Origin of the sequence: Bradyrhizobium sp., assembly GCF_047605465.1 — a bacterium.
Classification (GTDB): Bacteria; Pseudomonadota; Alphaproteobacteria; order Rhizobiales; family Xanthobacteraceae; genus Bradyrhizobium.
Window position 1 is genome coordinate 342,808 of sequence record NZ_JASGFS010000002.1, and the last position, 55,210, is coordinate 398,017.

The window sequence follows — 55,210 nt, forward strand, 5'->3', positions numbered from 1 at the left end:
GAAGCGTGCATAAACCGCCCTCGGCGGTGCCGGCCCCTTCGAGGCGCGCGCGGTTGGCGCCGCCGCCGCTACCGTCGCGGCGGGGGCGGGGAGAGGCGCTGTGGGCAACGTCGCGGCGACAGCCGGCGCGCCGTTGGCGAGCGGCGAATTCACGGCGACCAGATGGTTGCGCGCACGGTTGCAGTAGACCTGCGAGCGCGGGGTCATCGTCTCCTCGCCGTGACCTGCCCGATACTTCATCAAGGCGCGGCAGAGGTCCCCGTCGGCCAGCCGCCAGGCGCGGGCGAGATAGAGCACGCCGTAGTGGATATTGACGGCAGGCTTCGCCAGCTCTTCGGTCGTCCCCCGAAATCCGAGCATGGCCGCGGTTTCGGGCCGCACCTGCATGAGGCCGACTTCACCGACGCTGCCGACGACGCTCGAATTGTAGCCGCTCTCGACGAAGACGACGGCTTCGGCGATGTCGGCCGGAAGATTGGAGCCGGCGGTTTCCTTTGCGATGATGTTCTGGATCTCGGCACGAGAGGTCACGGTCTCGCCGGCGCCGAGGTCCGGGGCGCTGTTTGCGATCGGCGGGGAGGTGCTTCCGGTGGTCAGCTCGCCGTCTTCGGCATGCGCGCAGACCGAGGCGAGCAACAGCGCGGCGGCGCCGGCGCATGCCCACCTCGTCCCGAGTTTGACGCGAGCCCGATCCCACAGCATGCGAACTGACTATATCGTGCGGGTTAACAACCGCCAAACCGTGTTCCGCCGCCTATGGCGCGCGTGCGCTCTGCGCGTCCGTCAGCCGGTCGTCGACGGCGTAGAGGGTGCACGTCGGCGACCATTTCATGCAGGCGGCGAGCGAGTCGCGCTGGGCGTCCTCGATCGTGGCGCGCCCCGAACGCCAGCCATAGCCACCCTTGGGCGAGACCGCGAAGGCCTTGTGCGGTGTCGTGCTGGCGAGATAGCGCGCGAACTCGCCTCTCGCGGCCTCGCCGAGCTGGCGCGGCGTCGGCAGCGGATCCGGCGGGCTCAGGATGTCACGACTGCCCAGCGCGTGCTCGCGCAGGAAGGTGTCGACGATCGGCGTCCATTGCGGGCGGCCTGCCACGGAATAGAGATAGTGGCCGTCCTCGCCGTAAGGCGGAGCCGCGACGAATGTCGCGTTGCCTCCGCTGCCGCGAAATCCGTCATGGAAGCGGCGTGCGAGATCGGGGCCGAAGAAGTGATCGTTGCTGGCATAGACCCACAGCATCGGCACGCGCGATGTCTTGCCGAACGTGGCGAAGGCCTGAACCAGGCCATCCGGATTGCAAACCTCGTCGTCGTCACGCGAGCCGCGGCCGCCGGCGAAGCTGATCGCGGCGACCAGGCCCGAGGGCGCCTGCGCGGTTAGCGCGACGGTGGCGAGCCCGCCGGCGGAATGCCCGACCGCGATCATGCCTGATGTCGTGACGTCATTGCGCCGCGCCATCGCGTCGATCGCCGCACGCAGATCCGCCACCGCAACCGCGGCCGCGGGCAGATAGGCGGCGTTTGTGCAGCCGCCGACACTGTCGACGCGACCGCCGGGCGAGGTGCCGTAGCCGCGCCGCATCACGATCAGCGCGGCAAAGCCGCGCCGCGCGTATTCCAGCGCGATACCGTAATATTTGTGGGCGGACATCGTCGCCCGGTCGTCGAAGCTTCGCGGCGAGCCGTGGCTGAGCAGCGCGAGCGGATAGCGCTTCGGCGCCGCCGGGCGGACCAGGAAAGCTTCCAGCCCCTGCGGTCCCGCCGCCGCCATCGGAATACGGAGATCCTCGGTATAGAACTCGGCCGCGCGCGAGGGCGCGCCGGTCACGGCAAGCCAGGCGGTCAGCAGGAGCAGCAGCTTGCGCGCAGGGATCATGGAGCGATTCGAAAGGGCCGAACGGCTCGAACCATAGCATGATCGGGCAAGCGCATGGGGCGGACGGCCCCTTCGGGCAAACCCGGCGAGGGCGCCGGGCGTCAGGTCAGCGCGAAATGTTCAAAGGCTTGGCCTTGGCGGCGTCCGCCGCGTCTTCGCGCAGTCCCTGTTCGATCCGCTGCTTCACCTTGGCGAGGTCGTGATCCACGGCTGCATTGCGCAGCATCGGATTGGGTTCGACGCCGGCTGTCGTGCCGAGCGGCGCCGGGGAAGACAACGCCAAGGAACTGGCGAGCAGCAGAGTCGTTGCGAAAATGGTCATGCCCCTATTCATGAGCCCCCAAATGCGGCCATTTGTTGCCGGCGCGGACGAAGGGCTTTTGGGTTGGTCGCCGGCCGGTGCTATGGTGTTGGCAGGACGATTTGACAAGGACGAGGACGATTTCCAGTGGCTGATGTTGATCCCGCAGCAGGCAAGCAGGTTTCGCCGGACGCGCTCGCCAATATTCCGCGGCTCGTGACCGCCTATTTCGCCAACAAGCCGGATGCCGCGGACCCCGCGCAACGGGTGGCGTTCGGCACGTCCGGCCATCGCGGCACCTCGCTGAAGAACACCTTCAACGAGGGACACATCCTGGCGACCACGCAGGCGATCTGCGACATCCGGCGCGAGAAGGGGCTGACCGGCCCGCTGTTCATCGGCATCGACACCCATGCGCTGGCCGAGCCGGCGCTCGTCAGCGCCGTCGAGGTGTTCGCGGCCAACGGCGTCGACGTCATGATCGACCGCGACGGCGGCTACACGCCGACGCCGGTGATCTCGCATGCCATCCTCACCTACAACAAGGGACGCACGAACGGCCTCGCCGACGGCGTCGTCATCACGCCCTCGCACAACCCGCCCGAGGACGGCGGCTACAAATACAATCCGCCCCATGGCGGTCCCGCCGACACCGACGTCACGGGCGTGGTCGAGAAGCGGGCCAATGCCTACCTCGCCGACGGGCTGAAGGGCGTCGCGCGCATGGACTATGCCAGGGCGCGCAAATCATCGACGGTCCACGCCTACGACTTCGTCACGCCTTATGTCGCCGATCTCGGCAACGTCGTCGATCTCGAGCTGATCAAATCCGCCGGCATCAATATCGGCATCGATCCGCTCGGCGGCGCGGCCGTGCACTACTGGCATCCGATCATCGAGCGCTACGGCCTGAAGGCGACGGTGGTGAACGAGGCGATCGACCCGACCTTCCGCTTCATGACGGTCGACTGGGACGGCAAGATCCGCATGGACTGCTCCTCGCCCTATGCGATGGCGAGCCTGATCGGCATGCGCGACCGCTTCGACGTCGCCTTCGCGAACGACACCGACGCCGACCGTCACGGCATCGTGACGCGGACCAGCGGGTTGATGAATCCCAACCACTATCTGGCGACCGCCATCTCCTACCTGTTCGCGCACCGGCCGAACTGGGGCAAGGATGCCGCGATCGGCAAGACCGTGGTGTCGAGCTCGATCATCGATCGCGTCGCGGGAAAGCTCGGCCGCAAGCTGGTCGAGACGCCGGTCGGCTTCAAATGGTTCGTCGATGGTCTCCTCGGCGGCACCTTCGGCTTCGGCGGCGAGGAGAGTGCGGGCGCCTCGTTCCTGCGCCGCGACGGCACGGTGTGGACCACCGACAAGGACGGCATCATCCTCGGCCTGCTTGCCGCGGAGATCATGGCGAAGACCGGCCGCGACCCCAGTCAGCTCTTCAACGACCTGACCGGTGAGCTCGGCGTGCCGCATTACGCGCGGATCGATGTGGCGGCCACCACGCCGCAGAAGAACATCCTGAAGTCCGTCATGCCCGAACAGCTCGGTCTCAGGGATCTCGCCGGCGATCCGGTCCGCAGGACGCTGAGCAAGGCGCCCGGCAACGGCCAGCCCTTCGGCGGCATCAAGGTCGAGACCGATTTCGGCTGGTTCGCGGCCCGGCCCTCGGGAACGGAGGATGTCTACAAGATCTACGCCGAGAGCTTCCGCAGCACCGAACATCTGAAGCGGATCCAGGAGGAAGCTCAGGCCGGATTGGCGAAGGTGTTCGCGGCGTAAAAGCCGTCGCAGGTGCGGTGCTTGCTCTGGAGCGCTCTCACATAGGAGGGCTCTCACGCGAATGCATATATATAAAGGCTGCCGATCATATAAAGGCTGCCGATCGCGCCCGGCCTGCATGGTTCGAAAAGCCCGCTCCGGCGAGCTCCTCACCATCAGGATTTAATATCCGGCATCCCGCTGCAAAACGCGACCTCATCCTGAGGGCCCGCCGCAGGCGGGCGTCTTGAACGATGGCCGCAGGCGAGCCGTGAGCCATTTTCGTCTCGCGTCGCCTTTCCCTCGGTAAGGGCGACAAACTCATCATATCTGTATACTGAAATTCGTATAAAGGTAATTAGATACGGTAAAAATGGCGCTTGAACGATTCCAATCCTCCGTTAATGTATACATAACGTATTCAAGAGGGAGTGAAGCCGGTGACCAAGCCATTTCCCATGAACGCCTGGTATGCCGCGGCCTGGGACGCCGAGGTGAAGGCGGCGCTGCTGCCCCGGACGATCTGCGGCAAGCATGTCGTGATGTACCGGAAGGCCGACGGCGGCGTGACCGCGCTGGAAGACGCCTGCTGGCATCGGCTGGTGCCGCTGTCCAAGGGCCGGCTCGAAGGCGATACCGTCGTCTGCGGCTATCACGGCCTCAAATACAACGCGCAGGGCCGCTGCACCTTCATGCCCTCGCAGGAGACCATCAATCCGTCGGCCTGCGTGCGCGCCTATCCCGTGGTCGAACGTCACCGCTACATCTGGCTGTGGATGGGCGATCCGGCGCTGGCCGATCCCGCGCTCGTGCCCGACATGCACTGGAATCACGATCCGGCCTGGGCCGGCGACGGCAAGACCATCCGCGTCAATTGCGACTATCGCCTCGTGCTCGACAACCTCATGGATCTCACCCACGAGACCTTCGTGCACGGCTCCTCGATCGGCAACGACGCGGTCGCCGAAGCGCCCTTCGACGTCACCCACGGTGAGAAGACGGTGACGGTGACGCGCTGGATGCGCGGCATCGAGGCCCCGCCGTTCTGGGCGAAGCAGCTCGGCAGGTCCGGCCTCGTCGATCGCTGGCAGATCATCCGCTTCGAGGCGCCATGCACCATCGCGATCGACGTCGGCGTCGCGCCCACCGGCACCGGCGCGCCGGAAGGCGACCGCTCGCAGGGCGTCAACGGCTTCGTGCTCAACACCGTCACGCCGGAGACCGAGAAGACCTGCCACTATTTCTGGGCCTTCGTGCGCAACTATCGCCTCGGCGAGCAGCGCATCACCACCGAGATCCGCGAGGGCGTCTCCGGCATCTTCCGCGAGGACGAGCTGATCCTCGAAGCGCAGCAGCGCGCGATGGACGAGAATCCGGATCGGATCTTCTACAATCTCAACATCGACGCCGGTGCGATGTGGTCGCGCAAGCTGATCGACCGCATGATCGCCCGGGAAAGCCAGCCGCAACATCTTCAGGCCGCGGAGTAGCGACATGGCCGGCGAGGTCGATCGTTCCGTCTCCCAGACCGTGAAGGCGCAGCTCGCGCTGCGCGACCAGATCCTGTCCGGCGCCTTGCGCCCGGGCGAGCGCATCTCCGAGCTTCAGGCGGTGGAGACGACGGGCGCCTCGCGCACGCCGGTGCGCATGGCGCTGGTGCGACTGGAGGAGGAGGGCCTGCTCGAGGCTATCCCCTCCGGCGGCTTCATGGTGAAGGCGTTCTCCGAGCGCGACATCTCCGATTCCATCGAGCTGCGCGGCACGCTGGAAGGCCTCGCCGCACGCTTCGCCGCCGAGCGCGGCGTCTCGGCGCGCGACCTCGAGCCGCTGAAGGAATGCCTCGCCGCGATCGACGAATTGCTGCGCCAGGTACCGATCTCGGTCGACGCCTTCTCGGCCTATGTCGCGCTGAACGCGCGCTTCCATGCGCTGCTCACGGAGCTGTCGCGCAGCCCGCCGCTGATCCGCCAGATCGACCGTGCCTCGGCGCTGCCGTTCGCCTCCCCGAGCGGCTTCGTGAAGGCGCAGTCGGCGCTGCCGGAGGCGCTGCAGATCCTGATCATCGCGCAGGAGCATCATCGCGTCGTGATCGATGCCATCGAGAATCGCGAGGGTGCGCGGGCCGAAGCCGTCATGCGCGAGCATGCGCGGCTGGCGGTGCGCAACCTGCGGCTCGCGCTGCGCAACCGGACCCATCTCGATCTCCTGCCGGGACTGGCGCTGATCAAGACCGCAACCGACTAGGGGGAGTGCCATGCGCTTCATCGAAACCTGGATTCCGGCAACGCTCGTCTCGACGCGCGATCTAGCCCCCGGCATCCGCGAATTCCTGATCCTGCCGGACCGGTTCGACGGCGCCGCCTATCCGGTCGGCAGCCACATCAATGTCAGCGTCACGATCGACGGCCTGCCGGAGACGCGGTCGTATTCGCTGGTCGGCGAGGCCTTGCCGGGCGGCTTCCGCATCGCGGTGCGCCGCGCCGCGGATTCCCGCGGCGGCTCGCGCTACATGTGGCAGCTGGCTCCGGGCGCGCGGCTCGACGTCACGCGGCCGGCATCGCTGCTCGCGGTCGACTGGACGCGCCGGCATTACTGCCTCATTGCCGGTGGCATCGGCATCACCCCGATCCTCGGCGCGACGCAGGCGCTGGCGCGGCGCGGGGCCGATGTCACCCTGCACTACGCCGTGCGCTCGCGCAGCGAGGCCGCCTATCTCGACGATCTCGCCAATCTGCTCGGCGACCGCCTGGTGGTCCATGCGCGCGACGAAGGCCGCCGGCTCGATCTCGCAGCGCTGTTCGCATCATTGCCGCAGGACGCATTGGCGCTGTTCTGCGGCCCGATGCCGATGCTGGACGCCGCGCGCCACGCCTGGATCGGCGCCGGCCATCCGCTTCCCGATCTCCGCTACGAGACGTTCGGGTCCAGCGGTTCGCTCCCGACCGAGACGTTCCGGGTGCGCCTGAAGAATTCCGATGTCGAGCTCGAAATCCCGCGCGAGCGTTCGATGCTGGATGTGCTCAATGCCAGCGGCCATGACGTGATGTATGACTGCAAGCGCGGCGAGTGCGGTCTGTGCGCCATCGACGTGGTCGATGTCGACGGCGAGATCGATCATCGTGACGTCTTCTTCAGCGATCACCAGAAGCAAAGCAACGAGAAGATCTGCGCCTGCGTCTCCCGCGCCCGCGGCACCATCACCGTGGACACGCTGCTGCGCGCGGATGCGATCTGAGGTGCGCGCGGCGCTGCCGGGCTTCGCGGGGAGCGACGCCGCAACGCACTGCGTCTCTCGATGCACGGCCGAAGTCTCGACCGGAACGAGAGCCTCATCCTGAGGAGCCCGCTGAAGGTCGGCGTCTCGAAGGATGGCCGCGGAACGGTTACGCCGCGTAGATGGTCCGCGGCTTCTTCGTCTCCAGCAGCGCGAGCACGGCGTCTGCCGAGACCGGCCGGCTGATCAGATAGCCCTGCGCCTCGTCGCAATGGGTCTGGCGCAGATATTCGAGCTGGTCGCTGGTCTCGACGCCTTCCGCGACGACGCCGATGTTCAGGTCGCGCGCGAGCGAGATCACCGATTTCACGATCGCGGCGCAGTCCGGCTGCGCCAGCATGTCGCGAATGAAGGACTGGTCGATCTTGATCCGGCTGAACGGCAGCTTGCGCAAGTAAGTGAGCGAGGAGAAGCCCGTTCCGAAATCGTCGAGCGCGACCGTGACGCCGAGCTGTAGCAGCGCGCTCAGGATCGAGGCGGCCGAGCCGTATTTCGACAGCAGCATCGATTCGGTGATCTCGATCTCCAGCCGCCGCGGGGTCACCTTCGCATCGGCCAGCGCCTGGACGATGCTCTGGAGCACTGCGGTGTTGTGAAACTGCGCCGCGGAGAAATTGACTGCGACCCTGATCTCCTCGGGCCAGTCGGCCAGCGTCGCGCAGGCGCACCGGACCACCCATTCCCCGATCTCGTGAATCAGCCCGGTCTCTTCGGCGATCGGGATGAACTCGCTCGGCGGCACCAGTCCGCGTGTGGGATGCTGCCAGCGCAGCAGGGCCTCGAACCCGGTGATGCGGTTGCCGCCGAGATCGAGGAAGGGCTGGAACACCAGGAACAGCTCGTTCCGCGCGATCGCGCCTGCGAGGTCCGATTGGAGCGCCTTGCGGTCGCGGGACGAGCGGTCGTCGCTGGCCTCGAAGAAGCAGACCGTGCCCGGTCCCGCCTTTTTTGCGCGATAGAGCGCGGCATCGGCATTCTTCATGACGTCGAGGGGCGTGTTGCCGTCGCGCGGTGCCAGCACGATGCCGACGCTGGTCGCGCCGATGATCGCGCGGCCCTCGATCAGGAACGGTTCGGTGAAGGCCGCGACGAAACGATCGGCGATTTCGAGCGCGTCTTCGGGCCGTGCCAGATTGGACATCACCAGCGCGAATTCGTCGCCGCCGATGCGCGCGACATGCTCGGCCGCGCGCGTGCAGCGCTGCAGCCGGCCGGCGACCTGGACCAGGAATTCGTCGCCCGCGGGGTGGCCGAACTTGTCGTTGACCTCCTTGAAGCGATCGAGGTCGAGCAGGAGCACGGCGAATTCCTCGCCGGAGAGGGCGAGCCGCTTCAGCGCGGCATCGAGCGTCTCGTTGAAGGCGATGCGGTTGGGCAGAAGGGTCAGGGGATCCTGCCGCACGGTCCGTTCGGCCTCGACCTGCCGCATCACGCGCCGCGCGAACGAGAGCGCGTTGATGAAGACGCCGCGCAGCAGCACGCTTCCATAGACCAAGACGAGGAAGGCGATCAGCAGGAAGGCGAGCTCGCCGCTCTTGCTGAGGCAAATGGCGATCCCGACGAAGATGGGGGCGGTGAACGCGATGGCGGCGATCGGAATGGTGGCGAACGCGAGCGCGCCGCCGGCCAGCATTCCCGAGCACAGGCAGGTGATGACGAGCTGGCCGCCGGTGGAAGCATCCGCGAAGAAGGCGACGGGAACGATGCCCCAGGCGGTGCCGAGAACGAAGGCGTTGCGCACCAGCCGGTGCATCGCACGGCGGGAGACGAATTGCGGCTTGGTGATGCGGCGAGCGGCGTGGGATCGCATGCCGAACACGATCGCGGCGACGGCGACCGTGACGGCCCAGATCAGCGCGAAGATGCGGTGGGGCGATTGCCACAGCGCGATGGCGAGCACGGTGGCGTTGCAGGCATTGGCAAGCATGATGCCGACGGAATAGCCGAGCACCAGCGACATCTGCTCGGCGCGGATATGGCCGGCCATGGCTTCGTCCGTCGCGGGTCCGCCGAAGGCGGACAGATCGCCGGCGAACAGCCGCGCGAAATAGGTGGTCGGTCGGGTCCGCATTCCAGGGCCTGCAGCAGGGGGGCCGTTTGGTCCGGCTCGGCCAGGAGAGTTCGCCGCAAACCTTTGACGAACTATGAATTATTCCGGCTGCCGCAGTTCTGCCCGACCACTTCGGCGTGTTCCCGACGCCGTATCGATAACAAATCGATACAAATGCCTGAGCCGCTGGGAATGATGGCGGTCCGTCACGCTTCGCGAAGGCGGAACCTTCAGCAGGCCGCGCCGCCGGCGCATCGCATCACTTTGTCCAAGCGGAAGATCGCGCGGTCAAGCCGATGGCGGCAGCGGTGGCTTTGGCCGTCATCGTCCCAGTTGCTTCGGGTCGTAGTAGAATCGCTCCTCGATCAGCTTGTCGCCGTGCCAGGTCTGCCACGCGATCTCCTCTAGCGTCCGCGCGACGCCCTCGGCATTGGTGAAGGTGAAGGTCCAGCGTGTGGCGACATTGTCGCCTTCGATCAGGCTCGGCCCGACGCGCACGGCCTTGACCTGGCTGGAAGCCGCTAGCACGCCGCGCTCCTTGGCAATGAGCTTGTCGCGCCCGACCGTCGGGGCGGCGTTGTTCTCGTAGGTCGCGGCGTCGGTCGTGCAGAACTGCTCGATCGCCCCGATGAAATCTCCGGCTTCCAGCCGCTGCGCGAAGGCTTCGACGATGTCACGGCTCGGCATGGTTGATCTCCGATAAAACCGACTGATGGTCGGTAAATACCGACCGACGGTCGAAAAGTCAATTGGCGGCATGGCTCGAATCCGACTACACCGGATCCATGGCAAAGCAGGCGGAGCGGCGGGCGGCGACGCGTGAGGCGATCCTGACGGCGGCGCGCCGCCTGTTCGGGACCCGCGGCTTCGCCGTCACGACCGTGGACGAGATCGCCGAAGGGGCCGGCGTCGCCAAGGGCGCCGTCTACCATCACTTTAAGACCAAGGAAGCGGTGTTCGAGGCCGTGTTCGACGACGTCTCGCGCGACCTTGTCGCCGAGATCGACAGCGCCGCGCGCGCCGAGAAGGACGTGCTTGCCGCCATGGTCGCCGGCACCCAGCATTACTTCGCCGCCACCGCCAAGGGTCCGACCGGACAGATCATCCTGCGCGATGGTCCGGCCGTGCTCGGCTGGGAGCGCTGGCGCGAGATCGACGCCAGGCATTTCGGCGGCAAGCTGCCGCGCGCGGTCGCCGCCGCCATGGAAGCCGGCCTGATCGCGCGCCAGCCGGTCGAGCCGCTGGCGCGGCTGCTGCTCGGCGCGGTGACGGAGGCGGCGGTCGCCTGCGCCGGGCGCGCCGATATCGCAAGGGCGGGTACGGAATATGCCCGTGCGTTCAGGTCGCTGGTCGAGGCGCTGCGCTTGCGCGCATGATTTGTGCTAATTCATCCAACGGAAACGCCCATCGCAAAAAGAAGACTGGCAGGCCATGACCGCAAATTCCACCCTCGCGCCGTCCGATCCCGAATTCGACTACATCATCGTCGGCGCCGGCTCCGCCGGCTGCGTGCTCGCCAACCGCCTCTCCGCGGATGGCCGGCACAAGGTGCTGCTGCTCGAGGCGGGGCCGAAGGATTCCAACATCTGGATCCACGTGCCGCTCGGCTACGGCAAGCTGTTCAAGGAGAAGACGGTCAACTGGATGTATCAGACCGAGCCGGAGCCCGAGCTCAAGGGCCGCCAGGTGTTCCAGCCGCGCGGCAAGACGCTGGGCGGATCGAGCTCGATCAACGGCCTGCTCTATGTCCGCGGACAGCACGAGGACTACGACCGCTGGCGCCAGCGCGGCAACGCCGGTTGGGGCTACGACGACGTGCTGCCCTATTTCAAGAAGGCCGAGAACCAGTCGCGCGGCGCCGACCAGTATCACGGCACGAGCGGTCCGCTCCCGGTCTCCAACATGGTCCTGACCGATCCGCTGTCGAAAGCCTTCATCGATGCGGCGGTCGAGACCGGTCTGCCCTACAATCCCGACTTCAACGGCGCCAAGCAGGAAGGCGTCGGCCTGTTCCAGACCACCACGCGCAACGGTCGCCGCGCTTCGACGGCGGTGGCCTATCTCGGCCCCGCCAAGACGCGCGCCAATCTCACGGTCGAGACCTCCGCGCTCGGCCAGCGCGTGCTGTTCGAGGGCCGCCGTGCGGTCGGCGTCGAATATCGGCAGGGCGCGACCGTGCGCCGCGCCCGCGCGCGCAAGGAGGTCGTGCTGTCGAGCGGCGCCTACAACTCGCCGCAGCTTCTCCAGCTCTCCGGCGTCGGCCCTGCCGACCTCCTGCGCAAGCACGGCATCGACGTGGTGCTCGACGCGCAAGGCGTCGGCCACGACCTTCAGGATCACATGCAGGTTCGCGTCGTGATGCGCTGCTCGCAGAAGATCACGCTGAACGACACCGTCAATCATCCGATCCGCCGTACCCTTGCCGGTGCGCGCTATGCGCTGTTCCGCCAGGGCTGGCTGACGATTGCGGCCGGCACGGCGGGCGCGTTCTTCAAGACCAATCCGCGCCTGGCGTCGCCCGACATCCAGGTCCACTTCCTGCCGTTCTCGACCGACAAGATGGGCGAGAAGCTGCACGATTTCTCCGGGTTCACCGCGTCGATATGCCAGCTTCGCCCCGAGAGCCGTGGTTCGCTGCGCATCAGGAGCGCCGACCCGACCGTGCCGCCGGAGATCCGGATCAACTACATGTCGACCGAGACCGACCGCACCACCAACGTCGAGGGCCTGAAGATCCTGCGCAGGATCCTGAATGCGCCGGCGCTGAAGCCGTTCGTGGTCAGCGAGTACGATCCCGGGGCGAAGGTATCCACGGACGCCGAGCTGCTGGATTACTGTCGCGAACGCGGCAGCACCATCTACCACCCGACCTCGACCTGTCGTATGGGCAATGATGCGCTCGCGGTGGTCGATCAGCGCCTGAAGGTGAGAGGGCTCGACGGCCTTCGCGTCGTCGACGGCTCGATCATGCCGGACCTCGTGTCGGGCAACACCAATGCGCCGATCATCATGATCGCCGAAAAGGCCTCCGACATGATATTGGAGGATGCGCGCTAGCGCATGATCCGGACCCGAAGGGTTGCGTTCGAGAGAAATGGGAGCCGGTTTTCCGAAGATCATGCTCCCGCAAACGATGCGCGTTGAAAGGACGAAGACTTGGCTACTCGACTGAGGATCGGCACCCGCAAGAGCGCGATGGCGCTGGCACAGACGGAGGAGATCGCGCGCCGCCTGACCGCAGCCGTGCCCGGTCTCGACGTCGAGATCGTCAAGTTCGACACCACCGGCGATCTCGACCAGACCAGCAAGCTGTTGCCTCACGGCGGCAAGGGCGGCGCTTTCGTGGCGCAGATCCGCGCCGCCGTGCTCGCGGGCGACTTGCAGGCGGCGATGCATTCGCTCAAGGACATGCCGGGCAACGAGGACACGCCGGGCCTCGTCATCGGCGCGACCCTGTCGCGCGATCCGCCGACCGATGCGCTGGTGCTGCGCGAGGGCGTGACGCTGGAGGCGCTGCGCCGGTCGCGCGGCAAGGGCTTCAAGATCGGCACCAACGCCGTGCGCCGTGCCGCCTATGCGCGGCGGCTGTTTCCGGACGTGGAGGTCATCCACTTCCGCGGCGCCGCCGACACGCGCGTGCGCAAGCTCGACCACGGCGAGAAGCAGCGGCTGCCGGACGGCGGCGAGGCGGGTCCGGCCGATGCGCTCATCATGGCTCGCTCGGGGCTCGACCGCGTCGGTCTCGCCAGCCGCATCGCGCATGAATTCTCCGCGGCCGAGATGTTGCCGGCGGCGGGGCAGGGCATCGTCGCGGTCGAATGCGCGGCGCAGGACTGGGCAACGCGGCAGATCCTTGCGTCGATCGACGATCAGGCCGCGCGTGCCTCCGCCGATGCCGAGCGCGAGGTGCTGTGGGTGCTGAACGGCCACTGCAATTCGCCGGTCGCCGGTTTTTCGACGATCGAGGGTGACCTCATGTCGCTCACCGCATCCGTGCTCGACCTCTCCGGCAACACCATCATCGAGGCCTCGCGCACAGGCCCGGCCGATCGGCCGCGCGAACTCGGCCGTGCGGTGGGACTGGATCTGCTGACGAAGGGCGCCGCCGAGATCATCGAGCGCAGCCGGCCGCGCTAGACCTCTGCCGAATGACGATCGGCGCGATGATGTCATCGTGCGCCTGTTTTGCCCGACATGTCAAACGCCGGCGCGGCGGGGCCGTCAGTCCGTGCCGGACGAAATTCGTCAAGGATTCGTACTGTGCATGGGGTTGTTCTCGCGATTTTTGTCGAGCGCCCTGATGATCCCGCAACTCATGGTTCGAGATGCGCCGCAAGCGGCGCTCCTCACCATGCGGATCGAAGGCGTGACCGCGACCACGACCTCATCCTGAAGAACCCGCCAAAGGCGGGCGTCTCGAATGATGGCCGCAAGGAAGCCGGCGTATCCGCTAGCCCCGCACGCGCTTCAGCATCTGCTCGACATGGGCGATCGGCGTTTCCGGCTGGATGCCGTGGCCGAGATTGAAGATCAGCCGGCCCTGGCCGAAATTCGCCAGCACGTCGTCGACCGCGCGGTCGAGCGCGGCGCCGCCGGTGATCAGCGCCAGCGGATCGAGATTGCCCTGCACGGCGACGCGGGTCTGCACGCGTTCGCGGATGAAGGCCGGTTCGGCGGTCCAGTCCATGCTGACGGCGTTGACGCCGGTCGCCTCGACATAGCCGGGAAGCTGCGCGCCGGCTCCGCGCGGAAAACCGATGATCTTCGCATGCGGCACCTTGGCGCGCACGCCTTCCACGATGCGACGTGTCGGTTCGACCGACCAGCGCGCGAACTCGGCGGGAGGCAATACGCCCGCCCAGGTGTCGAAGATCTGCAGCGCGTCGGCACCGGCATCGAGCTGCGCGAGCAGATATTCGATCGAGTTCTCGACCAGCACGTCGATGATTTTCGCAAACGGGTCCGGATGCCGGTAGGCCATCATCCGCGCCGGCGCCTGGTCGGGCGTGCCGTGGCCCGCGACCATGTAGGTCGCGACCGTCCACGGTGCGCCGCAGAAGCCGATCAGCGCGACCTTGGGATCGAGCGCGGCGCGCACCAGGCGCAGGGCTTCGAACACGGGCGCGAGCTTGCCGAAATCGGCGTGCGGCGCCAGCGTCGCGACCTTGGCCGGATCATCCAGCGGCTCGAGCCGCGGACCCTCGCCGACCTCGAAGCGCACCGAGCGGCCGAGCGCGTAGGGGATCACGAGGATGTCGGAGAAGATGATCGCTGCGTCGAAGCCGAACCGGCGGATCGGCTGCAGCGTGACCTCGGCGGCAAGCTCCGGATTGAAGCAGAGATCGAGGAAGCCGCCGGCCTTGGCGCGTACCTCGCGATATTCCGGCAGATAGCGGCCGGCCTGCCGCATCATCCAGACCGGCGGGATGGCTTGCCGCTGGCCGGAGAGCACGTCGATGAAGGGCTTTGTCGCAGACTGGGGCACGAGACATCCTGATGCGGAATTGAGGTTCCTGATACACCGCCGAGGGCCCCAGCGGAACAGGGGAACCAGCGCAAATGCGCCGCGTTGACCAGCCAACGGAGGAGGATTCCATGGCAGAGACGTTCAATCCCGCGCCGCACGACAAGCACGCCGACGATCTGCGCGAAGCGCTCGCGGCCGATCGCCACGCCAAGCTCGACACCGGACTGGAAGACACCTTTCCGGCATCCGATCCCGTGAGCGCCGCCCAGCCGACGCCGTCGAAGGCCGATGCCGACGCCGGCAATCCCTCGCTCTGGGACAAGGTTAAGCAGATCTTCAGCTAGCGCGCGGGCGCCGGTTTCCGATAAGCCCGATAACGCATTGTTAGCGATCCGCGGACCTTGGCGTCAGTAGGAGTACGGGAAAACCCGTAAATACTTACGAATCCGCCCGGGCGCTTCAGGGTTCCATAACAGAAGCAGCGGAATTTCCGGCGATCGGAGATTCCGTCGCATGAACGTCGCTTCACAGAGAGCCGGATGGAGCCGTCTGCCCTTGCGGGCGGCGGCTTTCGTCGTGCTGACCTGTGCGACCATCCTCGGCGTCAGCGGCTGGCGCGAGTGGGCCGCGCGCGACGCGGTGCTCAGGGGTGCCGAGACCGAGATGGCCAACGTGGCGCGCTCGCTCACCCAGCATGCCGAGGACAGCCTCGATCTGCTCGATTCCGGCGTCGTCGGCGTCGTCAGCCGCCTGGAGATGGACGGCACCGATCCGGCCACCATCGTCAAGCTGCGCAACCTCCTGGAAGTGCGCAAGAAGGCGATGGAGCGCGTGCACAGCCTCGCCATCATCGACGATAAGGGCAATTGGCTGACCGCGCCGGGGACGATCGCCTCGACGCTCAGCGACGATGCGTTCTTCCGTCACCACCAGCTCTCGACCAAGCGCGATGCCTATGTCGGCCATCCCGTGAAGAGCCTGCTCGACGGCGAATGGGTCGTGACCCTGTCACGCCGCTTCAACAAGACGGACGGCAGTTTCGGCGGCGTGGTGCTCGCGACCATCAGCTCCAGATATCTTTCGCATTTCTACCAGCAGTTCGAGATCGGCCGTAACAGCTCGGTGACGCTGATGTACGGCGACGGCATGATCATCGCCCGCAACCCGAGCAACGACACGTTCGTCGGCCGCAGCGTCGGCGATACGCCGCTGTTCCGCGATGCGAGCCTGCAGCGGGCGGGTGGAGCCTATCATTTCAAGTCGCCGCTGGACGGCGCCGAGCGCGTCAGCTTCTTCAAGCGCAGCAGCCGTTACCCGCTCGTCCTGCTCGCGACCGTCGACAAGGAGGAGCTGCTTGCGCCGTGGAAGGCGGCGGCGATCTCCCGCATGCTCTACGTGCTCGCGCTGGTCATGCTGATCGCGGTCATCGGCGCCGTGCTGGTCCGCCAGCTGCAGCGGGGGCAGCGGATGGCCGCGGCACTCGTCGAGAAGGAAGCGCATTTCCGTCTGCTCGCCGAGGGCTCCAGCGACATGGTGACCCGGATCGGGCTGGACGAGCGCCTGCGCTATGTTTCGCCGTCGTCGATCCGCGTCGTCGGGTGGCGCGCCAATCAGCTCATCGGCACGCCCGCGCTCGCGGGCGTCAATCCGGAAGACCTTCCGCATGTCCAGGCGGTCGTCGACGCCATGAAGCGCGGCGAGACGGAGGAAGCCCGGGTCACCTATCGCAACGCGCACGGCAAGACCAACGAGGTCTGGCTCGAATCCACCATGCGGGTGACGCGCAAGGGCAACGGCAGCGTCGAGGGCGTGGTCGCGATCTCGCGCGACATCACCGAGCAGAAGAAGCTGGAGACGAGGCTCGAGACGCTGGCGATCGAGGACAGCCTCACCGGGCTCGCCAACCGCCGCCGCTTCGACGAACGGCTGAAGGAGGAATGGGCGCGCGCCTACCGCGACCGTTCGAGCCTCGCTTTGCTGATGATCGACGTCGATCACTTCAAGGCCTACAACGATGAATACGGCCACCCCGCGGGCGATGCCTGCCTGCGGGTGGTCGCCAAGATCATTGCAGCCGAGATGCAGCGCGCGGGCGATCTGGCGGCCAGATATGGCGGCGAGGAATTCGCCATGCTGCTGCCGAACACCGATGCCGCGGGATGCGCCCGGATCGGCGAGCATATCCGCAGGGCGATCCGCGAGGCGGGGCTGGTCCACACCTCCAACCACGAATCCGGCTGCGTCACCGCTTCGTTCGGCGGAGCGGCCTGCCGCCCGGCGTTCGAGCGCACGGCGGGAGTGGGACTGCTGGTCGAGGCCGCCGATCGGGCGCTCTACGCCGCCAAGGAGGCCGGGCGCGACCGCCTGGTGATGGCGGGCGAGGTGACCCACCTGATGCCCAAGGTCTCGGGGCTGTAACATCGCCCGGCGCGGGAGCGATCATGTCCCGGACGCGGCGCAGCGAGAGGCGATACAGCGCTGAGCCCCGGCACGAGAGCATCAGTAATGCGGGGGCTGCTCGTTGGCGGGCCCTGGCGCATTCGCTTCGGCTTCCTGCAACCGCTCGGTCAGTTCCGCGATCTTCCGCGACAGCGCATCGATCTGCTTCCATTGTGCGGTGATGGTCTGGTTCAGCGTTTCGACGGTGTCGTCCTGATAGGCGAGGCGCGCCTCCAGCGTGTCGATACGCTCGCTCAGCGTCTTGATGTCACTCGTCACGTGTTGCGTCCTTGTCCCGTTCGCGCAGCCCGTGGCCGAGCGCGACGCGCTCGTCGAACACGAAGCATTCGCCGCGCCAGCGGCTCTGCGCCTCCGGCACCTGTTCCAGATATTTGAGGATGCCGCCCTTGAGGTGATAGACCTCGGTGAAGCCGCGCGCGAGTAGATGCGCGCTCGCCTTCTCGCAGCGGATGCCGCCGGTGCAGAACATCGCGATCTTGCGATGCCTCGTTGGATCGAGCCGTTGCGCGGCAAAATCCTTGAACTGGCCGAAGCTTCCGATGCCGGGATCGACCGCGCCCTCGAACGTCCCCATAGCGACCTCGAAGGCGTTGCGGGTGTCGAGCACCAGCGTATCCGGCGCCTCGATCAGCGCGTTCCATTCGGCCGCGTCGACATAGGTGCCGACCCGGCGCGTGGGATCGGCGGCTTCGTCGCCGAGCGTGACGATCTCCTTCTTCAGCCGCACCTTGAGCCGTCCGAACGGCATCGCGTCGCTGGTCGAGAATTTGAGCTCGAGATTGTCGAGCCTGTCGCCGAACAGTCCGCCGGGACCGAGCGCGCGGACGAACGCGTCGATCGCTTCGGGCAGACCCGCGATCGTGCCGTTGATGCCTTCCTGGGCCAGCAGGATGCTGCCCTTCAGCGCGAGCTCGGCGCAGAGCGCGCGCAACGGCTCCCGCAGCGCGCGATGGTCGGGCAGCGCGGCGAATTGGTAGAAGGCGGCGACCTTGTAAGTGGCGACCTTGTAAGTCATGGCGCCCGTTTAGCAGGGGGCAGGCGCCTGGAAAACCCGCCATGGGCAAGTCCGCGCCGGTCCCGATGCGCCCGGCGGATGGCAGCCATTTCCCTGGTATGCCAGGCATTGCCCCGCGGGGCTGGATTGTGTCATGTAGGCCCGGTTTTCGAGACGGCGCGGTATGCGCCGCCGGCCTGAGAGAGCAAGATCCGCATGAGAAACTTCCATTTCCCCGGCAGGTCCACCGTCCACGCCACCAACGCGATGGTGGCGACCTCGCATCCGCAGGCGTCGCTCGCCGCGATCGAGGTGCTGCGCGAGGGCGGCACCGCAGTGGACGCGGCGGTGGCGGGGTCGGCGCTGCTCGGGGTGATCGAGCCGCAATCGACCGGCATCGGCGGCGACTGCTTCGCGCTGATCCAGCCGCGCGGCGAGGGCAAGATCATCGCCTATAACGGCTCCGGCCGCGCGCCGAAGGCGGCGAACGCCGACTGGTATCTCGAGCGCAAGATCAATTCCGTGCCGCTGACCTCGGCACATGCCGTCTCGATCCCCGGCGTGATCGACGCCTTCGCTACGGTGCTGCGCGATCACGGCAAGTTCGGCTTCGACCGGCTGCTGCAACCCGCGATCAAGGCCGCGGAAGAAGGCTACGTCGTCGCTCCGCGCATCGCCTTCGACTGGAAGAACCAGTTCGAGAAGCTGAAGAACGGCACCAACACCGTGCGTTATCTCCTGCCGCACGGCAAGCCGCCGGTGGCCGGCGACGTCATCCGCCAGGCCGAACTCGGCAAGACGCTGCGCGCGATCGCCAAGGACGGCCGCGATGCCTTCTACAAGGGCGCGATCGCGGAGGACATGGTCGAGACCCTGCGCGGAATCGGCGGCCTGCACAAGCTCGACGATTTCGCAGCCCACACCACCGAAGTGACGACGCCGATCGGCACCATGTACAAGGGCTACGACCTCTGGCAGTGCCCGCCGAACGGGCCGGGCGTCACCGCGCTGCTGATGCTGAACATCCTGTCGCGTTTCGACCTGACCAAGTTCGCGCCGCTGAGCGTCGAGCGCTTCCATCTCGAGGCGGAAGCCGCGCGTATCGCCTACATGAACCGCGAGATGCATGTCGCCGACCCCGATCACATGAAGATCAACGTCGCCGAGATGCTCGCCAAGGGCTTCGCCGACGACTACATCGGCAAGATCCGCCTCGACGGCATGCTCGACCTGCCGAACGTCGCCCCGCCGATGAATCCCTCGACCATCTACATCACGGTCGTGGACAAGGACCGCAACGTCTGCTCGTTCATCAACTCGGTCGCGCACTCCTTCGGTTCGGCGATCGTCTCCGACAAGACCGGCGTGCTGCTCCAGAACCGCGCCGGCGGTTTCCGCATCCAGCCCGGCCATCCCAACTGCATCGAGGGCGGAAAGCGTCCGCTGCACACCATCATGCCGGGCCTCCTGACCAAGGGCGGCCGGTCGGTGATGCCGTTCGCGGTGATGGGCGGGCAGTATCAGCCGGTCGGGCAGACCCATGTGCTCACCAACATCCTCGACTATGGCTGCGACGTGCAGGAGGCGATCGACATGCCGCGCGGCCTGCACTACGAGGGCCAGTACCAGCTCGAGGACAGCGTGCCGGCTGCGATCGTCGAAGGCCTGAAGAAGCTCGGCCACAAGACCACCAGCGTGGTCAGTCCGCTCGGCGGTGCCCAGGCGATCTGGATCGATTGGGACAAGGGGACGCTCACCGGCGGTTCCGACCCGCGCAAGGACGGCTGCGCGCTCGGCTATTGATCGACGCGCGAGGGCTGGAAACGGCATCCTCGTTGCGCTAGACACCTCCCGCCTCAAACGGAAGGTGTCTTATGCAGCGTTTCCAACGCATGCTCCTCGCCATCATGTCGGCTCTCGCGATCACCGTGATCGGTGGCGTGTCCGGCTTTGTTTCCACCACGGCCTCGGCCCAGACCGCAGGAAAGACCATGACCACAGCTTCAGGCTTGCAGACCATCGACAGCGTCGTCGGCACCGGCGCTTCGCCAAAGCCCGGCCAGATTTGCGTGATGCACTACACCGGCTGGCTCTACGAGAACGGCCAGAAGGGCAAGAAATTCGACAGCTCGGTCGATCGCAACGAGCCGTTCGAGTTTCCGATCGGCAAGGGTCGCGTGATCGCCGGCTGGGACGAGGGCGTTGCCAGCATGAAGGTCGGCGGCAAGCGCACGCTGATCATCCCGCCGCAGCTCGGTTACGGCGCGCGCGGCGCCGGCGGCGTGATCCCACCGAACGCGACTTTGATGTTCGACGTGGAATTGCTCGCGGTGAAGTGACCGCGCTTCTTCCCGAAACAAAAAGACCGGCCGCAAGGCCGGTCTTTTCGCTTCTCGGTACAGTGCTGTTACTCGGCCGCGCGACGCGCAGCGGCCGCTGCGCGATCGATCGCTTCCTTCGCGGCGTCCTTGGCATCGCCCATGGCCTGCTGGCCCTTGCCCTTCACCTCCTGGATCGCGCCTTCGCCCTTCAGGCGATCGGAGCCGGTGGCTTCGCCGATACCCTGCTTGGCCTTGCCGATCGCCTCGTTGGCGGCGCCCTTGATCTTGTCGCTCGTGCTACCCATGAAACTCTCCTTCCGGTTTGCTCGCGAAGACAACGTCCGGCAGCTGCCCGGGTTCCGATTTTGGTATGGCTTGCGGCTGCGGCTTTGGGGTAATTTGCGAGGCACGGAACCAGCAGAAAGCAAGATCAATGACCGGTCATGACCACACGCATTCCCACCATGCACACGATCATGACGATCGCTGGAAACATGACGGCGTGCGCGTCATTCCCGGCAACCAGCTCGATACCAACGTGCCGTCGACGGCGGGCATGGACCGCGCGGCCGCCATCAATTTCGCGCGCGTCGGCGCGCAGAAGCTGTGGGCAGGCACCGTCAGCATCAAGCCCGATGCCAAGACGGGCGCGCACCACCACGGCCATCTCGAAAGCGTCATCTACGTCGTGAAGGGCAAGGCCCGGATGCGCTGGGGCGAGAGCCTGCAATTCACCGCCGAGGCGGGTCCGGGCGATTTCATCTTCGTGCCGCCTTACGTGCCGCACCAGGAGATCAATGCCAGCCGCGACGAGGTGCTGGAATGCGTGCTGGTGCGCAGCGACGGCGAGGCTGTCGCGATCAATCTGGACATCGAGCCGGTCGAGAAGCCCGAAACGGTGCTGTGGATCGATCCCGTCCATAGGGATCCCAACGAGAAGAAATAGGCTGGGTTGCGCGAGGGGCGGCGTGACCGCCCCTCGCAACCGGCGGCCCAAAAAAATATTCCGGAAGCGATGTCGGATGGCGGCCCAGCCGTCCGTCCTTGGGCAGAACCCCGCCCAAGGAGCTTTCGATGCCCAGGATGATCTTCGTCAATCTGCCGGTGACCGACCTCAAGCGCGCGACCTCGTTCTACGAGGCGATCGGTGCGACCAGGAACCCGCAATTCAGCGACGACACGGCGAGTTGCATGGTCTTCTCCGAGACCATCTACGTGATGCTGACGACCCACGAGAAATTCCGCCACTTCACGCCGAAGCCGATCGCCGATGCGAAGACGACGAACCAGGCGCTGTTCTGCCTGTCCGCCGACAGCCGCAAGGAGGTCGACGAGATCGTCGGCAAGGCCTCGGCTGCGGGCGGCGTCGCCGATCCCAGCCCGATCGACGAGTATGATTTCATGTACGGCCGCAGCTTCGAGGATCCGGACGGTCATATGTGGGGCGTGAACTGGCTGGACATGGCGGCCGTGCCGCCGAAGCCCGCCGCGGCGAATGCCTGATTGAACCCAGAGAGGAGCATTCACATGGCCAAGGTCGTGCCCTGCATGTGGTTCAACGGCGATGCCGAGGACGCCGCGAAGTTCTACGTCTCGCTCGTTCCGAATTCGGAGATCACGCACGTTCAGCGCAATGTTTCGGACAATCCGTCCGGCAAGGAAGGCTCCGTGCTCGTCGTCGAGTTCACGGTGGCCGGACAGCCGCTGGTCGCGCTCAATGGCGGGATGAAGATGGAATACACACACGCGCTCTCGCTCATGATCCATTGCGACGATCAGGCCCAGGTCGACAGCGTCTGGAATGCGTTCCTCGCTCATGGGGGCAGTGAAGGACAGTGCGGCTGGCTCAGGGATCGCTACGGCGTGTCCTGGCAGGTGGTGCCGAAGGTGATGTTCGAGTTCCTGTCGAGCCCGGACAGGGCGGCGGCCGGACGTGCCATGCAGGCCATGATGAAGATGGTCAAGCTGGACGTGGACGTCTTGCGCCGTGCATTCGAGGGCAAGTCGGCGGCGTGAGGCGGCCTGCTCCCGTCACGCCGATCGTCATCGCTCCGGGCGATCCGGCAGCCGGAGAAAGCGATGAGATGCGGAGAGCTGCGGCGTACCGGATGCCCCGCCTTCGCGGGGCATGACCGGCGAGGTCGGCGCGACCGCGCCCACCTCGCTAATAACTGACCCGTAACCCCACGCCGCCGTGGATGGTGTTGCCGACGGGCTGCGGGCCCAGCGTGCCGTTGAGGAAGAGGTCGGCGATCCAGCCCTTGGTGAGCCGGAAGCCGAGCCGGCCGCCATATTCGAACCAGCCCTGATTGCCCATGGTCGGGACCACCGTGCCGTCACCGGTCACGGTGGCGACGATCCCGCTATGGGCTGCGAACGACTGCACCCAGCCGCCATTGATGTTGGTTTCGAGATTGCTGCCGAAGAGATGGGTCCACTGGCCGCCGATCTTGACCAGGCTGGTGCGGTCGGTCCCGGTCGCGATGGTGGCGTCGAACGGGTTGAAGGCCGCCGCGCTGTCCGCATAACCCGACACGCGCTGCCAGAGTTGCCAGACCTCGACCGAGGCCGCCACCTCGTCGCGCGGTGACAGGCGGCTCATCCAGCCGGCGCGGCCGTAGACCGCATAGTTCGAACTGTTGGTCGCGCTCGTCACGCTCACCGGCCCGAGGCTGGTGTCGTAGCCGCGGGTGTAGCGTACCTTCTCCCACGGCGTCAGGATCGTGCCGACGTCGAAGAACGGGCGCGACGAGCCCCAATCGGTGAAGTCGTAACGCAGCGCCAAAGCTCCGATCGGTGCGCTCGTGACGTTGTAGCCGCCCTCGCTGTACTGCGTGTAGGCGATGCCGGCGAGCAGCGACAGATTGTTGGTCAGTTGCTTGCGGCCGTGGATGCCGGCCGAGAACGAGCCGGCCGAACCGAACGCGCTGACGCAGTCGCTGCAATTGACCTGCTCGTTGACGCCGAGCAGCACCGTCCCGAGCACGCGGTTGGTGATCATCTGGTTGAAGCGCTGATCGGCGAGGCCGCCGATCGAGTTGCCGCTGGAATTCGCACCCGTCGGCGTGGGGGTCGGAATCGGGCTCGGAGAGGGGCTCGGCGAGGGTGATGGAGACGGACTCGGCGATGGCGACTGGGCCGCGGCCGGATGGATATCGAACACGACCGGCGCGATCGCAGCCGTCAGTGTCAGCGCGCAGGCGAGGATGATGCGCTTGATGTTCAATGGCCGCATCGTCAGCGCCCGCACAGCATGCCGTCGTCATTGACGGCGGGCGTGATGGTCGGCGAAGCGTCGGCATATTGGTTCACGGCGCAGAGGCCCGCGCTCGCGGCGCAGTTCGCCGCGAAGGTCCAGGGCGGCGTGTTGGTCCGGCTGATGCCGACCCTGCCGCCGGTGGAGGTGATGACCGCGGTGTCGCCGGGCTGCGTGAGCTGCACGCACTGGACGTTCAGCGTGCAGACGCTGGCCGCGCCTTCCTGCAGCACGACGACGGAACGTCCGCGCTGCGAGAGAATGTCGAGCGTGGTGCCGCGCACGCCGATCGTGGCGAGCGGCGTCGTGATCTTGTAGGCGGTCTTGTCGGAATGTCCGGTGACGAAGCGGAACGCGCCGGTGGTCATGCGGATCGCGACGTCGCGATAGCTGTGCTCGTCGTTGAAGACGGTGCGATCGAGCTTGAGCGTCGCGCTCGGCCCGAGCGACAGGTTGGTGCTGTCGGCCATGACGAAGCGCGCCGCGCTGTCGGCGCCGGTGCGCACGGTCTCGTCGCGCAGCATGCTGTCGCCGACTTTGATCTGCGTCGCGGCCGTCGCGACGCGCACCACTTCGTTCTGGATGAGAACCGCTTCGCCGACGCGCGTCTGCGCCTGGGCTTCAGGCGCCGTGCACAAAGCGGCCGACAGCAGTGCAGGCAAAAACAGGAGACGTAAATTCATTCCATAACCAATCAATGTGTCCCTTGACCCTAGCGGATCACGCGCGATTGCGATGTGGCGGAATTATCACAAGCGATGCAGGACGCACGTTATGCTTAGTGACAGCCGCGATGGAATGCGTTCAATGAGCCGCGCGATAATTTTCCCCCGCGGTGACGCAGATTTGCCACGCAACATAGCTCCGCAGCGATCGTTCAAATTGTCTGAAGTTCCGCAGGTGTCGCGGAGCGCAGTGATCGCTGTCGTGATTTTCCTGATCGCGCATCTCGCGCTGCTGATCGGCCTGACGGCGTCGGAGAAGTTCGTCTTCGACGAGGTGCACTACGTGCCGGCCGCGCGACAAATGCTCGCACCGGCGATGTCGCAGCCGATGCTCAATCCAATGCATCCGCCGCTGGCGAAGGAGCTGATCGCGACGTCGATCGCCGTCTTCGGCGACAGCGCGCTGGGCTGGCGCTATCCGTCGGCGCTGTTCGGCGCGCTTGCCATCGTGGCGATCTATCTCTGCGGTCTCGCACTGTTCTCAACGCAGGCGCCCGCGATCGCGGCCGCATTCGTCGCGGCCTTCAACCAGATGCTCTACGTGCAGGCGCGCATCGCCATGCTCGACATCTTCGCGCTCGGCTTCGGCCTGCTCGCGATCGCCGCGTTCATGCACGGCTTTCGAAGAGAGCGGCCGCATGCGTTGTTCGCACTCGCGGGCAGCCTGTTCGGGCTCGCCGCGGCATGCAAATGGAGCGGCCTGTTTCCGGCCGGCGTCTGCATCGTCGTCATCGCGGCGATCCGCCTGCTGCAGGGCTGGCGCACGCTGTTCGCCGACGCGAGGCCGGGCGACTGGTATCGGCCGGACCTCTGGCCCGACTTCAGGTGGTACCATTTCGCGCTCTGCTTCGTCGCGTTGCCGGTGGTCACCTATCTGGCCACCTTCATCCCGCTCCATGGATTGTCGCTGCCGGACCTGATCGAGGCGCAGCGGCGGATCTTCGCCGACAACACGACGACGGCAATCGCCGGTCACACCTACATGAGTTCGTGGCCGTCCTGGCCCTTGCTCGCGCGTCCGGTCTGGTTCCTGTTCGACAAGACGGACGACGACCACATCGCGGCAATCGTGTTTCTCGGCAATCCCCTGGTGCTATGGCCGGCGCTGCCCGCGCTCGCGCTGGTGCTGCGCGATTTCATCGTCGGGCGCCGGTGGGATGCGTTCCTGATCGCCGCGTTCTATTTCGGCTCCTGGCTCGCCTGGGCGCTGCTGCCGCGTACGCTTGGCTTCATCTATTATTATCTGCCGGCCGCGACGATCGCCTCGCTCGCGCCCGTCTACGTCTTGCGCAGGGATGGGCTGCCGCGCTGGCTGCTCTGGGCCTATGTCGGCGTCGCCGCCATCGGCTTCGTGACGATGTTGCCGATCTCGGCGGCGTTCGTCGGCACGTCGATGCAGACATTCAACCGGCTGATGCTGTTCCAGAGCTGGATCTGAGGCCGGTCAGAACCTGAACCAGGGAATCCTGTTCCAGACGACGTGGCTGCGATAGATGTGCGGCCAGTAGACCGGGAAGGGCTGCCAATAGGCGTAGCGGCGGTGATGGCGCTGAGCGGTCCGCTTCGGCGCCGTCCGCGGTGCGGGCTCGCTCGATGCCTGCGGAGCGGCGGGTTCGGCCGATTTCGGCACGATCGCCGGGCGCGGTACGCTCGTCGGGGGTTGTGCTGGTTGCGTGGCCTGCGCCGGCTCCGCGGGCGCGGCGGTCGTTGCGGCGGGCGTGTCGTCGGCGCGGGCCGGCAGAGCTGAAGCCGTCAAGAAAAGCGTGGCGGCGGCGATTCCCAAAGCATGCATCTTCATGTGAGCTGCCCTTTCCAATATTCGATGACGCCGCGCGGACGCGCGCGGCGCTCGCGCAATCATGCGAGATCGGCAATATGTCCGGAAGCGTGTGCCGCCCGCCATTGGTGCGGCGGGCGGCGCGCTGATGCGACGATCACTTCGACGCGGTCTTGGTGTCCATGTTGACGACCTGGACGCGGCGATTGACCGGGTCGGCGCCGTTGGCGGTGTCCTTCAGCTTGGTCTTGCCGTACCCGACGGTGACGAGATCGGTGCCGTTGAGGCCGTAGTTCTGCACCAGGTACTTCTTGATCGTGTCGGCGCGCCGTTCCGACAGTCCCTGGTTGTACTCTTCGCCGCCGACCGCATCGGTGTGGCCGGCGACCACGAAGGTCGAGCCCTTGAGCGCGGGATCGGACAGCGCCTTGCCGAGCGCCTGCACCGACGGGACCGAGGTCTTGGCGATGTCGGCCGAGTTGTAATCGAACTGGATCTCCAGATCGATGTTCGGCTTGGTCGCCGCGATCTCGGAGATCTGTTCGCGTTCGCCGGTCGAGAGCGACCGCGTCTGCCGGTTGCGCACGGTGTTCAGGAACGTCGCTTCCTTGGCCTGGGCGGTCGGGTCGGCCTGCGGTCCGACGGAGAGGCCGCGGGTCAGCGGCTTCGGCTTCAGCGCGTCCAGGATCTGATTGGCGGAGACGTTGTTGTCGCCGGCCAGAGCCAGGCCCGCCGTCATCGTCAGCGCGGCCGAGAGAGCAACGATCTTCAGTCCAAATAATCTATCAAAACGGGTCATTGTCGTATCCTCGCTGTTGCGCCCGATGGCGATTTGATGCTGCGAGCATAGGGCTGGTTCAAACACCCTGATGTGATCTTGATCACGCTGGAAACACGCGCCGGATTTTAGCCCCCGGACCGGAAGGTGCCAATCACCGGCGTACCCCGGTCGCGGCCCGAACAGCGATCGACGCGATGTCGTCGTGTGGGGTTCATGTCGCCAGAGGCCTTGCGTGATCCAGATCACATTCTTGTCTTTCCGAAGAGACCACAGTGCGGCCATCGGATCGGTCGCGGGTGGTTCGCCGGCTGATCCAGGGATCTGGGGAGAAAGACCATGCGTTTCCTGATCGCGGCAATGTCTCTCGCAGCCTTCGTCTTCAGCGGCAACGCGGCGCTCGCGGACAAGCGTGTCGCCTTCGTGGTCGGCAATTCCGCCTATACCAACGTGCCGCAGCTTCCCAATCCCGCGATCGACGCCAAGTCGATGGCCCGGGTGCTGCGCAATGTCGGCTTCGAGGTGGTCGAGGGCGCCAACCTCACCCGCGACGCCATGACCGCGAAGCTTCTCGAATTCGGCAAGAAGAGCGAAGGCGCCGATGTCGCGCTGTTCTTCTATGCCGGCCACGGCATCGCGGTGAACGGCACCAACTATCTGCTGCCGATCGATGCGGATCTGAAATCCGAGATGGACGTCAAACTCGGCGCGGCGATCAATGTCGATACCACGCTGGAGCAGACCATGGGCGATGCCAAGGTCAAGCTGGTGTTCCTCGATGCCTGCCGCGACAATCCGTTTGCCGCCAAGATCCGCTCGGCCAGGGCGACGCGGTCGGTGACCGTGGCGAGCGGCCTTGCCGAGATGAAGTCGGGCGAGGGAACCCTGATCGCCTTCGCGACCGGCCCCGGCCAAACCGCGCTCGACGGCGAAGCCGGCACCAACAGCCCGTTCACCCGCGCGCTGATCGCCAACATCGCCCAGCCCGGCCTCGAGATCCAGCAGGCGATGACCAAGGTGCGCGCCCAGGTCAACGACGAGACCAGCAAGGCCCAACTGCCCTGGGGCCACACCAACCTCACCGGCACGGTCTATCTCAATCCGGCCGCTGCGGCCGCGTCGGATGCGACCGCGACGGTGGCCGTCGCCCAGGCCGGTGAAGTCGAGCTCGAATTCTGGCGCTCGATCAAGGACACCAACAAGGTCGAGGAACTCAACGCCTATCTCACCAACTATCCGAACGGCACCTTCAAGGCGCTGGCACTCGCCCGCATCGCGGCGATCCAGGACGGTCCGTCCACCACGACGCGCAATCTCACCGTTGGTATCGACCCCGCGACCTTCACGGACGATGCCGACCAGATCTCCGAGGACCAGATCGGTCTCGACAAGGGCCAGCGCCGCGACGTGCAGCGCCGCCTCACCGGCCTCGGCTTCGACATCAAGGCGACCGGCAAGTTCGACGACGAGACCCGCTCCGTGATCAAGCGCTGGCAGGCCGCGCGCGGTTATCCCGCGACCGGTTATCTCAACAAGCTCCAGCACAAGGCGATGCAGTCCGAGATCGTGTCCACCCGTGTCGCTTCGTCCGATGTCTCCGACGACGAGCCGGTCCGGCATCGGTCCTCCGGCGGCGGCCGCCGGGCTCGCGGCGGTGGCGGCGGGATGGGTGGCCCCGGTGCTCTCTTCGGCCACATGATGGGCGGCCTGTTCCACCGCTGATGCAACGAACCGCACGATGCGAAGCGGCCCGGCGGGGGCCGCTTCTGCATTGGAAACCTCCGCACATCGATCGTCGCAAAGCTGTCTAGGCTCGGCCCGGCTGCGAACAAGAAATCGGCCAGATGCGCGCCTAGCAGACGACGTCAGTCGAAGATCGCAAGCGAAGGGAGCCGAGTTCCATCCAGTGCCGAGGCCAAGTGACTACCAGCTCTATCGCAGTGGCCAGCCGGATCGGACTGTGTTCCTGAACTCGATGCCGATCTACATCGGCGCGGCGATGATCGCGGTGGCGATCCTGCTGTCGACCCTGATCACGGGAGTGACCAGCCGCTACGTCGGCATTGACGGGCCCAACGACGAGAACATGTGGCTGGTCGATCGCCTCACCGGCAACGTCTACCGCTGCCAGGCGGAGGGACGGGGCAGGGCATCCTGCGAGCCGGACGTGGCGACCGGCAGCGTCGGGGAGCGCCCAAAAGCCGCACACTGAACCAGCGAAAGTCGCATCACCTTCGCGGCCCTGTCTCAGAACGATGAATACTGCCCCGGCCGGCATCAGGCCGGCGTCGTTTTCCCTGAGGAGGAAACTTGATGAAGACCCTGTTGCTCGCCGCGTCGTTCGTTGCACTCGCTCTGTCTCCGGCATCGGCCGCCAAGATCTCGTGCACCAGCGCCAACATGGCGAAGCTCGTCGTCGGCATGGGCGGCGAAGACACGCCGGGCAAGATCGCGGCCAGGAAGGCGATGGCCTCGGCCAATTCCGACATGAGCAAAGGCAACATGCGCGGCGCCTGCAAGCACTACATCAACGCCGAGAAGGCGATGGCGATGAAGTAGGCTCCGGCCGCATCATCGGGCCGCGCTGTCAGCAGTTGGCAGCGTGGCCTTTTCTTGTGGCGCTCCCTCGCCGTCTCCTTTTCCCGGGCGCGAATCCCACTACATTGCTTCCCGCAATGTCACGCGCGCCCAAACCGCTTCCGCTCACCACGACGCAGGCCCGGCAGATCTGGCTGCATGCCCAGCGGCTGGACGTCCGCGCCCCGTTCGGGGAGGGCGCGCGGGCCGTGGCGGATGCGATCGCTCATCTCGGCTATGTGCAGATCGACACCATCAACGTGATCGAGCGCTGCCACCACCACATCCTCTTCAGCCGCATTCCGTCCTATCGCCGTGCCGACCTGCGCCACGCCCAGAGCGTCGACAAGAGCGTCTTCGAATACTGGACGCATGCGCTCTCCTACGTGCCGGCGAGCGACTTCCGCTTCTTCCTGCCGGCGATGCGCGAGCACCGCCGCGAGGGCCACAAATGGTACGCCTCGGTCACGCCGGCGGACATGCGCAAGGTGATGCGGCTGCTGCGCGCCGGCCCGCTGACGATCCGGGACATCGAGGATGACGTGCTCACCGAGAAGGAGCATCTGTGGCAGAGCCGCAAGCCCTCGAAGCGGGCGCTGCAACTCGCCTTCTACACCGGCGTTGCGACCGTCAGCGAACGTCAGGGCATGCTCAAGACCTATGAGCTGATGGCGCGCCATTTCGGCTGGGACAAGCTGCCGAAGCCGGCTCCGGCGAGGGACATCACGGCCTATCTGCTCGACCGCGCGCTGCGGTCGCAGGGCGCCGTCAGCCTCGATTCGATCTGCCATCTCGACGCGCCCAGCAAGAAGGCGGTCGCCGGCCTGATCGCCTCGCGAGTCCGTCGCGGCGAGCTCGTGCCGGTCGCGATCGACGGGGCCGGCAAGCAGGCGCATTGGGCGACCCCTGCCGCGCTGGAAGCGGGCGAGGTGCCGCCCGATCTCGTCCACATCCTCTCGCCCTTCGATCCCCTGATCATCCAGCGCAAGCGCACCAATCTCATCTTCGGCTACAATCATCTGTTCGAGGCCTATGTGCCGAAGGCCAAGCGCAAGCTCGGCTATTTCGCGCTTCCGGTGCTGGTCGGCGACGAGATCGTCGCCGCGCTCGACCTCAAGACCGACCGGCAGGCCCGGAAGCTGCTGATGCAGAAATGGACCTGGGTCGGCAACGGCAGGAAGACGGCGGGGCGCAAGGAGCTCAAGCGGGCGATCGAAGACGAGCTCGATCGTTTCGAGCGGTTTCAGCTGGCGGAGTGAGTCGGCTTTCGCCAGGTACGTTAGGCTAGCCGCCCCTGCGCAGTTCGACGAAACGGTCGATCCAGACGCCGACCAGAATTCCGATCGCATAGGCCGCCAGATTCCACAGCGAAAAGATGCGCCCCAACAGCAGCGCGCCGGCCGTCGTCAGCCGGAACGCATCGAGCCAGGGCGCGTGCGCCAGCCTGGAGAACTCGACCACGACCGCAATCATCATGGCGATGGCGGCAATCTGGGTCCGCGTCAGCCGCGGCAGCAAGACCCCGACCAGCAGAAACACCATCGTAGCCCACAGCAGCGAGCCGCCATACTTCACGACGAAGGCCGGAAGCCCGAGCGGAAACCCGTACCAGCGCAGCGACAGCCCGCAGACGATCACGACCGCCGCCAGCCCGGCGCGGATCAGCGACCTCTGTCGCGGCGCAATGGGTTTGACCGGCTGCGCACCGTGCATTGCTTGCTCCATTGACTCTTTGCCCGCGATGCTCAAAACCGCCTCTGGCCCTAAAAAAGCAACAACCCCGGGGGGAAGCATGAGCCAGACCACCTATGCCGGCAACGCCAAGTCGGACATCGAGACCTCGACCATCCGCGCCATTTCCTGGCGCCTGATTCCCTTCCTGGTCCTGGCCTACTTCTTCTCCTATCTCGACCGCGTCAATCTCGGCTTCGCCGCGCTGACCATGAACGCCGAGCTGAAGTTCACGCCGCTGATCTTCTCCTGGGGCGCCGGCATCTTCTTCATTGGCTATTTCATCTTCGAGGTGCCGAGCAATCTGGCGCTGGAGAAGTTCGGCGCCAGCCGCTGGATCGCCCGCATCATGGTGACCTGGGGCATCATCTCGGCGCTGATGGCGCTCGTGAGCGGGGAGACGAGCTTCTACGTGCTGCGCTTCCTGCTGGGCATCGCCGAAGCCGGCTTCTTCCCCGGCATCATCCTCTATCTCACCTACTGGTATCCGGCCGAGTACCGCGCCCGCTTCCTCGCCGCCTTCGCCATCGCCGTGCCGGTCTCGACCGTCATCGGCGCGCCGATCTCCGGCCTGCTGCTCGGGCTGGACGGCGTGATGGGCCTGAAGGGCTGGCAGTGGCTGTTCATCCTCGAGGGCATCCCGTCGGTGCTGCTCGGCATCGTCACCTGGTTCTACCTGACCGATCGGCCGGAAAAGGCGGATTGGCTGACGGCCGAGCAGAAGGCCTGGCTCAAGACCAAGCTCGATTCCGAAATTGCGGCCAAGCAGGCGGTGAAGCATCTCTCGCTCGGTGAAGCCCTGTCCTCGCCGAAGGTGATCACGCTGAGCCTGATCTATTTCGGCTTCGTCGCCGCACTCTACGGCATGCAGTTCTGGCTGCCGCAGATCGTCAAGGCGTTCGGCCTCACCAATGCGCAGACCGGCTTCGTCACCGCGATCCCGTACCTGTTCGGCACCATCGCGATGATCCTGTGGGCCCGGCGGTCGGATGCCAAGCGCGAGCGGGTGTTCCATGTCGGCGCACCGATGATCCTGATCGCGATCGCGCTCGCGATCTCCAGCTACATCACCGATCCCACCATCACGATGGTGGTGCTGACGGTGGCCGCAATCGGCGTTTTCTGTGTCTTCGGCGTGTTCTGGACCCTGCCGACCGCCTGGCTCTCCGGCACCGCCGCGGCCGGCGCCATCGCGCTGATCAATTCGATCGGCAACCTCGCGGGCTTCGGTGGACCCTATCTGATCGGCTGGGTGAAGGAGGCGACGGGCCAGACCTCGACCGGCCTACTTGTGCTTGCGATCCTGCCGTTCCTCGCCGGCATCCTGGTCTTCATCGGCGGCCATGAGACCAGGCACGAGTTCGTCGAACAGCGGCGATGAGAAAGTCGCTCGCGTAGCCCGGTCGCGTAGCCCGGACCCCGGACGGAGCAAAGCGAACTCTCCGTTTACTCGCCCGAACTCAGAGGCCCCGGATTGTGCTGCGTGCATCCGGGGCGAGTCTGTATGTGCCGAGTTTACTGACCACGCTCGTTGAGCTTACCCAAATACCGCCTCATCGGCATTGCTAATCCTTACCGCCCCTTAACGATCACGCTTTCCTGATGACTGACGATTATTGACTTTTATCAGTGATTATTCGACACTCGTCTCAATTGAGATGCAGGAGTGTCCTTCGATGTTCGTCCGGATGGTATTGTCGAGCTATTCCAGGCTGCTGGCAGGTGCATCGCTGGCCCTGATGGCTGTCGCGCTGGCAGGGTGCAACGATACGGTTGCCGAGAAGGCCGAGCCGCCGCGGCCGGTCCTGGTCGCAACCGCCCATTATGATGCGGAGACACCCGAGCGCAGCTTCGTGGGTACGGTCAGGCCCCGGATCGAGAGCGATCTCGGCTTCCGCGTCGCCGGCAAGGTCGCAAAGCGCCTGGTCGAGGTCGGCCAGACCGTTGAAGTCGGTCAGCCGCTCGCCACCCTCGACGAAATCGATCTGAAGCTGCAGGCCGAGCAGGCCGTCGCCGAGCAGACCGCCGCGACCGGCGTGCTGGCCCAGGCCGCGGCCGCCGAACAGCGTGCCAAGGATCTGAAGGCCAAGGGCTGGACCACCGACGCCCAACTCGACCAGAGCCGCGCATCCGCCGACGAGGCCCGTGCGCGCCTCGACCGCGCCGTCCGCTCGGTCGAACTGACCAAGAATTCCCTTTCCTACGCGACGCTTCTTGCCGACGCCCGCGGCGTCGTCACGGCAACGCTGATCGAGCCCGGCCAGGTGGTTGCCGCGGGCCAGGCTTCGATCCGCGTCGCCCGCTTTGCCGAGAAGGAAGCGGTCGTCGCGATCCCTGAGACGCTGGTCGGACGCGCCAAGTCGGGCGCCGCCAGCGTCACTCTTTGGTCGGAGCCCAACAAGAAATACGCCGCCAAGCTGCGGGAGATCGCGCCGGCCGCCGATCCCGCCACGCGCACCTATCTGGCGAAGTTCTCGCTGCCCGAGGCCGACGACAAGGTCGCGCTCGGCATGACTGCGACGCTCACGCTGTCGGACGCCGCGACCGAGCGTGTCGCACGGCTGCCGCTCTCGGCGCTGTTCAACGAAGGCGGCAAGCCGTCCTTCTACGTGGTCGACGACAACGGCGCGGTCACGCTGAAGCCGGTCGCGGTCAAGGCCTACGAGAGCAACGACGTCGTCATCACCGGCGGCGTGGCGGAGGGCGCCAAGATCGTTGCCCTCGGCGTGCAGAAGCTCGATCCCAGCCAGAAGGTGCGGATCGTTTCGTCGCTGTCCTTCTAGTCCCGACGTTTGAGATTACGAGTTCCTCGTTGCGAGGTGAGTTTCGGCCCGAGCGCGAATGCGAAGGCTGAAGCGGCGAAGCGATCCAGAACCTGCCCAGCCCCCTGGATTGCTTCGCTGCCTCGCGACGACGGGTTGAACCGGTGGCTGCCGCCTAGCAATTGGATCGTCCTACGGAGAGTGCGATGAAGCGCTTCAACCTTTCGGCCTGGGCCGTCAGCCATCCGACGCTGGTTCTGTTCCTGATGATCGTGCTCGGCGCCGCCGGCTTCTTCTCCTATGAGAAGCTCGGCCGGGCCGAGGATCCGTTCTTCACGGTGAAGGTCGTCAACGTCTCGGTGATGTGGCCGGGCGCGACCGCGCAGGAGATGCAGACCCAGGTCGCCGATCCCATCGAGAAGAAGCTCCAGGAGCTGCCCTATTTCGAGAAGGTGCAGACCTACTCCAAGCCCGCCTTCACGGCGCTGCAGGTGACCTTCCGCGATTCCACGCCGCCGAAGGACGTGCCCTATCTCTTCTATCTCCTGCGCAAGAAGCTCGCCGACGTGCAGGGCCAATTGCCGGCCGGAATTCTCGGGCCCGTCGTCAATGACGAGTTCTCCGACGTCGATTCCATTCTCTACATGATGACCGGCGACGGCGCCGACTATGCGCAGCTCAAGAAGGTTTCGGAAGGCTTCCGCCAGCGCCTCCTGAAGGTGCCGGGCGTGACCAAGGTCGACGTCTACGGCACCCAGGACGAGCGAATCTTCGTCGAGTTCAGCCACGCCAAGCTCGCGACCCTCGGCATCACGCCGCAGGCTCTGTTCGATTCCCTCGCCAAGCAGAACAACGTGACGCCCGCCGGCACGGTGGAGACCTCGTCGCAGCGCGTGCCGCTGCGTGTCACCGGTGCGCTCGACGGTGCCAAGGCGGTCGCCGAGACGCCGGTCGAGAGCAACGGGCGCGTGTTCCGCCTGGGCGACATTGCCACGGTCACGCACGGCTATGTCGATCCGCCGAGCTTCATCGTGCGCCAGGAAGGCAAGCCCGCGATCGGTATCGGTGTCGTCACCGCCAAGGGCGCCAACATTCTCGAGCTCGGCAAGGACGTCGAGAAGGCGACCGCCGAATTCATGAAGGCTGTGCCGCAGGGCGTCGACGTCCGGCTCATCGCCGACCAGCCCAAGGTGGTCGAGCACGCCGTCGGCGAGTTCGTGCATTCCTTCATGGAAGCGCTCGTCATCGTGCTGTTCGTGTCGTTCCTGGCACTCGGCTGGCGCACCGGCATCGTGGTCGCTCTCTCGGTGCCGCTGGTGCTCGGCATCGTCTTCGTCGTCATGAACGCGATGTCGCTCGACCTGCATCGCATCACGCTGGGAGCGCTGATCATCGCGCTCGGCCTGCTGGTCGACGACGCCATCATCGCGGTCGAGATGATGGTGGTGAAGATGGAGCAGGGCTGGGACCGCATGCGAGCGGCGTCCTTTGCCTGGGAATCAACCGCGTTTCCGATGCTCACGGGAACGCTGGTCACGGCCGCTGGCTTCCTCCCCATCGGCTTTGCCAATTCCGCAGTCGGCGAATATGCCGGCAGCATCTTCTGGATCGTGGCGATCGCGCTGGTCGCCTCCTGGTTCGTGGCGGTGATCTTCACGCCCTATATCGGCGTCAAGCTGCTGCCCGAGATGAAGGCGCATCACAACCACGATCCGCATGCGGTGTACGAGACCCGGATGTATCGCGGCCTGCGCGCCATCGTGCAGTGGTGCGTCAATCACCGCATCACGGTGGTTGTCGCGACCGTCGGCGTGTTCATCGCCTCGATCGTCGGTTTCGGCCATGTGCAGCAGCAATTCTTCCCGCTGTCGGAACGTCCCGAGCTGTTCCTCCAGCTTCGCCTGCCCGAAGGCACGGCCTTCAACGTAACGGAGAAGGCGGTCAAGAAGGCCGAGACGCTGCTGAAGGACGACAAGGATATCGAGACCTATACATCCTATGTCGGGCAGGGCTCGCCGCGGTTCTGGCTTGGGCTGAACCCGCAGCTTCCGAACGAGGCCTTCGCCGAGATCGTCATCGTCGCCAAGGGCGTCGAGGCGCGCGAGCGCGTCAAGGCCAAGATCGAGGGCGCGGTCGCCGACGGCATGCTGACCGAGGCGCGCGTGCGCGTCGACCGCTTCAACTTCGGTCCGCCGGTCGGCTTCCCCGTCCAGTTCCGCGTCATCGGTCCCGATGCCAACAAAGTGCGCGAGATCGCCTATCAGGTCCGCGACGTCATGCGCGAGAACAAGAACGTCAAGGACGTCCAACTCGACTGGAACGAGCAGTCGCCCTACCTGAAGCTCGTCGTCGACCAGGACCGGGCGCGTGCCATGGGCCTGACCCCGCAGGACGTTTCACAGGCCCTCGCGATGCTGATCTCGGGTGCGCAGGTGACGACGGTGCGCGACGGCATCGAGAAGGTCGGCGTGGTTGCCCGTGCGATCCCGTCCGAACGCCTCGACCTCGGCGGTGTCGGCGACCTGACCATCACCTCGCGCAACGGCGTCGCTGTGCCGCTGCAGCAGATCGCCAAGATCGAATATGCCCACGAGGAGCCGATCCTGTGGCGGCGCAACCGCGACATGGCGATCACCGTGCGCTCCGACGTCGTCGATGGCGTGCAAGCGCCTGACGTCACTAACCAGATCTCGCCGAAGCTGAAGGCAATCACGGACCACCTCGAGCCGGCCTATCGCATCGAGCCTGGCGGGGCGTTCGAGGAATCCGCCAAGGGCAATGCCTCGATCTTCATCCTCTTCCCGGTGATGGTCATGGTGATGCTGACGCTGCTCATGATCCAGCTCCAGAGCTTTTCGCGCCTGTTCCTGGTGTTCCTGACGGCGCCGCTCGGCATCGTCGGCGCGTCCTTCGGGCTCAACGTCGCCAATGCCCCGTTCGGCTTCGTGGCGCTGCTCGGCCTGATCGCGCTCGCCGGCATGATCATGCGCAACACGGTCATCCTGGTTGACCAGATCGAGACCGACGTTTCGCACGGTCTCACCCGACGCGAGGCGATCGTGGAGGCAACCGTCCGGCGCGCCCGTCCGGTCGTGCTGACGGCGCTCGCTGCCATCCTCGCCATGATCCCGCTGTCCCGTTCAGCGTTCTGGGGCCCGATGGCGATCACCATCATGGGCGGATTGTTCGTTGCAACCTTCCTCACCCTCCTGTACCTGCCGGGCCTCTACGCCCTCTGGTTCAGGAAGAGCCTGGACGAGGCCGGTCCGGCCGAGCGACCTGCCGCGCCGCAGCATGGGAGCGATGACCAGCACGCAATTCCGCTTGCTGAAGCGGCTGAATAAATGAAGAGTGCTGATTGACGAGTCCTGACAGATGACACTTGTAGCGGAACATATCGAAGGCGACACCCGGGATCGTATCCTGGAGGTGGCCGAGCGGCTGTTTCGCCAGATCGGGTATCAGAAGACCACGGTCGGGGACATCGCCAAGGAGCTCAGGATGAGCCCCGCCAATGTCTATCGCTTCTTCGAATCGAAGAAGGCGATCCATCAGGCGGTGGCGCGGGGCTTGATGGGCGAGGTCGAGCTCGAGGCCCAGCGCATCGTCGCCCGGCCGGGTCCGGTGCTGGAGCGCTTCCGCGAACTGCTCACCACCATCCACCGCATGAACACCGAACGCTATGTCGGCGATTCAAAGCTGCACGAGATGGTCGAGATCGCGATGCAGGAGGACTGGGACGTCTGCGTCGTCCACATGGAGCTGATCACGACGACGATCGGCCAGATGATCGCGCAAGGCGCCGCTTCGGGTGAATTCGAGGCGCCGGACCTGCAACTGGCCTCGCTCTGCGCCTGCACCGCGATGATGCGCTTCTTCCACCCCCAGATGATCGCCCAGTGCGCCGCCAAGCCGGGTCCCACCATCGACCAGATGATCGATTTCGTGATCGCCGGTCTGTCGCCGCGCCACTGACGGGCCGAGGAATTTCTCCTATAAGCACAATTGCTGCCTCAGGCTGACCGGTTGTCGGTAGGCAAGGACGGTTCAACAAACTCCGTCATTGTGAGCGCAGCGAAGCTATCCAGTCTGGGAGACCCTCAGCCTGAAGAGTGCTCCCTTCGCGCGCGTCTCGAAGGGCGGGGCCACCAGCGCGGCCTTCATCCTTCGAGACGCGCGTTCCGCGCTCCTCAGGATGAGAGCGGGGCGCTCTGGATTGCTTCGCTGCGCACGCAATGACCAGAAGGAACAGCGCGTGACAGACAAAGACCTGCACTTCTACGAACCGTCCAAGGGCCACGGCCTCAAGCATGATCCATTCAATGCCATCATCGCGCCGCGGCCGATCGGCTGGATCTCGTCCCGCGACGCCAGGGGCCACGTCAACCTCGCGCCCTACAGCTTCTTCAACGCCTTCGCCTACGTGCCTCCGATCATCGGCTTCTCCTCCATCAACTGGAAGGACTCGGTCGAGAACATCCAGCAGACCGGCGAGTTCGTCTGGAATCTCGCCACGATGGATCTGGCCAAGCACATGAACGCGACTGCGGCGCAGGTCGCTCCCGAGGTCGACGAGTTCAAGCTCGCGGGCCTCACCGCGGTCCCGGGCAAGCTCGTCAACGTGCCGCGGGTCGGCGAAAGCCCGGTCGCCTTCGAGTGCAAGGTATCCGACATCGTCCGCCTCAAGGGCGCCGACGGCAGGCAGGCCGATGCCTGGCTGACGCTCGGCGAAGTCGTGGCCGTTCATATCGACAAGGCGATGATCAAGGACGGCGTCTACCAGACCGCAGCCGCCCATCCGATCGTTCGCGCCGGCCGCCGCGGCGATTATTTCGAGATCAAGCCGGAAAACATGTTCGAGATGAACCGGCCGGGCTGATCCGGTTCGGGCCCTCCACACGTCATGCGGGGACGCGCCGTCAGGGCGCTGACGGCATCCATGTGTCCGCGGATACACGGATACCAGGTTCGGCTTTCGCGCCTCGTCCGCAAGTATGACGTCGGCGACATTCAGTCCCATTTCCCCTCCCGGAACTGCTCCCGCACCCCGGCCGTTATGGTCCGGGGGTCGTCCGGCCGCGTCAATTCGCTTCTTTTTGCGGGCGAAGTCTTCACTTCTACCGGCCACTTTCCGCTAAAATGCCGACAACCGCGCCGATGCATGAGGTTTGCCATGAGCTTCCGCCGCGACACCATCACCAAGCCGATCTTTTCCTGGGCGCGCGGCGTGCTGCCGTCGATGTCCGACACCGAGCGCGAGGCGCTGGAAGCCGGTGACGTCTGGTGGGACGCCGATCTCTTCACCGGCAACCCGGATTGGTCGAAGCTGCTGAAGGTGCCGCAGGCGCGCTTGACCGACGAGGAGCAGGCCTTCCTCAACGGTCCGGTCGACCAACTCTGCGCCATGCTCGACGAGTGGAAGATATTTTGGGAATGGCGCGATCTGCCGCAGGACGTCTGGGCCTTCATCAAGCGCGAAAGATTCTTCGGCATGATCATTCCGAAGGAGTTCGGCGGACTCGGCTTCTCGCCCTATGCGCATTCGGAAGTGGTGCGCAAGATCTCGACGCGCTCGATCGCCGCCGCCGTGACGGTAATGGTGCCGAACTCGCTCGGGCCGGGCGAGCTTCTGATGCGCTTCGGCACGAAAGAGCAGCAGGAGCGCTGGCTGCCGAGGCTGGCCGACGGCCGCGACATTCCCTGCTTCGGTCTGACCAGCCCCGAGGCCGGCTCCGACGCCGCCTCGATGGTCGACACCGGCATCATCTGCAAGGGTATCTTCGAAGGCCGCGAGGTCGTCGGCCTCAAGCTCAACTGGCACAAGCGCTACATCACGCTCGGTCCCGTCGCCACGCTGCTCGGTCTCGCCTTCAAGGCCTATGATCCCGATCACCTCGTCGGTCAGCAGGAGGAGCTCGGCATCACCGTCGCGTTGATTCCGACCAATCTTCCCGGTGTCGAGATCGGTCATCGGCATCTGCCGTCGATGCAGGTTTTCCAGAACGGCCCGAACTGGGGCCGCGACGTCTTCATTCCGCTGGATTACGTCATCGGCGGCAAGGAGCGGCTCGGGCAGGGCTGGAAGATGCTGATGACGGCGCTCGCCGCCGGCCGCGGCATCTCGCTGCCCTCGCTGTCGGCCGCGGGCGCGGCCTTCGCCGCGCGCACCACCGGTGCCTATGCGCGTATCCGCGAACAGTTCGGCATCTCCATTTCCAGGTTCGAGGGCGTCGAGGAGCCGCTCGCGCGCATCGTCGCGACCGCCTATCAGCTCGACGCGGCGCGGCGGCTGACCTGCGCGGCGCTGAACGCCGGCGTTCATCCCGCCGTCATCTCCGGTATCATGAAGCTGCACGCGACCGAGCGGATGCGTATCGCGGTCGACGACGCCATGGACATCCATGGCGGCAAGGCCGTGATCGACGGTCCGCAGAACTATATCGGCAACCTGCATCGCGCCGTGCCCGTCGGCATCACGGTCGAGGGCGCCAACATCCTGACCCGCAACCTCATCGTGTTCGGGCAGGGCGCCATCCGCGCGCATCCCTATCTCCTCGACGAGATGAACGCACTCGCCGACACCGACCGCGAGCGCGGTCTGACCGCGTTCGACGGCGCGTTCTGGAAGCATGTCGGCCATAGCTTCAAGACGTTGTTCCGTGCGCTGGGCCGGAGCTGGACTTTCGGCGCCTTCGCGCCGGCGCCGGATGCCGGCGAGGCGACGGAGTTCTACCGCCAGCTCTCGCGCTATTCCGCCGCGTTCGCGCTGTGCGCCGACATGGCGCTGCTCACGCTCGGCGGCGCGCTCAAGCGCAAGGAGATGCTGTCGGCGCGTTTCGGCGACATCCTGTCCGAACTGTATCTGCTCTCGGCGGCGCTGAAGCGCTGGCAGGACGAAGGCCGACAGAAGGAGGACTTCGCGGCGCTGGAATGGTGCATGGCGACCGGCTTCCGGACGATCGAGAACCGGCTCGCCGAAATTCTCGCCAACCTGCCGAACCGCTTCGTCGCCGCCGTCCTGAAACTCGTGGTCCAGCCCTTCGGTGCGCGCGTGCTGGGCCCGAGCGACCGCGTCGTGCATCAGTGCGCGGGTCTCGTGCTGGAGCCGTCCGCGGCGCGCGACCGCCTCACGCCGGATCTCGCCCATGTCGACGACGACAGCGGATTTGCCCGCCTGGAGCGCGCGTTCGCGCTGGTCGCCGGCACCGATGCGATCGCCAGGCGCATGCGCGCCGCGCATGTCCGCGACTGGAAGGATGCCGTCGGCAAGGGCGTGATCACGCAGGCCGAGGGCGAACGGCTTGCCGCGGCCCGCGAAGCCGTCACAAAAGTGATAGAGGTCGACGATTTTGCGCCGGAGGCGCTGTCGCCGATTTACAAGAAAAGCGGCGACGTGCATCAGTTCTTCCAGGAACTCGGTGAGCAGAGGGCGGCGAGCTGATGGCACGACCGGTTTTCATCGTCGACGGCAGCCGGACGCCTTTTCTCAAGGCGCGCTCGGGGCCTGGTCCGTTCACGCCGGTCGACCTCGCCGTGCAATGCGGCCGGCCGCTGCTGGCGCGCCAGCCGTTCGCGCCCGATGATTTCGACCAGGTCATCCTCGGCTGCGTCAACGTCATCGCGGACGAGATGAATCCGGCCCGCGTCGCGGCGTTGCGGCTCGGCATGGGCGAGGACATGGTCGCCTTCACCGTGCAGATCAATTGCGGCTCCGGCATGCAGTCGATAGACACGGCCTATCGCTACATCCGCGAGGGCCATGCCGACATGATCCTCGCAGGCGGCACCGAGGCGCTGAGCCACGCGCCGCTGGTGTGGCCGAACGCCGGCGTGCGCTGGTTCGCCGGCCTTGCCACCGCCAAGGGCGCCGCCGCGAAGCTGGCTGCCGCCTTCAAATTGCGCCCGGGCTATCTCAAGCCGATCATCGGGCTGGAGCGCGGGCTCACCGATCCCATCACCGATCTGAACATGGGCCAGACCGCCGAGGTCGTCGGCCATCTCTTCGGCATCACGCGCGAACAGTCCGACGCCTATGCCGCCGAGAGCCATCGCCGGCTCGCGCGTGCCCAGGCCGAAGGGTTTCTCAAGGGCGAGGTCGAGACCGCCTTTTCCCGTGACGGCAAGTTCTTCGATCATGACGACGGGGTGCGCCCGGACTCATCGACGGAGACGCTTGCGAAGCTGAGGCCGGTGTTCGAGCGTCCCTGGGGCCAGGTCACCGCGGGCAATTCCTCGCAGATCACCGACGGCGCCTCGTGGGTGATCCTCGCCTCCGACGAGGCGGTCGCCAAGCACAAGCTGACACCGAAGGCCGTCATCGTCGACAGCAACTGGGCCGCGCTCGATCCGAGCATCATGGGGCTTGGTCCGGTGATGTCCGCAACGCCGCTGCTCCAGCGCAACGACCTCACCATCCAGGACGTCGAGACCTGGGAATTGAACGAGGCCTTCGCGACGCAGGTGCTTGGTTGCCTTGCGGCCTGGAACGACGAGAAATTCTGCCGCGAGATCCTCCGCCTCGACGGCGCGGCCGGCGAGATCGACCGCGAGAAACTCAATGTCGATGGCGGCGCCATCTCGCTCGGCCATCCCGTCGGCACCTCCGGCAACCGGATCGTGCTGCATCTCGTCAATGCGATGAAGCGGCTCGGCACGCGGCGCGGGGTCGCGACCGAATGCATCGGCGGCGGGCTCGGCGGCGCCATGCTGATCGAGGCGGTGTGACCATGGATTCGAAGATCATGACCGCGCTGGGCGACCGCGTCCTGGCGCTCGGGCCTCAACCCGCAAGCGATGGTCCGTACAAGAACTTCAAGCTGACGCGTGACGCCGACGGTGTGGCGTGGCTCCTGTTCGACCGCGCCGGTGCCAGCGCCAACACGCTGTCCTCGGACGTGATGGAGGAGTTCGACACGGTGCTCGCCGCGATCGAGACCGAGCGTCCGGCCGGGCTCGTGATCCGCTCGGCCAAGCCGTCGGGCTTCATTGCGGGCGCCGACGTCAACGAATTCCGCGGCGTCAGCGATCCCGAGATGGTGGAGACGCGCATCCGCGCCGCGCATGCGGTGGTCGACCATCTGGAGGCGCTGAAGCTGCCGACGGTCGCGGTCATCCACGGCTTCTGCCTCGGCGGCGGCCTCGAGGTCGCGCTCGCCTGCCAGTCGCGCATCGCCATCGAAGGCGCGCGCTTCGGCTTCCCCGAGGTGATGCTTGGGCTTCACCCGGGCCTCGGCGGCACCGCCCGTTTTACCGCGCTGGTCAATCCGACCCAGTCGATGGCGTTGATGCTGACCGGCCGCACCATCGATGCACGCCGGGCCAAATCACTCGGCCTCGTCGACACGGTGACGCAGGAGCGGCACGTCCGCAACGCGGTAAAGGATGCGCTGTTCGGCCGGTTGAAGCGGGCACGTCCGGGGTTGCTCACCCGTGCTGCCGGTTTCGGGCCCGTGCGCGGCCTGCTGGCCAGGCGCATGCGGTCGGAGGCGGCGAAGGCGGCGCCGCGCGAGCACTATCCGGCGCCCTATGCGCTGATCGATCTCTGGGAAGCCCACGGCGGCAGCAAGTCCGCGATGCTGAAGGCCGAGCAGGCCTCGTTCGCCAGATTGATGGTGACGCCGACCGCGCAGAACCTGATCCGCGTGTTCTTCCTGCGCGAGCAGATGAAGAAGGCGGCGGGCTCCGGCAACGCGATCAAGCACGTCCACGTCATCGGCGCCGGCGCCATGGGCGGCGACATCGCCGCATGGTGCGCGGGGCAGGGGTTGCGGGTGTCGCTCGCCGACATGAAGGCGGAGCCGATCGCGGGGGCCGTGAAGCGCGCCGCCGAGCTCTACCGCAAGATCATTCGCAAGCCGACCGATGTACGCGACGCGCTCGATCGCCTCATCCCCGACATGGATGGGGAGGGCGTCCGCAATGCCGATCTCCTCATCGAGGCCGTACCGGAGAAGCTGGAGCTGAAGCAGAAGGTCTATGCCGGCCTGGAGCCGCGGATGAAGCCGGGCGCGATTCTGTCGACCAACACCTCGAGCATCCCGCTGCAGGATCTGCGCAGCGGTCTGGCGCGGCCGGAGCAGCTGGTCGGCCTGCATTTCTTCAACCCGGTGTCGCGGCTGCAACTGGTCGAGGTCGTCAGCCATGACGGCAACAACCCGCAAGTGCTGAAAGAGGCGCTGGCCTTCGTCGGTGCGATCGACCGCCTGCCGCTGTCGGTGAAAAGCTCGCCCGGCTTCCTCGTCAACCGAGCGCTGACGCCGTACATGCTGGAAGCGATGGTGATGCTGGACGAGAAGACGGACCAGCGCCTGATCGACGCCGCGGCCGAACAGTTCGGCATGCCGATGGGACCGATCGAGCTGGCCGACCAGGTCGGGCTCGACATCTGTATCGATGTCGGCGACATGCTGCGCACGAAGTTCGGCGATCTGCTGCCGCCGACGCCGGCGTGGCTGCGCGAGAAGGTTGCCAAGGGCGAGCTCGGCCGCAAATCCGGCAAGGGCTTCTACGTCTGGAAGGACGGCAAGGCCGAAAAGGCGCCGCTTCCCGAGACCGGGCCACGTGTCACCGACCAGATGATCGATCGCCTCGTGCTGCCGATGTCCAACGTCTGCGTGGCTGCTCTTCGCGAGGGGATCGTCGACGATCCGGACGCGGTCGATGGCGCCATGATCTTCGGCACCGGCTATGCGCCGTTCCGCGGCGGGCCCCTGAACTACGCGCGCACGCGCGGCGTGGAGAATGTCGTGTCCACGATGCGCGGGCTTGCCGAAAGGTTTGGGGCGCGTTTCGCCCCCGATCCGGGCTGGGACAATTTCAAGTGAGAGCCGCATGAGCGAACAGGCCGCCCCCGGACCGAACGGGGATCTCTGCATCCGGACGCTGGCGATGCCCGCCGACACCAATGCCAATGGCGACATCTTCGGCGGCTGGCTGCTCAGCCAGATGGACGTCGGCGGCGGCGTGTTCGCCTCGAAGGTCGCGAGATCGCGCACGGTCACCGTTGCGATCGAGGCGATGAACTTCCGCAAGGCGGTCTATGTCGGCGATCTCGTCTCCGTCTATGCCAATCTCGTCCGCGTCGGGCGCACTTCGCTGACGGTGCATCTCGAAGCCTGGGCGCTGCGGCGACGGGAGCTTTCGCCGATCCTGGTGACGGACGGAAACTTCACCTACGTCTCGATCGACGACGAGGGGCGTCCGCAGGCGATCCAGAAAGTCGATCCGCCGATCGCGACATGATCTCCCGCGCCGCCAAATCTCATCTCAACTCTCATCTCACGAAGACGTGCGGCACGCCAAACGAGGCGCGACTGAGTCAACGCGTCGCGTCTTCGCCAAGAACCAGTCATAAAACGGATGAGGTCTCAGCGTACTCAATTGCCTGTCGATTCGGGGTGGAAACCGGCCGATTTGCCTGAGGAACCTTCGGGCAAAGATGCCGTTATCTGCCCGCACTGAGGAATCAACGGGCATGCCGGACAGCTACATCATCGAAGTTAATTCGCAGACCGCGGGCATCGTGGTCCGCTCTCCGGGAGGCTACTGCTTCTTCGCCTCGTCCCACCGCTTCCATCGTCTCGAAGGACAGCTTTTTCGCAACGCCCGCGAAGCCGAGCGCGCTGCACGCAAGCTGGTTAACGGCGATGTGAAGGAGGCGGCGTAGTCGTCCCATCGGTCATTCCGGACCACGCCCAGCGCGAGGTCGGAATCTTTTGCCGCCCGATCTTCGTTCTTCCCGTATGAGCGAAGGTGGCCGAGGCCGCCTGCGGCAGCCGTTTCGAAACAAATGCCGAAGCAACGCCCACCCTCTCCCCGTCAGGGGGGAGGTTAACGATCGTTACAACTTCGTTGCGGCGCGCGACAGGAGCTTCCACTCGTCGCCCTGTTTCTGCCAGTTCATCAGGATGTGAAGATTGGTCGGCACTTTCTTCCCATCGGCCGCCATCTCCTGTTCGGCGATCCAGTGGAAGCGCACGATCGCCGCGGGACCGACGACCTTGATGGTTGGGTCCTGGTATTCGATCGACAGGAATTTCGATTTGCCGTCGGTGGCGTTGGCGATGAAAGTCGCCTTGTCCTCGACCTTGCCGTTGGAATGGCTGTAGCTGAGATCGTCCCAGCAGAGCGCGCCGAGCGCCTTGGGATCGGCGGCGATCTGGGCGAGACGGAAGGCCTCGACCTTCTTCGCGACGGCGTCCTCGTCGGCCGAGGCAGCCTGTGCAGCGCCGGGCGTCAGAGCAAGCGCGGAGGCAGCCAGGGTCGAAAGCGCAAGGCCCGAGATCGATAGTTCGCGCCGGTTGATGGTCATCGTTTCCTCCCTTTTTGGTCTTGCGGCGAGTGTTGCAGCCACGCCGGATCTTGTCGAGTGGCGCCCGGCCCGCCGCCGCGTTGCATTGCGCAAATCAGGACGTATTGATACGTCTCGCGCATCGATGCGCCGCGGGCGAGGAGAGTAGGGAAATGATGCAGGCAGGTGGCAAGGCATTGCTGTTCGACATCGACGGCACGCTCGCCAACACTGATCCGCTGCACCTGAAGGCGTTCAACCAGGTGCTCGGGCCGCGCGGACATGTCTTCGACCATGCCCGGTTCTCGAAGGAGCTTCAGGGCTTCTCCAACGCCTCGATCGGTGAGCGCTTCCTCGGTGGTGAGGCGCTCGATCGGCGCGCGCAGATTCTCGGCGAGAAGGAGGAGGTCTTCCGTACGCTCGTCGCGGGGCAGATCGAACCGCTACCGGGCCTGATGGCGCTGCTCGACCGCGCGGATGACGCCGGCATTCCCATGGTCGCGGTTACCAACGCGCCACGTCTGAACGCCGAGCTGCTGCTGTCCGGTCTCGGCATCACGCGCCGCTTCAAGGCGATCGTGATCGGAGACGAGCTGCCGCACGGCAAGCCGCATCCGCTGCCTTATCAGGAGGGACTGCGTTTCGCCGGCGCCGGCGCGCAGGCTGCGATCGCATTCGAGGATTCCCGCTCCGGCGTGCAATCGGCGACTGCGGCCGGCATTCCGACCATCGGCATCCGGACGAGCCTCAGCCATGCTGACCTTGTTGCCGCAGGCGCAATCGCATCCGCGAGCGCCTTTGACGATCCGGATTTGCTTGCGCGCCTCGCCGCCGCCATGACGTGGTGAGCGGGCGTCCGTTAACCGTGATCGCGTCTCGCATTGACCGATCGCGCGAACCGCCGCACCATGCATCGCTCTGACTTGAGGCTCCTGCCGTGACCGGACTGACCCATCGCCAAGCCGAAATCCTCAACATCGCGCGCGCCTCCGGCCGCGTCATGGTCGAGGAGCTGGCGCGACGCTTCGAGGTCTCCGCGCAGACCATCCGCAAGGATCTCAACGATCTCTGCGAGCGCCGTTCGCTGACCCGCATCCATGGCGGCGCCATCATCGCCTCCGGCGTCGAGAATCTCGCTTATGAGGCACGTCGTTTCGTCGCCGCCGACGAGAAGAAGGCGATCGGTGCGGCGGCCGCCTCCCTGATTCCGAACGGCTGTTCGCTGTTCATCAACATCGGTACGACGACGGAGGAGGTGGCGAGCGCGCTGACCTCGCATGAGGATCTCCTCGTCATCACCAACAACCTGAACGTCGCCATGCTGCTCTACCGTCATCCGCGTATCGAGGTGGTGGTGGCGGGCGGCACGGTGAGACGGGCTGACGGCGGTGTGGTCGGGTCGACCGCGACGCAGCTCATCGGCCAGTTCAAGGTCGATTATGCCATCATCGGCGCATCCGCGATCGACGAAGAGGGCGCACTGCTCGACTTCGACTATCGCGAGGTGCAGGTCGCGCAGGCCATCATCGCCAATGCCCGCAGCGTCATGCTGGTGGCCGACTCCACCAAGCTTCGGCGCAGCGCGCCGGTCCGGATCGCGCACATCACCCAGATCCAGACCTTCGTGACCGACCAGGAGCTGCCCGAGCGCCTCGCCACCATCTGCCACGGCAAGGGCATCGAGGTGGTGGAGGCGATGCCGAAGGGCGCGGGGGACGTCGAGGAGTCCCAGGCCGATGCGCAGGACGCGGTGCCCGAAGCCGCGCCGGTGGTCAGGCTTCGATAGCGCTGCATTTGCCCTCCCGCTTTCGAGGCGGGTTACCGCAAGTGATCGTTGCGATGCCGCCGAACGCGGTGGCCTGTATGGTTCGAGCCCCACCTGCACGGGCTATCACCATGAGGGTCTGTCATCTTGCCGCGGGACGCGACCTCATCCTGAGGGCCCGCCGCAGGCGGGCGTCTCGAAGGATGGCTGCAGGCTCCCATACCTCTCATGCTCGCAAAGTCCTGACCTTCAGGCGCGGCGGGAAAGCTCCTGCCTATTCCTTCGCCTCCCTGCCCACAGAAAAAGTTCCGTTTTCGCTTCCTTTCGCCTCTCTTTCATCTTGCTTTCGTTTTTCGGTGTGATCTAATCAAAAGCGAAAGTAGCCGCTCGCTGAACGGGCGGTCGCCGGGGGATGCGTCTTTTGGAGCGTGTTTTCGACCTCGCCATCATCGGAGGCGGTGTTAACGGTTGCGGCATCGCGCGCGACGCCGTGGGCCGGGGCAATTCCGTTTTCTTGTGTGAAATGAACGATTTGGCGAGCGGGACATCGTCCTGGTCGACGAAGCTCGTGCATGGTGGCCTGCGCTATCTCGAATATTACGAGTTTCGCCTCGTCCGCGAGGCCCTGATCGAGCGCGAGATTCTCTGGGGCATCGCGCCCCACATCATCCGCCCCTTGCGTTTCGTTTTGCCGCATCACGCCGGCCTGCGCCCCGCCTGGCTCCTGCGTCTCGGCCTCTTCCTTTACGATCACATCGGCGGCCGTCACCTGTTGCCGGCGACTCGTTCGGTCGATCTCAGGCGCGACGAAGTCGGGCGCCCGCTGATCCCGAACCGCTACACGCGTGCGTTCGAATATTCGGACTGCTTCGTCGATGACGCCCGCCTCGTCGTGCTCAATGCGCGCGATGCCGCCGACAAGGGCGCGGAGATCCGCACCCGCACCCGCGCGACCGAGATCCATCAGGCCGACGGCATCTGGACCGTCAGCATGGTCGACACGCTGACCGGCGCGCGCTCGTCCATCCAGGCCCGCGCGCTGGTCAACGCCGGTGGTCCCTGGGTCGAGGACGTGCTGGGCCGCGGCGCCGGCGTCAACGCCAAGGCCAAGGTGCGCCTGGTGCAGGGCTCGCACATCGTCGTGAAAAAGCTCTACGATCACGATCGCGCCTACATGTTCCAGAACGCGGACGGTCGTATCATCTTCGTCATTCCCTACCAGGATGACTTCACGCTGATCGGCACCACCGATCGCGACTATGACGGCGACCCGTCCAAGGTGAAGGCAACGGCCGAGGAGATCCAGTATCTGTGCGCCGCGGCGAGCGAATATCTGGCCAAGCCGGTTACGCCCGAGGAGGTCGTCTGGACCTATTCCGGCGTGCGTCCGCTCTATGACGACGGCGCCAGCGAAGCCAAGGCGGCGACACGCGACTACGTGTTCGAGCTCGATATGCCCGGTGGCGTGCCGCTGCTCTCGATCTACGGCGGCAAGATCACGACCTACCGCCGCCTTGCGGAAGAGGCGCTTGAGCGGCTCGCGCCCTATCTCCGCAGTGCGAAAGCGCGCGAGGGCTGGACCGGCAAATGGCCGCTGCCGGGCGGTGACATGAGCGTGTCCGATGTCGACGGCCTGATCGCCGAGCTGCAGCGCGGCTATCCCTTCCTCAGCCACGAGCATGCGCGGCGTCTCGCACGTGCCTATGGCACCCGCGCCCTCAAGCTGCTGGGCGATGCGAAATCGGCGGCCGATCTCGGCCAGGCCTTCGGCGCAACACTGACGGAACGGGAGGTCCGCTACCTCATGGCCAATGAATGGGCCGTCACGGCGGAGGACATCGTCTGGCGCCGTTCCAAGCTCGGCCTGCGACTATCTGCCGACGCGATCGCCGCCCTCGATGACTGGATCAGGACCCATGGTGTGCAGCAAAGTTCCCTGCTGGAAGCAGGAGGACGCTCATGACCGTGACGCTTGATCACGTGACCCGGACTGTCGATGGGATTCCGCACATCCGCGACGTCTCGTTGACGCTGCAGAGCGGCACGCTCAACGTGCTGCTCGGACCGACCTTGTCGGGCAAGACCTCGATCATGCGACTCCTCGCCGGGCTCGACAGGCCGACATCGGGCAAGGTGCTGGTCAACGGCAAGGACGTCACCGGCGCCGACGTGCGCCAGCGCTCCGTCGCGATGGTCTACCAGCAGTTCATCAACTATCCGTCGCTGACGGTGTACGAGAACATCGCTTCGCCGCTGCGCGTGCAGGGCAAGCCACGTGAGGAAATCGAGAAGCGCGTGGCCGAGGCCGCCAGGCTGCTGCGGCTCGAGCCGTTCCTGAAGCGCACGCCGCTCCAGTTGTCGGGCGGCCAGCAGCAGCGCACCGCGATCGCGCGTGCGCTGGTGAAGGGCGCGGATCTCGTGCTGCTCGACGAGCCGCTCGCCAATCTCGACTACAAGCTTCGCGAAGAGCTGCGCGCGGAGCTCCCTCGCATCTTCGAGGCCTCCGGCGCGATCTTCGTCTATGCCACGACCGAGCCGACCGAGGCGCTCCTGCTCGGCGGCAACACGGTCTGCATGTGGGAGGGCAAGGCGCTTCAGATCGGCGAGACCTCCAACGTCTACCGCCGTCCGGAGACGCTGCGCGTCGCGCAGGTGTTCTCCGACCCGCCGCTCAACCTCGTCGGTATCGAGAAGAAGAACGGGCAGGTCGCCTATGCCGGCGGCACGGTGTCGCCGGCCTCCGGCCTCTACGCTTCGCTGGCCGACGGGACCTACCGCGTCGGCTTCCGCGCGCACCAGCTCGGACTGGCCAACGGCGAGGCCGATCGGCATGCCTTCCACGCCACGGTGACGGTGACCGAGATCACCGGTTCGGAGAGTTTCGTGCATCTGACCCGCGATGGATCGAACTGGGTTGCGGTCTTGCACGGCGTGCACGAGTTCGAGCCCGGACAGACCATCGACGCCGTTCTCGATCCCAACGACGTCTTCGTCTTCGACGCGGCCGACCGTTTGGTCGCCGCACCTGGTCCCATAGCGTTTTCAGGCGAAGTGCCCGGCACCTCGCGTCACGAAAACGCGTCAAAGAACAATAGCTGAGGGGGATGCGACATGGCCCGCATTGACCTCGTCGATCTCGCCCATTCCTACGGCGGCAACGACGCGCCGCCGGAGAGCTTTGCGCTGAAGCCGGTGACGATGACCTGGCGGCAGGGCGGCGCCTATGCGCTGCTCGGGCCGTCCGGCTGCGGCAAGACCACGCTGCTCAACGTCATCTCCGGCATCATCACGCCGTCGCGCGGAAAGATCCTGTTCGACGGCCAGGACATCACGCCGCTGTCGACCCAGAAGCGCAACATCGCGCAGGTGTTCCAGTTTCCGGTGATCTACGACACCATGACGGTGGGACAGAACCTGGCGTTTCCGCTGAAGAATCGCGGCGTGCCGAAGGCCGAGATCGACAAGCGCGTCGCCGAGATCGGCCGCCTGCTCGACCTCGAACCCTATCTGAACCGCAAGGCGACGCGGCTCACGGCGGATGCCAAGCAGAAGATATCGCTCGGCCGCGGCCTCGTGCGCTCCGACGTCGCCGCCGTGCTGTTCGACGAACCGTTGACCGTGATCGATCCCGAGCTGAAGTGGCAGCTCCGTTCCAAGTTGAAGGCGCTGCATCGCGAACTCGATCTCACGATGATCTATGTCACCCACGACCAGACCGAGGCGCTGACCTTCGCCGATACCGTGGTCGTCATGCATGACGGCCGCGTGGTGCAGAGCGGCACGCCGGCCGAGCTGTTCGACAAGCCGGCGCATACCTTCGTCGGATATTTCATCGGCTCGCCCGGCATGAACATCCTGCCGGCCGAGGTGAGGGGACGCGAGGCGCGGATCGACGGCCACGTCATCGCACTTGATCGCAGCTACGACAAGCTGCCCGCGGGTGCCAAGATCGAGATCGGCGTGCGCCCCGAATTCGTGGAGGTGGTCGCATCCGCGCCGGGACTGCTCAGCGCGAAGATCGAGCGGATCGACGATCTCGGCCGCATCCGTTTTGCCCGTGCGCGCCTCGGTGACGCAAAGCTCGCGGCGCGTGCGCCGGCCGGCTTCACCTCGTCCGACGGCTCGGTCGGCTTGAGATTCGATCCGTCGCACGTCCACGTCTATGCCGACAGCCTTCTGGTGGAGGGGGCCGCCTGATGGACAAGACAGTCAACCAAAAAGCCTGGTTCCTGGTGCTGCCGGTGTTCCTCGTCGTCGCCTTCTCGGCGGTGCTGCCGCTGATGACGGTGGTGAACTATTCGATGCAGGACACGTTCGGCAACAACCAGTTCTTCTGGAACGGCGTCGGCTGGTTCAAGGAGCTGCTCGATCCCTCGACCGATCTCGGCAGCCGCTTCCTCGCCTCGCTCGGCCGCAACCTGTTCTTCTCGCTGGTGATCCTTGCGATCGAGGTGCCGCTCGGCATCGTCGTCGCGCTGTCGATGCCGCGCCAGGGCTGGACCGTCGCGGCGTGCCTCGTCACCCTCGCTCTGCCGCTGCTGATTCCGTGGAACGTCGTCGGCACGATCTGGCAGATCTTCGGCCGGCCGGATATCGGCCTGCTCGGCTATGTGCTCAACGCCATCGGGCTCGACTACAACTACGTTTCGAACGACATCGACGCCTGGGTCACCGTCATCGTGATGGACGTGTGGCACTGGACCAGCCTCGTCGCGCTGCTGTGCTATGCCGGCCTGAAGTCGATCCCCGAGGCCTATTACCAGGCGGCGCAGATCGACGGCGCCTCGCGCTGGGCGGTGTTCAAGGCGATCCAGCTGCCGAAGATGAACCGCGTGCTGCTGATCGCCGTGCTGCTGCGCTTCATGGACAGTTTCATGATCTACACCGAGCCGTTCGTGGTGACCGGCGGCGGGCCGGGCAACTCGACGACCTTCGTGTCGATCGAGCTCGTCAAGATCGCGCTCGGCCAGTTCGACCTCGGCAAGGCCGCGGCGCTGTCACTGGTCTACAATCTGATCATCCTGATCGTGTGCTGGATCTTCTATACCGTCATGACCAATGCAGGCGTCGAACGTAAGGTGCAGGCGGAGGAGAAGCCGGAGACGGCGCGCAAGCCGGCCGGCGCGCCTCAGCCCGCGACCGCGCTCAAGCCGAAGGAAGGAGTGGCCTGATGCACTCGATCCCCGGCCGCCGCCTCATCATGGCGCTGTTCCTGATCTTCCTGCTGTTGCCGATCTACTGGCTCGTCAACATGAGCTTCAAGACCAACGCCGAAATCGTCTCGACGATGACGCTGTGGCCGCACAACCCGACGCTCCAGCACTACCGCCGCATCTTCACCGACGAGAGCTGGTATTCCGGTTACATTAACTCGCTGGAATACGTCGTCCTCAACACCATCATCTCGATCTCGGTGGCACTGCCGGCGGCCTACGCATTCTCGCGCTACCGCTTCCTGGGCGACAAGCACCTGTTCTTCTGGCTGCTGTCGAACCGCATGGCGCCGGCCGCGGTCTATGCGCTGCCGTTCTTCAACCTCTATTCGGCGATCGGGCTGTTCGACACCCCCTGGGCCGTCGCGCTCGCGCACTGCATCTTCAACGTTCCGCTGGCGGTGTGGATCCTCGAGGGTTTCGTGTCGGGTGTGCCGCGCGAGATCGACGAGACCGCCTTCCTCGACGGCTATTCCTTCCCGCGCTTCTTCATCAAGATCCTGGTGCCCCTGATCGCGAGCGGCATCGGCGTCGCCGCCTTCTTCTGCTTCATGTTTTCATGGGTCGAGCTGCTGCTGGCGCGGACGCTGACGTCGGTCGCGGCCAAGCCGATCGCCGCCGTCATGACGCGCACGGTCTCGGCGGCGGGCATGGATTGGGGGCTTCTGGCGGCCGCCGGCGTGCTCACCATCATTCCGGGCGCGCTGGTGATCTGGTTCGTCCGCAACTACATCGCGCGCGGCTTTGCGCTCGGCCGGGTGTGAGGGGAGAGGACAATGGAATCCATCGCATGGATGGCCTGGACGCTGCCGACCGCGATCTTCTTCGCGGCGATCGCCTGCACGCTGGCGATCATGACATGGCTCGCGGCGGCCTATCCCGAGGCCGAGCGTGTTGGAATCCTGCGCATCCCGACCACGCGCGGAGATCGCCTGTTCGTTTCGCTGATCCTCGCCGCGGTCATTCACCTGGCCTGGATCGGCATCGTAGGTACCGACCCGATCGCCTCGTTGCCGATCGGGGAAGATGGATTCGAGATATCGAGCCTGTGGCTCGCAACTGTGATTTCGCTTGTCTCAGCCGTGGTGATCTTTCGCACCGTCTGAGGCAGGTGAAAACGAGCAGATCCGGGATCTAACCCGGACCTGGTTTAGTTTGTTGCTGCAACCGGAGGAAATTACATGCGTCACTTGAGTACGAGGAAGGACCGTCTACTGACGATGACCAGTGCCGTCGCGCTGGTCGCGGCTTCGATGACGCTCGCCGCACCCGCGCGCGCGGACGAAGCTGCCGCCAAGAAGTGGATCGACAGCGAATTCCAGCCGTCGACCCTGTCGAAAGACGACCAGCTGAAGGAAATGCAGTGGTTCATCAAGGCCGCTCAACCCTTCAAGGGCATGGAGATCAACGTCGTCTCGGAGACGCTCACCACTCACGAGTACGAGTCCCGCACGCTCGCCAAGGCGTTCGAGGAAATCACCGGCATCAAGGTCAAGCACGACATCATCCAGGAAGGTGACGTCGTCGAGAAGATCCAGACCCAGATGCAGTCCGGCAAGAACGTCTATGACGGCTGGATCAACGACTCCGACTTCATCGGAACGCACTTCCGCTACGGCCAGGCCGTCGACCTGACGGAATGGATGAAGGGCGAAGCCAAGGACGTCACCAACCCCGGGCTCGACGTCGACGACTTCATCGGCAAGTCGTTCACCACGGCGCCGAACGGTCACCTCTATCAGCTCCCGGACCAGCAGTTCGCGAACCTCTACTGGTTCCGCTACGACTGGTTCACCAATCCGGACTACAAGGCCAAGTTCAAGG

Annotated in this window: 53 protein-coding genes (1 of these 53 cut by a window edge); 38 read left to right on the plus strand and 15 right to left on the minus strand. The window is 65.6% G+C overall.

From position 1 onward, the window contains the following. The 3 genes from QM712_RS03440 to QM712_RS03450 all read right to left on the minus strand — a co-directional run. Positions 1–702 carry the 5' portion of a lytic transglycosylase domain-containing protein gene (locus QM712_RS03440; RefSeq protein ID WP_415021636.1) on the minus strand. Its footprint begins 111 nt before the window's first position, so 702 of the gene's 813 nt are visible here — the first part of the coding sequence; its start codon is at positions 700–702; the stop codon falls past the left edge of the window. 52 nt (positions 703–754) lie between these two features. Next, on the minus strand, positions 755–1,873 hold the full coding sequence (locus tag QM712_RS03445) for an alpha/beta hydrolase family protein (RefSeq protein WP_415021637.1): 1,119 nt from the start codon (positions 1,871–1,873) through the stop codon (positions 755–757). 106 nt (positions 1,874–1,979) lie between these two features. Beyond that, complete coding sequence (locus QM712_RS03450) at positions 1,980–2,195, minus strand: hypothetical protein (RefSeq protein WP_415021638.1); 216 nt, start codon at positions 2,193–2,195, stop codon at positions 1,980–1,982. 126 nt (positions 2,196–2,321) lie between these two features. Here QM712_RS03450 and pgm point away from each other — a divergent pair, with 126 nt between their 5' ends. From pgm to QM712_RS03470, 4 genes are all read left to right on the plus strand, one after another. Then, positions 2,322–3,968, plus strand: a complete 1,647-nt coding sequence (gene pgm, locus QM712_RS03455) for a phosphoglucomutase (alpha-D-glucose-1,6-bisphosphate-dependent) (RefSeq protein WP_415021639.1) — start codon at positions 2,322–2,324, stop codon at positions 3,966–3,968. 419 nt (positions 3,969–4,387) lie between these two features. Then, the gene (locus tag QM712_RS03460; RefSeq protein ID WP_415021640.1) at positions 4,388–5,437 is read left to right on the plus strand and encodes a Rieske 2Fe-2S domain-containing protein; all 1,050 of its coding nucleotides are present in this window, start codon (positions 4,388–4,390) and stop codon (positions 5,435–5,437) included. 4 nt (positions 5,438–5,441) lie between these two features. Continuing rightward, a complete protein-coding gene (locus QM712_RS03465; RefSeq protein ID WP_415021641.1) occupies positions 5,442–6,191 on the plus strand; it encodes a GntR family transcriptional regulator in 750 nt (249 codons plus the stop codon). Between the two features lie 10 nt (positions 6,192–6,201). After that, positions 6,202–7,182 (plus strand): PDR/VanB family oxidoreductase, encoded by a 981-nt coding sequence (locus tag QM712_RS03470; protein WP_415021642.1) that lies wholly within the window; start codon positions 6,202–6,204, stop codon positions 7,180–7,182. A gap of 148 nt (positions 7,183–7,330) precedes the next feature. Here QM712_RS03470 and QM712_RS03475 read toward each other — a convergent pair whose 3' ends face one another. Then, positions 7,331–9,292: a putative bifunctional diguanylate cyclase/phosphodiesterase gene (locus QM712_RS03475; RefSeq protein WP_415021643.1), complete on the minus strand. Its 1,962-nt coding sequence runs from the start codon at positions 9,290–9,292 to the stop codon at positions 7,331–7,333. A 300-nt stretch (positions 9,293–9,592) separates the two neighbouring features. Continuing rightward, positions 9,593–9,958, minus strand: coding sequence for a nuclear transport factor 2 family protein (locus tag QM712_RS03480; protein WP_415021644.1), 366 nt, complete (start codon positions 9,956–9,958; stop codon positions 9,593–9,595). A gap of 98 nt (positions 9,959–10,056) precedes the next feature. Between QM712_RS03480 and QM712_RS03485 the strand changes: the two genes are divergently transcribed. The 3 genes from QM712_RS03485 to hemC all read left to right on the plus strand — a co-directional run bounded on the left by QM712_RS03485 (position 10,057) and on the right by hemC (position 13,408). Then, entirely contained in the window at positions 10,057–10,647 is a 591-nt protein-coding gene (locus tag QM712_RS03485) for a TetR/AcrR family transcriptional regulator (RefSeq protein ID WP_415021691.1), read from the plus strand. A 55-nt stretch (positions 10,648–10,702) separates the two neighbouring features. After that, the gene (locus QM712_RS03490) at positions 10,703–12,328 is read left to right on the plus strand and encodes a GMC family oxidoreductase (RefSeq protein ID WP_415021645.1); all 1,626 of its coding nucleotides are present in this window, start codon (positions 10,703–10,705) and stop codon (positions 12,326–12,328) included. A gap of 99 nt (positions 12,329–12,427) precedes the next feature. Beyond that, positions 12,428–13,408: a hydroxymethylbilane synthase gene (hemC, locus tag QM712_RS03495; protein ID WP_415021646.1), complete on the plus strand. Its 981-nt coding sequence runs from the start codon at positions 12,428–12,430 to the stop codon at positions 13,406–13,408. Positions 13,409–13,721: 313 nt separating this feature from the next. Here hemC and hemE read toward each other — a convergent pair whose 3' ends face one another. Then, on the minus strand, positions 13,722–14,756 hold the full coding sequence (gene hemE, locus QM712_RS03500; protein ID WP_415021647.1) for a uroporphyrinogen decarboxylase: 1,035 nt from the start codon (positions 14,754–14,756) through the stop codon (positions 13,722–13,724). Between the two features lie 110 nt (positions 14,757–14,866). Between hemE and QM712_RS03505 the strand changes: the two genes are divergently transcribed. Together QM712_RS03505 and QM712_RS03510 are read left to right on the plus strand one after the other, a co-directional pair. Beyond that, positions 14,867–15,082 carry a hypothetical protein gene (locus QM712_RS03505; RefSeq protein WP_415021648.1) on the plus strand — a complete coding sequence of 72 codons (216 nt, stop codon included), beginning with the start codon at positions 14,867–14,869 and terminating at the stop codon, positions 15,080–15,082. A gap of 169 nt (positions 15,083–15,251) precedes the next feature. Next, positions 15,252–17,156, plus strand: coding sequence for a diguanylate cyclase domain-containing protein (locus tag QM712_RS03510; protein WP_415021649.1), 1,905 nt, complete (start codon positions 15,252–15,254; stop codon positions 17,154–17,156). A gap of 81 nt (positions 17,157–17,237) precedes the next feature. Here the strand turns inward: QM712_RS03510 and QM712_RS03515 are convergent, their stop codons facing one another. Next, positions 17,238–17,456, minus strand: coding sequence for a SlyX family protein (locus QM712_RS03515; protein ID WP_415021650.1), 219 nt, complete (start codon positions 17,454–17,456; stop codon positions 17,238–17,240). Then, positions 17,446–18,213, minus strand: a complete 768-nt coding sequence (locus tag QM712_RS03520) for a rhodanese-related sulfurtransferase (protein ID WP_415021651.1) — start codon at positions 18,211–18,213, stop codon at positions 17,446–17,448. The genes QM712_RS03515 and QM712_RS03520 overlap by 11 nt, the downstream gene beginning before the upstream one ends. A 195-nt stretch (positions 18,214–18,408) precedes the next feature. Between QM712_RS03520 and ggt the strand changes: the two genes are divergently transcribed. Together ggt and QM712_RS03530 are read left to right on the plus strand one after the other, a co-directional pair. Then, positions 18,409–19,995, plus strand: coding sequence for a gamma-glutamyltransferase (ggt, locus tag QM712_RS03525; protein WP_415021652.1), 1,587 nt, complete (start codon positions 18,409–18,411; stop codon positions 19,993–19,995). A 71-nt stretch (positions 19,996–20,066) separates the two neighbouring features. Next, positions 20,067–20,531 (plus strand): FKBP-type peptidyl-prolyl cis-trans isomerase, encoded by a 465-nt coding sequence (locus tag QM712_RS03530; RefSeq protein ID WP_415021653.1) that lies wholly within the window; start codon positions 20,067–20,069, stop codon positions 20,529–20,531. A 68-nt stretch (positions 20,532–20,599) separates the two neighbouring features. Here QM712_RS03530 and QM712_RS03535 read toward each other — a convergent pair whose 3' ends face one another. Further along, complete coding sequence (locus QM712_RS03535) at positions 20,600–20,818, minus strand: CsbD family protein (RefSeq protein WP_415021654.1); 219 nt, start codon at positions 20,816–20,818, stop codon at positions 20,600–20,602. Positions 20,819–20,946: 128 nt separating this feature from the next. Here QM712_RS03535 and QM712_RS03540 point away from each other — a divergent pair, with 128 nt between their 5' ends. From QM712_RS03540 to QM712_RS03550, 3 genes are all read left to right on the plus strand, one after another. Continuing rightward, positions 20,947–21,459, plus strand: coding sequence for a cupin domain-containing protein (locus QM712_RS03540; RefSeq protein WP_415021655.1), 513 nt, complete (start codon positions 20,947–20,949; stop codon positions 21,457–21,459). Positions 21,460–21,587: 128 nt separating this feature from the next. Then, positions 21,588–22,016, plus strand: coding sequence for a VOC family protein (locus QM712_RS03545; protein ID WP_415021656.1), 429 nt, complete (start codon positions 21,588–21,590; stop codon positions 22,014–22,016). 24 nt (positions 22,017–22,040) lie between these two features. Then, on the plus strand, positions 22,041–22,529 hold the full coding sequence (locus QM712_RS03550; RefSeq protein WP_415021657.1) for a VOC family protein: 489 nt from the start codon (positions 22,041–22,043) through the stop codon (positions 22,527–22,529). Between the two features lie 148 nt (positions 22,530–22,677). Here QM712_RS03550 and QM712_RS03555 read toward each other — a convergent pair whose 3' ends face one another. Together QM712_RS03555 and QM712_RS03560 are read right to left on the minus strand one after the other, a co-directional pair. Beyond that, positions 22,678–23,748, minus strand: a complete 1,071-nt coding sequence (locus QM712_RS03555; RefSeq protein WP_415021658.1) for a hypothetical protein — start codon at positions 23,746–23,748, stop codon at positions 22,678–22,680. Positions 23,749–23,750: 2 nt separating this feature from the next. After that, on the minus strand, positions 23,751–24,452 hold the full coding sequence (locus QM712_RS03560) for a FecR domain-containing protein (protein WP_415021659.1): 702 nt from the start codon (positions 24,450–24,452) through the stop codon (positions 23,751–23,753). Between the two features lie 52 nt (positions 24,453–24,504). Between QM712_RS03560 and QM712_RS03565 the strand changes: the two genes are divergently transcribed. Further along, positions 24,505–25,932, plus strand: coding sequence for a phospholipid carrier-dependent glycosyltransferase (locus QM712_RS03565; RefSeq protein ID WP_415021660.1), 1,428 nt, complete (start codon positions 24,505–24,507; stop codon positions 25,930–25,932). Between the two features lie 6 nt (positions 25,933–25,938). Here QM712_RS03565 and QM712_RS03570 read toward each other — a convergent pair whose 3' ends face one another. Together QM712_RS03570 and QM712_RS03575 are read right to left on the minus strand one after the other, a co-directional pair. After that, a complete protein-coding gene (locus QM712_RS03570) occupies positions 25,939–26,292 on the minus strand; it encodes a hypothetical protein (protein ID WP_415021661.1) in 354 nt (117 codons plus the stop codon). Positions 26,293–26,428: 136 nt separating this feature from the next. Next, positions 26,429–27,070, minus strand: coding sequence for an OmpA family protein (locus QM712_RS03575; protein ID WP_415021662.1), 642 nt, complete (start codon positions 27,068–27,070; stop codon positions 26,429–26,431). A gap of 318 nt (positions 27,071–27,388) precedes the next feature. Between QM712_RS03575 and QM712_RS03580 the strand changes: the two genes are divergently transcribed. From QM712_RS03580 to QM712_RS03595, 4 genes are all read left to right on the plus strand, one after another. Continuing rightward, the gene (locus QM712_RS03580) at positions 27,389–28,771 is read left to right on the plus strand and encodes a caspase family protein (RefSeq protein WP_415021663.1); all 1,383 of its coding nucleotides are present in this window, start codon (positions 27,389–27,391) and stop codon (positions 28,769–28,771) included. A gap of 253 nt (positions 28,772–29,024) precedes the next feature. Continuing rightward, positions 29,025–29,261 (plus strand): hypothetical protein, encoded by a 237-nt coding sequence (locus QM712_RS03585; RefSeq protein ID WP_415021692.1) that lies wholly within the window; start codon positions 29,025–29,027, stop codon positions 29,259–29,261. 101 nt (positions 29,262–29,362) lie between these two features. Continuing rightward, complete coding sequence (locus QM712_RS03590; protein WP_415021664.1) at positions 29,363–29,608, plus strand: hypothetical protein; 246 nt, start codon at positions 29,363–29,365, stop codon at positions 29,606–29,608. A gap of 116 nt (positions 29,609–29,724) precedes the next feature. After that, positions 29,725–30,885 (plus strand): winged helix-turn-helix domain-containing protein, encoded by a 1,161-nt coding sequence (locus QM712_RS03595; RefSeq protein ID WP_415021665.1) that lies wholly within the window; start codon positions 29,725–29,727, stop codon positions 30,883–30,885. Between the two features lie 25 nt (positions 30,886–30,910). Here the strand turns inward: QM712_RS03595 and QM712_RS03600 are convergent, their stop codons facing one another. Further along, positions 30,911–31,339, minus strand: coding sequence for a DUF2809 domain-containing protein (locus QM712_RS03600; protein ID WP_415021666.1), 429 nt, complete (start codon positions 31,337–31,339; stop codon positions 30,911–30,913). Between the two features lie 79 nt (positions 31,340–31,418). On the opposite strand from QM712_RS03600, the gene QM712_RS03605 reads away from it, so the two are divergent. The 10 genes from QM712_RS03605 to QM712_RS03650 all read left to right on the plus strand — a co-directional run bounded on the left by QM712_RS03605 (position 31,419) and on the right by QM712_RS03650 (position 45,784). Next, positions 31,419–32,738 carry an MFS transporter gene (locus QM712_RS03605; protein WP_415021667.1) on the plus strand — a complete coding sequence of 440 codons (1,320 nt, stop codon included), beginning with the start codon at positions 31,419–31,421 and terminating at the stop codon, positions 32,736–32,738. A 295-nt stretch (positions 32,739–33,033) separates the two neighbouring features. After that, a complete protein-coding gene (locus tag QM712_RS03610) occupies positions 33,034–34,140 on the plus strand; it encodes an efflux RND transporter periplasmic adaptor subunit (protein WP_415021668.1) in 1,107 nt (368 codons plus the stop codon). Between the two features lie 185 nt (positions 34,141–34,325). Next, entirely contained in the window at positions 34,326–37,463 is a 3,138-nt protein-coding gene (locus tag QM712_RS03615; RefSeq protein ID WP_415021669.1) for an efflux RND transporter permease subunit, read from the plus strand. Positions 37,464–37,494: 31 nt separating this feature from the next. Further along, positions 37,495–38,094: a TetR/AcrR family transcriptional regulator gene (locus tag QM712_RS03620; protein ID WP_415021670.1), complete on the plus strand. Its 600-nt coding sequence runs from the start codon at positions 37,495–37,497 to the stop codon at positions 38,092–38,094. Between the two features lie 280 nt (positions 38,095–38,374). Beyond that, positions 38,375–38,998, plus strand: coding sequence for a flavin reductase family protein (locus QM712_RS03625; RefSeq protein WP_415021671.1), 624 nt, complete (start codon positions 38,375–38,377; stop codon positions 38,996–38,998). Positions 38,999–39,292: 294 nt separating this feature from the next. Next, on the plus strand, positions 39,293–41,560 hold the full coding sequence (locus tag QM712_RS03630) for an acyl-CoA dehydrogenase (RefSeq protein WP_415021672.1): 2,268 nt from the start codon (positions 39,293–39,295) through the stop codon (positions 41,558–41,560). After that, positions 41,560–42,843: an acetyl-CoA C-acetyltransferase gene (locus QM712_RS03635; protein WP_415021673.1), complete on the plus strand. Its 1,284-nt coding sequence runs from the start codon at positions 41,560–41,562 to the stop codon at positions 42,841–42,843. The genes QM712_RS03630 and QM712_RS03635 overlap by 1 nt, the downstream gene beginning before the upstream one ends. A gap of 2 nt (positions 42,844–42,845) precedes the next feature. After that, entirely contained in the window at positions 42,846–44,942 is a 2,097-nt protein-coding gene (locus tag QM712_RS03640; protein ID WP_415021674.1) for a 3-hydroxyacyl-CoA dehydrogenase NAD-binding domain-containing protein, read from the plus strand. Between the two features lie 7 nt (positions 44,943–44,949). Next, entirely contained in the window at positions 44,950–45,360 is a 411-nt protein-coding gene (locus QM712_RS03645; RefSeq protein ID WP_415021675.1) for an acyl-CoA thioesterase, read from the plus strand. A 232-nt stretch (positions 45,361–45,592) separates the two neighbouring features. Further along, positions 45,593–45,784 carry a hypothetical protein gene (locus tag QM712_RS03650; protein ID WP_415021676.1) on the plus strand — a complete coding sequence of 64 codons (192 nt, stop codon included), beginning with the start codon at positions 45,593–45,595 and terminating at the stop codon, positions 45,782–45,784. Between the two features lie 174 nt (positions 45,785–45,958). Here the strand turns inward: QM712_RS03650 and QM712_RS03655 are convergent, their stop codons facing one another. Continuing rightward, a complete protein-coding gene (locus QM712_RS03655) occupies positions 45,959–46,429 on the minus strand; it encodes a nuclear transport factor 2 family protein (protein WP_415021677.1) in 471 nt (156 codons plus the stop codon). A gap of 152 nt (positions 46,430–46,581) precedes the next feature. On the opposite strand from QM712_RS03655, the gene QM712_RS03660 reads away from it, so the two are divergent. The 9 genes from QM712_RS03660 to QM712_RS03700 all read left to right on the plus strand — a co-directional run. Beyond that, the gene (locus tag QM712_RS03660; protein ID WP_415021678.1) at positions 46,582–47,256 is read left to right on the plus strand and encodes an HAD family hydrolase; all 675 of its coding nucleotides are present in this window, start codon (positions 46,582–46,584) and stop codon (positions 47,254–47,256) included. A gap of 89 nt (positions 47,257–47,345) precedes the next feature. After that, entirely contained in the window at positions 47,346–48,194 is an 849-nt protein-coding gene (locus tag QM712_RS03665) for a DeoR/GlpR family DNA-binding transcription regulator (protein ID WP_415021679.1), read from the plus strand. A gap of 391 nt (positions 48,195–48,585) precedes the next feature. After that, complete coding sequence (gene glpD / locus QM712_RS03670) at positions 48,586–50,136, plus strand: glycerol-3-phosphate dehydrogenase (RefSeq protein ID WP_415021680.1); 1,551 nt, start codon at positions 48,586–48,588, stop codon at positions 50,134–50,136. Further along, positions 50,133–51,272, plus strand: a complete 1,140-nt coding sequence (locus tag QM712_RS03675) for an ABC transporter ATP-binding protein (protein ID WP_415021681.1) — start codon at positions 50,133–50,135, stop codon at positions 51,270–51,272. Before glpD ends, QM712_RS03675 begins: the two co-directional genes overlap by 4 nt. 12 nt (positions 51,273–51,284) lie before the next feature. After that, positions 51,285–52,370 carry an ABC transporter ATP-binding protein gene (locus tag QM712_RS03680; RefSeq protein WP_415021682.1) on the plus strand — a complete coding sequence of 362 codons (1,086 nt, stop codon included), beginning with the start codon at positions 51,285–51,287 and terminating at the stop codon, positions 52,368–52,370. Further along, positions 52,370–53,344 (plus strand): carbohydrate ABC transporter permease, encoded by a 975-nt coding sequence (locus QM712_RS03685; RefSeq protein WP_415021683.1) that lies wholly within the window; start codon positions 52,370–52,372, stop codon positions 53,342–53,344. The genes QM712_RS03680 and QM712_RS03685 overlap by 1 nt, the downstream gene beginning before the upstream one ends. Then, positions 53,344–54,150, plus strand: a complete 807-nt coding sequence (locus tag QM712_RS03690) for a carbohydrate ABC transporter permease (RefSeq protein ID WP_415021684.1) — start codon at positions 53,344–53,346, stop codon at positions 54,148–54,150. Before QM712_RS03685 ends, QM712_RS03690 begins: the two co-directional genes overlap by 1 nt. Positions 54,151–54,162: 12 nt before the next feature. After that, on the plus strand, positions 54,163–54,492 hold the full coding sequence (locus QM712_RS03695; RefSeq protein WP_415021685.1) for a DUF2160 domain-containing protein: 330 nt from the start codon (positions 54,163–54,165) through the stop codon (positions 54,490–54,492). Positions 54,493–54,567: 75 nt separating this feature from the next. Further along, on the plus strand, positions 54,568–55,210 hold a 643-nt coding region (locus tag QM712_RS03700; protein ID WP_415021686.1), incomplete at its 3' end, for an extracellular solute-binding protein.

Coding starts and splice junctions, on each gene's coding strand:
- QM712_RS03445 (WP_415021637.1), bottom strand. CDS start 1,873: ATGATCCCTGCGCGCAAGCTGCTGCTCCTGCTGACCGCCTGGCTTGCC.
- QM712_RS03450 (WP_415021638.1), bottom strand. CDS start 2,195: ATGACCATTTTCGCAACGACTCTGCTGCTCGCCAGTTCCTTGGCGTTG.
- QM712_RS03465 (WP_415021641.1), top strand. CDS start 5,442: ATGGCCGGCGAGGTCGATCGTTCCGTCTCCCAGACCGTGAAGGCGCAG.
- QM712_RS03470 (WP_415021642.1), top strand. CDS start 6,202: ATGCGCTTCATCGAAACCTGGATTCCGGCAACGCTCGTCTCGACGCGC.
- QM712_RS03475 (WP_415021643.1), bottom strand. CDS start 9,292: ATGCGGACCCGACCGACCACCTATTTCGCGCGGCTGTTCGCCGGCGAT.
- QM712_RS03480 (WP_415021644.1), bottom strand. CDS start 9,958: ATGCCGAGCCGTGACATCGTCGAAGCCTTCGCGCAGCGGCTGGAAGCC.
- QM712_RS03485 (WP_415021691.1), top strand. CDS start 10,057: ATGGCAAAGCAGGCGGAGCGGCGGGCGGCGACGCGTGAGGCGATCCTG.
- QM712_RS03490 (WP_415021645.1), top strand. CDS start 10,703: ATGACCGCAAATTCCACCCTCGCGCCGTCCGATCCCGAATTCGACTAC.
- QM712_RS03505 (WP_415021648.1), top strand. CDS start 14,867: ATGGCAGAGACGTTCAATCCCGCGCCGCACGACAAGCACGCCGACGAT.
- QM712_RS03510 (WP_415021649.1), top strand. CDS start 15,252: ATGAACGTCGCTTCACAGAGAGCCGGATGGAGCCGTCTGCCCTTGCGG.
- QM712_RS03520 (WP_415021651.1), bottom strand. CDS start 18,213: ATGACTTACAAGGTCGCCACTTACAAGGTCGCCGCCTTCTACCAATTC.
- ggt (WP_415021652.1), top strand. CDS start 18,409: ATGAGAAACTTCCATTTCCCCGGCAGGTCCACCGTCCACGCCACCAAC.
- QM712_RS03530 (WP_415021653.1), top strand. CDS start 20,067: ATGCAGCGTTTCCAACGCATGCTCCTCGCCATCATGTCGGCTCTCGCG.
- QM712_RS03535 (WP_415021654.1), bottom strand. CDS start 20,818: ATGGGTAGCACGAGCGACAAGATCAAGGGCGCCGCCAACGAGGCGATC.
- QM712_RS03540 (WP_415021655.1), top strand. CDS start 20,947: ATGACCGGTCATGACCACACGCATTCCCACCATGCACACGATCATGAC.
- QM712_RS03545 (WP_415021656.1), top strand. CDS start 21,588: ATGCCCAGGATGATCTTCGTCAATCTGCCGGTGACCGACCTCAAGCGC.
- QM712_RS03550 (WP_415021657.1), top strand. CDS start 22,041: ATGGCCAAGGTCGTGCCCTGCATGTGGTTCAACGGCGATGCCGAGGAC.
- QM712_RS03555 (WP_415021658.1), bottom strand. CDS start 23,748: ATGCGGCCATTGAACATCAAGCGCATCATCCTCGCCTGCGCGCTGACA.
- QM712_RS03560 (WP_415021659.1), bottom strand. CDS start 24,452: ATGAATTTACGTCTCCTGTTTTTGCCTGCACTGCTGTCGGCCGCTTTG.
- QM712_RS03565 (WP_415021660.1), top strand. CDS start 24,505: ATGTGGCGGAATTATCACAAGCGATGCAGGACGCACGTTATGCTTAGT.
- QM712_RS03570 (WP_415021661.1), bottom strand. CDS start 26,292: ATGAAGATGCATGCTTTGGGAATCGCCGCCGCCACGCTTTTCTTGACG.
- QM712_RS03575 (WP_415021662.1), bottom strand. CDS start 27,070: ATGACCCGTTTTGATAGATTATTTGGACTGAAGATCGTTGCTCTCTCG.
- QM712_RS03580 (WP_415021663.1), top strand. CDS start 27,389: ATGCGTTTCCTGATCGCGGCAATGTCTCTCGCAGCCTTCGTCTTCAGC.
- QM712_RS03585 (WP_415021692.1), top strand. CDS start 29,025: ATGCCGATCTACATCGGCGCGGCGATGATCGCGGTGGCGATCCTGCTG.
- QM712_RS03590 (WP_415021664.1), top strand. CDS start 29,363: ATGAAGACCCTGTTGCTCGCCGCGTCGTTCGTTGCACTCGCTCTGTCT.
- QM712_RS03595 (WP_415021665.1), top strand. CDS start 29,725: ATGTCACGCGCGCCCAAACCGCTTCCGCTCACCACGACGCAGGCCCGG.
- QM712_RS03600 (WP_415021666.1), bottom strand. CDS start 31,339: ATGCACGGTGCGCAGCCGGTCAAACCCATTGCGCCGCGACAGAGGTCG.
- QM712_RS03605 (WP_415021667.1), top strand. CDS start 31,419: ATGAGCCAGACCACCTATGCCGGCAACGCCAAGTCGGACATCGAGACC.
- QM712_RS03610 (WP_415021668.1), top strand. CDS start 33,034: ATGTTCGTCCGGATGGTATTGTCGAGCTATTCCAGGCTGCTGGCAGGT.
- QM712_RS03615 (WP_415021669.1), top strand. CDS start 34,326: ATGAAGCGCTTCAACCTTTCGGCCTGGGCCGTCAGCCATCCGACGCTG.
- QM712_RS03620 (WP_415021670.1), top strand. CDS start 37,495: ATGACACTTGTAGCGGAACATATCGAAGGCGACACCCGGGATCGTATC.
- QM712_RS03630 (WP_415021672.1), top strand. CDS start 39,293: ATGAGCTTCCGCCGCGACACCATCACCAAGCCGATCTTTTCCTGGGCG.
- QM712_RS03635 (WP_415021673.1), top strand. CDS start 41,560: ATGGCACGACCGGTTTTCATCGTCGACGGCAGCCGGACGCCTTTTCTC.
- QM712_RS03640 (WP_415021674.1), top strand. CDS start 42,846: ATGGATTCGAAGATCATGACCGCGCTGGGCGACCGCGTCCTGGCGCTC.
- QM712_RS03645 (WP_415021675.1), top strand. CDS start 44,950: ATGAGCGAACAGGCCGCCCCCGGACCGAACGGGGATCTCTGCATCCGG.
- QM712_RS03650 (WP_415021676.1), top strand. CDS start 45,593: ATGCCGGACAGCTACATCATCGAAGTTAATTCGCAGACCGCGGGCATC.
- QM712_RS03655 (WP_415021677.1), bottom strand. CDS start 46,429: ATGACCATCAACCGGCGCGAACTATCGATCTCGGGCCTTGCGCTTTCG.
- QM712_RS03660 (WP_415021678.1), top strand. CDS start 46,582: ATGATGCAGGCAGGTGGCAAGGCATTGCTGTTCGACATCGACGGCACG.
- glpD (WP_415021680.1), top strand. CDS start 48,586: ATGCGTCTTTTGGAGCGTGTTTTCGACCTCGCCATCATCGGAGGCGGT.
- QM712_RS03675 (WP_415021681.1), top strand. CDS start 50,133: ATGACCGTGACGCTTGATCACGTGACCCGGACTGTCGATGGGATTCCG.
- QM712_RS03680 (WP_415021682.1), top strand. CDS start 51,285: ATGGCCCGCATTGACCTCGTCGATCTCGCCCATTCCTACGGCGGCAAC.
- QM712_RS03685 (WP_415021683.1), top strand. CDS start 52,370: ATGGACAAGACAGTCAACCAAAAAGCCTGGTTCCTGGTGCTGCCGGTG.
- QM712_RS03690 (WP_415021684.1), top strand. CDS start 53,344: ATGCACTCGATCCCCGGCCGCCGCCTCATCATGGCGCTGTTCCTGATC.
- QM712_RS03695 (WP_415021685.1), top strand. CDS start 54,163: ATGGAATCCATCGCATGGATGGCCTGGACGCTGCCGACCGCGATCTTC.